The sequence below is a fragment of the Mycobacterium sp. NGS15 genome, assembly GCF_059813245.1.
Genome location: NZ_JCALEF010000003.1, coordinates 1 through 54,997, shown reverse-complemented (window position 1 = coordinate 54,997; position 54,997 = coordinate 1). Strand labels below are relative to the sequence as shown.

59 protein-coding genes and 2 pseudogenes (1 of these 61 cut by a window edge) are annotated in these 54,997 nt (G+C 63.4%); 22 read left to right on the top strand and 39 right to left on the bottom strand.

Going from position 1 to position 54,997, the window contains the following annotated elements; all coding sequences use genetic code 11:
• Together ruvA and ruvC are read right to left on the bottom strand one after the other, a co-directional pair.
• Nucleotides 1-81, bottom strand: partial view of a Holliday junction branch migration protein RuvA gene (gene ruvA / locus AC5Y5C_RS07935; RefSeq protein ID WP_499970800.1) — the 5' portion only. The gene continues 528 nt to the left of window position 1, outside the view; the window shows 81 of its 609 coding nt (coding positions 1-81); the start codon lies at nt 79-81; its stop codon lies off the left edge, out of view.
• Nucleotides 78-647 (bottom strand): crossover junction endodeoxyribonuclease RuvC, encoded by a 570-nt coding sequence (gene ruvC, locus AC5Y5C_RS07930; protein ID WP_499970798.1) that lies wholly within the window; start codon nt 645-647, stop codon nt 78-80. The genes ruvA and ruvC overlap by 4 nt, the downstream gene beginning before the upstream one ends.
• Before the next feature lie 121 nt (nt 648-768).
• Here ruvC and AC5Y5C_RS07925 point away from each other — a divergent pair, with 121 nt between their 5' ends.
• Nucleotides 769-1,341: a TetR/AcrR family transcriptional regulator gene (locus AC5Y5C_RS07925; RefSeq protein WP_499970797.1), complete on the top strand. Its 573-nt coding sequence runs from the start codon at nt 769-771 to the stop codon at nt 1,339-1,341.
• A gap of 89 nt (nt 1,342-1,430) precedes the next feature.
• Here AC5Y5C_RS07925 and AC5Y5C_RS07920 read toward each other — a convergent pair.
• Nucleotides 1,431-1,892: pseudogene (locus AC5Y5C_RS07920) on the bottom strand (methyltransferase family protein); the annotation flags it as partial.
• 171 nt (nt 1,893-2,063) lie between these two features.
• Between AC5Y5C_RS07920 and AC5Y5C_RS07915 the strand changes: the two are divergent.
• The gene (locus tag AC5Y5C_RS07915) at nt 2,064-2,675 is read left to right on the top strand and encodes a phosphatase PAP2 family protein (RefSeq protein ID WP_499970794.1); all 612 of its coding nucleotides are present in this window, start codon (nt 2,064-2,066) and stop codon (nt 2,673-2,675) included.
• Here AC5Y5C_RS07915 and AC5Y5C_RS07910 read toward each other — a convergent pair.
• Nucleotides 2,621-3,376 (bottom strand): YebC/PmpR family DNA-binding transcriptional regulator, encoded by a 756-nt coding sequence (locus AC5Y5C_RS07910; RefSeq protein WP_499970792.1) that lies wholly within the window; start codon nt 3,374-3,376, stop codon nt 2,621-2,623. The genes AC5Y5C_RS07915 and AC5Y5C_RS07910 overlap by 55 nt on opposite strands.
• A gap of 188 nt (nt 3,377-3,564) precedes the next feature.
• On the opposite strand from AC5Y5C_RS07910, the gene AC5Y5C_RS07905 reads away from it, so the two are divergent.
• Nucleotides 3,565-4,092, top strand: coding sequence for a hypothetical protein (locus AC5Y5C_RS07905; RefSeq protein ID WP_499970791.1), 528 nt, complete (start codon nt 3,565-3,567; stop codon nt 4,090-4,092).
• A 75-nt stretch (nt 4,093-4,167) separates the two neighbouring features.
• Here the strand turns inward: AC5Y5C_RS07905 and pdxT are convergent, their stop codons facing one another.
• From pdxT to AC5Y5C_RS07845, 12 genes are all read right to left on the bottom strand, one after another.
• Nucleotides 4,168-4,740, bottom strand: a complete 573-nt coding sequence (pdxT, locus tag AC5Y5C_RS07900; RefSeq protein WP_499971769.1) for a pyridoxal 5'-phosphate synthase glutaminase subunit PdxT — start codon at nt 4,738-4,740, stop codon at nt 4,168-4,170.
• Nucleotides 4,741-4,784: 44 nt separating this feature from the next.
• Nucleotides 4,785-5,639, bottom strand: coding sequence for an acyl-CoA thioesterase (locus AC5Y5C_RS07895; RefSeq protein WP_499970790.1), 855 nt, complete (start codon nt 5,637-5,639; stop codon nt 4,785-4,787).
• Nucleotides 5,640-5,648: 9 nt separating this feature from the next.
• The gene (pdxS, locus tag AC5Y5C_RS07890; RefSeq protein WP_078327352.1) at nt 5,649-6,563 is read right to left on the bottom strand and encodes a pyridoxal 5'-phosphate synthase lyase subunit PdxS; all 915 of its coding nucleotides are present in this window, start codon (nt 6,561-6,563) and stop codon (nt 5,649-5,651) included.
• Nucleotides 6,564-6,650: 87 nt separating this feature from the next.
• Nucleotides 6,651-7,673 (bottom strand): NUDIX hydrolase, encoded by a 1,023-nt coding sequence (locus AC5Y5C_RS07885; protein ID WP_499970788.1) that lies wholly within the window; start codon nt 7,671-7,673, stop codon nt 6,651-6,653.
• A complete protein-coding gene (locus AC5Y5C_RS07880; protein ID WP_499970786.1) occupies nt 7,670-8,797 on the bottom strand; it encodes a glycosyltransferase family 4 protein in 1,128 nt (375 codons plus the stop codon). Before AC5Y5C_RS07880 ends, AC5Y5C_RS07885 begins: the two co-directional genes overlap by 4 nt.
• Entirely contained in the window at nt 8,797-9,810 is a 1,014-nt protein-coding gene (locus tag AC5Y5C_RS07875; RefSeq protein ID WP_499970784.1) for a phosphatidylinositol mannoside acyltransferase, read from the bottom strand. The genes AC5Y5C_RS07880 and AC5Y5C_RS07875 overlap by 1 nt, the downstream gene beginning before the upstream one ends.
• Nucleotides 9,807-10,469, bottom strand: a complete 663-nt coding sequence (gene pgsA / locus AC5Y5C_RS07870; RefSeq protein ID WP_499970782.1) for a phosphatidylinositol phosphate synthase — start codon at nt 10,467-10,469, stop codon at nt 9,807-9,809. The genes AC5Y5C_RS07875 and pgsA overlap by 4 nt, the downstream gene beginning before the upstream one ends.
• Nucleotides 10,466-11,014 (bottom strand): ATP adenylyltransferase, encoded by a 549-nt coding sequence (locus tag AC5Y5C_RS07865; protein ID WP_499970780.1) that lies wholly within the window; start codon nt 11,012-11,014, stop codon nt 10,466-10,468. The genes pgsA and AC5Y5C_RS07865 overlap by 4 nt, the downstream gene beginning before the upstream one ends.
• The gene (thrS, locus tag AC5Y5C_RS07860; protein WP_499970778.1) at nt 11,007-13,061 is read right to left on the bottom strand and encodes a threonine--tRNA ligase; all 2,055 of its coding nucleotides are present in this window, start codon (nt 13,059-13,061) and stop codon (nt 11,007-11,009) included. Before thrS ends, AC5Y5C_RS07865 begins: the two co-directional genes overlap by 8 nt.
• A 92-nt stretch (nt 13,062-13,153) precedes the next feature.
• Nucleotides 13,154-14,131 (bottom strand): GlxA family transcriptional regulator, encoded by a 978-nt coding sequence (locus AC5Y5C_RS07855; protein ID WP_499970776.1) that lies wholly within the window; start codon nt 14,129-14,131, stop codon nt 13,154-13,156.
• 101 nt (nt 14,132-14,232) lie between these two features.
• Complete coding sequence (locus tag AC5Y5C_RS07850; protein ID WP_499970774.1) at nt 14,233-14,646, bottom strand: TIGR02611 family protein; 414 nt, start codon at nt 14,644-14,646, stop codon at nt 14,233-14,235.
• Entirely contained in the window at nt 14,643-15,272 is a 630-nt protein-coding gene (locus AC5Y5C_RS07845; protein WP_499970773.1) for a PaaI family thioesterase, read from the bottom strand. The genes AC5Y5C_RS07850 and AC5Y5C_RS07845 overlap by 4 nt, the downstream gene beginning before the upstream one ends.
• Nucleotides 15,273-15,291: 19 nt before the next feature.
• Here AC5Y5C_RS07845 and AC5Y5C_RS07840 point away from each other — a divergent pair, with 19 nt between their 5' ends.
• The 3 genes from AC5Y5C_RS07840 to AC5Y5C_RS07830 all read left to right on the top strand — a co-directional run bounded on the left by AC5Y5C_RS07840 (nt 15,292) and on the right by AC5Y5C_RS07830 (nt 16,877).
• Complete coding sequence (locus AC5Y5C_RS07840) at nt 15,292-15,789, top strand: DUF1990 domain-containing protein (protein ID WP_499970771.1); 498 nt, start codon at nt 15,292-15,294, stop codon at nt 15,787-15,789.
• Nucleotides 15,790-16,024: 235 nt separating this feature from the next.
• Complete coding sequence (locus AC5Y5C_RS07835) at nt 16,025-16,336, top strand: hypothetical protein (protein ID WP_499970770.1); 312 nt, start codon at nt 16,025-16,027, stop codon at nt 16,334-16,336.
• A 109-nt stretch (nt 16,337-16,445) separates the two neighbouring features.
• A complete protein-coding gene (locus AC5Y5C_RS07830; RefSeq protein WP_499970768.1) occupies nt 16,446-16,877 on the top strand; it encodes a PPOX class F420-dependent oxidoreductase in 432 nt (143 codons plus the stop codon).
• A gap of 487 nt (nt 16,878-17,364) precedes the next feature.
• Here the strand turns inward: AC5Y5C_RS07830 and AC5Y5C_RS07825 are convergent, their stop codons facing one another.
• The 4 genes from AC5Y5C_RS07825 to AC5Y5C_RS07810 are packed head-to-tail and all read right to left on the bottom strand — an operon-like array spanning nt 17,365 to nt 20,732.
• Nucleotides 17,365-18,381 (bottom strand): 2-dehydropantoate 2-reductase, encoded by a 1,017-nt coding sequence (locus AC5Y5C_RS07825; protein ID WP_499970766.1) that lies wholly within the window; start codon nt 18,379-18,381, stop codon nt 17,365-17,367.
• On the bottom strand, nt 18,378-18,806 hold the full coding sequence (locus AC5Y5C_RS07820; protein ID WP_499970764.1) for a RidA family protein: 429 nt from the start codon (nt 18,804-18,806) through the stop codon (nt 18,378-18,380). Before AC5Y5C_RS07820 ends, AC5Y5C_RS07825 begins: the two co-directional genes overlap by 4 nt.
• Nucleotides 18,807-18,838: 32 nt before the next feature.
• Nucleotides 18,839-19,882 (bottom strand): dipeptidase, encoded by a 1,044-nt coding sequence (locus AC5Y5C_RS07815; protein WP_499970763.1) that lies wholly within the window; start codon nt 19,880-19,882, stop codon nt 18,839-18,841.
• 34 nt (nt 19,883-19,916) lie between these two features.
• Nucleotides 19,917-20,732, bottom strand: coding sequence for a class II aldolase/adducin family protein (locus AC5Y5C_RS07810; protein WP_499970762.1), 816 nt, complete (start codon nt 20,730-20,732; stop codon nt 19,917-19,919).
• 253 nt (nt 20,733-20,985) lie between these two features.
• Between AC5Y5C_RS07810 and AC5Y5C_RS07805 the strand changes: the two genes are divergently transcribed.
• Both AC5Y5C_RS07805 and AC5Y5C_RS07800 read left to right on the top strand, forming a co-directional pair.
• A complete protein-coding gene (locus tag AC5Y5C_RS07805; protein WP_499970759.1) occupies nt 20,986-21,615 on the top strand; it encodes a TetR/AcrR family transcriptional regulator in 630 nt (209 codons plus the stop codon).
• Nucleotides 21,616-21,893: 278 nt separating this feature from the next.
• Complete coding sequence (locus AC5Y5C_RS07800) at nt 21,894-22,943, top strand: alpha/beta hydrolase (RefSeq protein ID WP_499970758.1); 1,050 nt, start codon at nt 21,894-21,896, stop codon at nt 22,941-22,943.
• A 319-nt stretch (nt 22,944-23,262) separates the two neighbouring features.
• On the opposite strand, the gene AC5Y5C_RS07795 is transcribed toward AC5Y5C_RS07800, so the two are convergent.
• From AC5Y5C_RS07795 to AC5Y5C_RS07780, 4 genes are all read right to left on the bottom strand, one after another.
• Nucleotides 23,263-23,760 carry an LppU/SCO3897 family protein gene (locus tag AC5Y5C_RS07795; protein WP_499970756.1) on the bottom strand — a complete coding sequence of 166 codons (498 nt, stop codon included), beginning with the start codon at nt 23,758-23,760 and terminating at the stop codon, nt 23,263-23,265.
• Between the two features lie 381 nt (nt 23,761-24,141).
• Nucleotides 24,142-24,957, bottom strand: a complete 816-nt coding sequence (locus tag AC5Y5C_RS07790) for a hypothetical protein (RefSeq protein ID WP_499970754.1) — start codon at nt 24,955-24,957, stop codon at nt 24,142-24,144.
• Nucleotides 24,958-25,270: 313 nt separating this feature from the next.
• A complete protein-coding gene (locus tag AC5Y5C_RS07785; RefSeq protein ID WP_499970752.1) occupies nt 25,271-26,560 on the bottom strand; it encodes a hypothetical protein in 1,290 nt (429 codons plus the stop codon).
• A complete protein-coding gene (locus AC5Y5C_RS07780; protein ID WP_499970750.1) occupies nt 26,560-27,186 on the bottom strand; it encodes an MspA family porin in 627 nt (208 codons plus the stop codon). The genes AC5Y5C_RS07785 and AC5Y5C_RS07780 overlap by 1 nt, the downstream gene beginning before the upstream one ends.
• Before the next feature lie 336 nt (nt 27,187-27,522).
• On the opposite strand from AC5Y5C_RS07780, the gene AC5Y5C_RS07775 reads away from it, so the two are divergent.
• Entirely contained in the window at nt 27,523-27,936 is a 414-nt protein-coding gene (locus tag AC5Y5C_RS07775) for a helix-turn-helix domain-containing protein (protein ID WP_499970748.1), read from the top strand.
• A 185-nt stretch (nt 27,937-28,121) separates the two neighbouring features.
• On the opposite strand, the gene AC5Y5C_RS07770 is transcribed toward AC5Y5C_RS07775, so the two are convergent.
• Complete coding sequence (locus tag AC5Y5C_RS07770; RefSeq protein ID WP_499970747.1) at nt 28,122-28,292, bottom strand: hypothetical protein; 171 nt, start codon at nt 28,290-28,292, stop codon at nt 28,122-28,124.
• A 408-nt stretch (nt 28,293-28,700) separates the two neighbouring features.
• On the opposite strand from AC5Y5C_RS07770, the gene AC5Y5C_RS07765 reads away from it, so the two are divergent.
• Nucleotides 28,701-29,258, top strand: coding sequence for a hypothetical protein (locus AC5Y5C_RS07765; protein WP_499970745.1), 558 nt, complete (start codon nt 28,701-28,703; stop codon nt 29,256-29,258).
• 527 nt (nt 29,259-29,785) lie between these two features.
• Here AC5Y5C_RS07765 and AC5Y5C_RS07760 read toward each other — a convergent pair.
• From AC5Y5C_RS07760 to AC5Y5C_RS07750, 3 genes are all read right to left on the bottom strand, one after another.
• The gene (locus AC5Y5C_RS07760; RefSeq protein ID WP_499970743.1) at nt 29,786-30,913 is read right to left on the bottom strand and encodes a hypothetical protein; all 1,128 of its coding nucleotides are present in this window, start codon (nt 30,911-30,913) and stop codon (nt 29,786-29,788) included.
• On the bottom strand, nt 30,913-31,443 hold the full coding sequence (locus AC5Y5C_RS07755) for a hypothetical protein (protein ID WP_499971767.1): 531 nt from the start codon (nt 31,441-31,443) through the stop codon (nt 30,913-30,915). Before AC5Y5C_RS07755 ends, AC5Y5C_RS07760 begins: the two co-directional genes overlap by 1 nt.
• Nucleotides 31,444-32,042: 599 nt before the next feature.
• Nucleotides 32,043-32,321, bottom strand: a complete 279-nt coding sequence (locus tag AC5Y5C_RS07750; protein WP_499970741.1) for a DUF805 domain-containing protein — start codon at nt 32,319-32,321, stop codon at nt 32,043-32,045.
• Between the two features lie 97 nt (nt 32,322-32,418).
• On the opposite strand from AC5Y5C_RS07750, the gene AC5Y5C_RS07745 reads away from it, so the two are divergent.
• The 4 genes from AC5Y5C_RS07745 (at nt 32,419) to AC5Y5C_RS07730 (ending at nt 34,807) form a co-directional block, all read left to right on the top strand.
• Complete coding sequence (locus AC5Y5C_RS07745) at nt 32,419-32,967, top strand: M78 family metallopeptidase domain-containing protein (RefSeq protein WP_499970739.1); 549 nt, start codon at nt 32,419-32,421, stop codon at nt 32,965-32,967.
• A 1-nt stretch (nt 32,968) separates the two neighbouring features.
• Nucleotides 32,969-34,072 carry a hypothetical protein gene (locus tag AC5Y5C_RS07740; protein ID WP_499970737.1) on the top strand — a complete coding sequence of 368 codons (1,104 nt, stop codon included), beginning with the start codon at nt 32,969-32,971 and terminating at the stop codon, nt 34,070-34,072.
• 64 nt (nt 34,073-34,136) lie between these two features.
• The gene (locus AC5Y5C_RS07735; protein WP_499970735.1) at nt 34,137-34,370 is read left to right on the top strand and encodes a hypothetical protein; all 234 of its coding nucleotides are present in this window, start codon (nt 34,137-34,139) and stop codon (nt 34,368-34,370) included.
• Nucleotides 34,371-34,465: 95 nt separating this feature from the next.
• Nucleotides 34,466-34,807 carry a histone-like nucleoid-structuring protein Lsr2 gene (locus tag AC5Y5C_RS07730; RefSeq protein WP_499971765.1) on the top strand — a complete coding sequence of 114 codons (342 nt, stop codon included), beginning with the start codon at nt 34,466-34,468 and terminating at the stop codon, nt 34,805-34,807.
• Between the two features lie 133 nt (nt 34,808-34,940).
• Here AC5Y5C_RS07730 and AC5Y5C_RS07725 read toward each other — a convergent pair whose 3' ends face one another.
• From AC5Y5C_RS07725 to AC5Y5C_RS07715, 3 genes are all read right to left on the bottom strand, one after another.
• Nucleotides 34,941-35,813: an alpha/beta fold hydrolase gene (locus AC5Y5C_RS07725; RefSeq protein ID WP_499970733.1), complete on the bottom strand. Its 873-nt coding sequence runs from the start codon at nt 35,811-35,813 to the stop codon at nt 34,941-34,943.
• A 261-nt stretch (nt 35,814-36,074) separates the two neighbouring features.
• Nucleotides 36,075-37,274 (bottom strand): MFS transporter, encoded by a 1,200-nt coding sequence (locus AC5Y5C_RS07720; RefSeq protein WP_499970731.1) that lies wholly within the window; start codon nt 37,272-37,274, stop codon nt 36,075-36,077.
• Complete coding sequence (locus AC5Y5C_RS07715; protein WP_499970729.1) at nt 37,271-37,933, bottom strand: TetR/AcrR family transcriptional regulator; 663 nt, start codon at nt 37,931-37,933, stop codon at nt 37,271-37,273. The genes AC5Y5C_RS07720 and AC5Y5C_RS07715 overlap by 4 nt, the downstream gene beginning before the upstream one ends.
• Before the next feature lie 125 nt (nt 37,934-38,058).
• On the opposite strand from AC5Y5C_RS07715, the gene AC5Y5C_RS07710 reads away from it, so the two are divergent.
• The 4 genes from AC5Y5C_RS07710 to AC5Y5C_RS07695 are packed head-to-tail and all read left to right on the top strand — an operon-like array spanning nt 38,059 to nt 42,831.
• Nucleotides 38,059-41,253, top strand: coding sequence for a cytochrome P450 (locus AC5Y5C_RS07710; protein WP_499970727.1), 3,195 nt, complete (start codon nt 38,059-38,061; stop codon nt 41,251-41,253).
• A gap of 47 nt (nt 41,254-41,300) precedes the next feature.
• Nucleotides 41,301-42,146 (top strand): SDR family NAD(P)-dependent oxidoreductase, encoded by an 846-nt coding sequence (locus AC5Y5C_RS07705; RefSeq protein ID WP_499970726.1) that lies wholly within the window; start codon nt 41,301-41,303, stop codon nt 42,144-42,146.
• Nucleotides 42,143-42,505 carry a DMT family transporter gene (locus AC5Y5C_RS07700; RefSeq protein WP_499970724.1) on the top strand — a complete coding sequence of 121 codons (363 nt, stop codon included), beginning with the start codon at nt 42,143-42,145 and terminating at the stop codon, nt 42,503-42,505. The genes AC5Y5C_RS07705 and AC5Y5C_RS07700 overlap by 4 nt, the downstream gene beginning before the upstream one ends.
• Nucleotides 42,505-42,831 (top strand): DMT family transporter, encoded by a 327-nt coding sequence (locus AC5Y5C_RS07695; protein WP_499971763.1) that lies wholly within the window; start codon nt 42,505-42,507, stop codon nt 42,829-42,831. Before AC5Y5C_RS07700 ends, AC5Y5C_RS07695 begins: the two co-directional genes overlap by 1 nt.
• Nucleotides 42,832-42,951: 120 nt before the next feature.
• Here the strand turns inward: AC5Y5C_RS07695 and AC5Y5C_RS07690 are convergent, their stop codons facing one another.
• Together AC5Y5C_RS07690 and AC5Y5C_RS07685 are read right to left on the bottom strand one after the other, a co-directional pair.
• On the bottom strand, nt 42,952-43,623 hold the full coding sequence (locus AC5Y5C_RS07690) for a TetR/AcrR family transcriptional regulator (protein ID WP_499970722.1): 672 nt from the start codon (nt 43,621-43,623) through the stop codon (nt 42,952-42,954).
• On the bottom strand, nt 43,620-44,531 hold the full coding sequence (locus tag AC5Y5C_RS07685; protein WP_499970720.1) for a fumarylacetoacetate hydrolase family protein: 912 nt from the start codon (nt 44,529-44,531) through the stop codon (nt 43,620-43,622). The genes AC5Y5C_RS07690 and AC5Y5C_RS07685 overlap by 4 nt, the downstream gene beginning before the upstream one ends.
• 78 nt (nt 44,532-44,609) lie before the next feature.
• Here AC5Y5C_RS07685 and AC5Y5C_RS07680 point away from each other — a divergent pair, with 78 nt between their 5' ends.
• Complete coding sequence (locus AC5Y5C_RS07680; protein ID WP_499970719.1) at nt 44,610-45,374, top strand: MBL fold metallo-hydrolase; 765 nt, start codon at nt 44,610-44,612, stop codon at nt 45,372-45,374.
• A 15-nt stretch (nt 45,375-45,389) separates the two neighbouring features.
• The gene (locus AC5Y5C_RS07675) at nt 45,390-46,748 is read left to right on the top strand and encodes an alpha/beta hydrolase family protein (protein WP_499970717.1); all 1,359 of its coding nucleotides are present in this window, start codon (nt 45,390-45,392) and stop codon (nt 46,746-46,748) included.
• A 223-nt stretch (nt 46,749-46,971) separates the two neighbouring features.
• On the opposite strand, the gene AC5Y5C_RS07670 is transcribed toward AC5Y5C_RS07675, so the two are convergent.
• A complete protein-coding gene (locus AC5Y5C_RS07670; RefSeq protein ID WP_499970715.1) occupies nt 46,972-47,775 on the bottom strand; it encodes a hypothetical protein in 804 nt (267 codons plus the stop codon).
• 25 nt (nt 47,776-47,800) lie between these two features.
• On the opposite strand from AC5Y5C_RS07670, the gene AC5Y5C_RS07665 reads away from it, so the two are divergent.
• Both AC5Y5C_RS07665 and AC5Y5C_RS07660 read left to right on the top strand, forming a co-directional pair.
• Nucleotides 47,801-47,986, top strand: a complete 186-nt coding sequence (locus AC5Y5C_RS07665; RefSeq protein ID WP_499970713.1) for a hypothetical protein — start codon at nt 47,801-47,803, stop codon at nt 47,984-47,986.
• A gap of 240 nt (nt 47,987-48,226) precedes the next feature.
• A complete protein-coding gene (locus AC5Y5C_RS07660) occupies nt 48,227-48,355 on the top strand; it encodes a hypothetical protein (protein WP_499970711.1) in 129 nt (42 codons plus the stop codon).
• Between the two features lie 226 nt (nt 48,356-48,581).
• On the opposite strand, the gene AC5Y5C_RS07655 is transcribed toward AC5Y5C_RS07660, so the two are convergent.
• The 5 genes and pseudogenes from AC5Y5C_RS07655 to AC5Y5C_RS07635 all read right to left on the bottom strand — a co-directional run bounded on the left by AC5Y5C_RS07655 (nt 48,582) and on the right by AC5Y5C_RS07635 (nt 54,080).
• Nucleotides 48,582-49,559 (bottom strand): LppU/SCO3897 family protein, encoded by a 978-nt coding sequence (locus AC5Y5C_RS07655; protein WP_499970709.1) that lies wholly within the window; start codon nt 49,557-49,559, stop codon nt 48,582-48,584.
• Nucleotides 49,528-50,184, bottom strand: a complete 657-nt coding sequence (locus AC5Y5C_RS07650; protein ID WP_499970708.1) for an LppA family lipoprotein — start codon at nt 50,182-50,184, stop codon at nt 49,528-49,530. Before AC5Y5C_RS07650 ends, AC5Y5C_RS07655 begins: the two co-directional genes overlap by 32 nt.
• A 56-nt stretch (nt 50,185-50,240) precedes the next feature.
• Nucleotides 50,241-52,085: an alpha/beta hydrolase gene (locus AC5Y5C_RS07645; RefSeq protein WP_499970706.1), complete on the bottom strand. Its 1,845-nt coding sequence runs from the start codon at nt 52,083-52,085 to the stop codon at nt 50,241-50,243.
• Between the two features lie 25 nt (nt 52,086-52,110).
• Nucleotides 52,111-53,417 (bottom strand): annotated as a pseudogene (locus tag AC5Y5C_RS07640) (hypothetical protein).
• Complete coding sequence (locus tag AC5Y5C_RS07635; RefSeq protein ID WP_499971760.1) at nt 53,418-54,080, bottom strand: MspA family porin; 663 nt, start codon at nt 54,078-54,080, stop codon at nt 53,418-53,420.
• Nucleotides 54,081-54,997: the final 917 nt, after the last annotated feature.

The window sequence follows — 54,997 nt, the reverse complement described above, 5'->3', positions numbered from 1 at the left end:
GCGGTATCCGACCCCGGCGGCCTCGATCACCACATGATCGAGCGCGATGTCGATGACCTCGCCATTGACCGAAGCAATCACCGGGATACCGCCTTCAATCGGGCCGCGAAGGCTTTCCGCTGCGCTTCTGCCGCGGCTTCTGCCGCGGCTTCTGCCTTCGCCATTCTCGCCAGCATGGGTGCACGCCAGCAGTGACAGATTGCCAGGGCCAACGCGTCGGCCGCATCTGCGGGTTTCGGCGCCGTCTGCAGCTGAAGGATGCGGGTCACCATTGCCGTCACCTGGGATTTATCTGCGCGTCCGTTGCCGGTGACGGCGGCCTTGACCTCCGAGGGGGTGTGGAAATACACCTCAATCCCCCGCTTGGCGGCACAGAGCGCGATCACTCCGCCTGCTTGGGCGGTACCCATCACGGTGGAAACATTCTGCTGAGCGAAGACGCGCTCGATGGCGATCACGTCAGGACGGTGGGTGTCCATCCAGTGTTCGACAACCTGGCTGATCGCCAGAAGCCGTTGCGGCAGGGGCTGATTGGCTGGAGTACGGACGACGTCGACATCCAGAGCCACCACCTTGCGACCCGAGGAGGCCTCGACCATGGACAGACCGCACCGGGTAAGCCCCGGGTCGACTCCCATTACTCGCACGTGCCAGCCCTCTCGCCGTAGAACAGTTGTTCGATCAGCATATCGAGGGGCCTTGCCCATTCGGGAGAGCAACACGCAAGGGCTCTGCAAATGTCAACAGCCGTTGGCCTAAGCTCAGCGCATGTCCACCGAACCTCGGCGATCGGACGCCACCCGCGCGGCCATCCTTGAGGCCGCCCAGGAACACTTCGCGGGCGTCGGCTACGAGAAGGCAACCATACGGGCGATCGCGGCGACAGCGGGTATCGACCCGTCCCTGGTCATGCGGTACTACGGCAATAAGGCCAAGCTGTTCACCGCGGCGGCCAACTTCGACATACATTTCCCCGAGGAGCTAGCCGACATTCCGCGCAGTCAGCTCGGCGCGACCTTGGTTGAGCACTTCCTCACTCAGTGGGAGGCCGACGACACCATGGTCGCCCTGCTGCGGGCCGCGGTATCCCACGAGTCCGCACGGGCACGCATGGAAGAGATCTTCAGCTGCCAGATGGTTCCCGTCATCGAATCATTGACCGCAGACCGAGCCATGGAACGCGCGGCGCTGATCGGTACTCAAATGATCGGCCTGGCCATGTGTCGGTACGTGATTCGCCTCGGGAACGTGCCCCAGATGACGCACAAACAGATCATCGACCTGATCGCACCGACCATCCAGGCCTACCTCGATTGCGACTGCGATTGCGACGCGCCTTAGCTCGCGCGCCCGGGCTGCGACCACGGACGCAGACGCGGCACCCACCGAGGTACGTGCTGCGAGTACTCCGCGTAGTCGCGGCCGAATCGCTTCAGCAGACCGCGCTCCTCGACCAGCGGGAAGTAGACGGCGTTGACGGTTACGAAAACGGCTGCGTAGATCAGCAAACCGACAGAGTTCACGGCGAGCGCCTCGCCCAGCAGGATGGCTATGACGCCGGTGATCATCGGGTTACGCATGTGGCGGTACGGGCCGCGCACAACAAGATGAGCCGGCGGGTCGAAGGGTGCAAGGGAACCCTTGCCCATCTGATGGAAGAGCATGACGGTGCGGGTCACCAGGAACAGGCCGGCAGCGACCAACAAGGTCCCGATCACCGTCGCCGCCATCGACATCTGATCCGACATCCAGGAAGGCACCTGAACGCCCGATCCGTACAGAATTACCAGCGGAATCAGCACCGTCACGGTGAACGGCAGCGCGAGAACCGCGCGCACGGTGCGCCATAGGCTCGTCGATTCAGGCGCCGGGGCGACTGTTTGTATGGCCATGACCGGCCTCCCATCATTCGTTGATGCCTTAGATGTACGCCTACTTGACATTCAAGTCAACAGTTGTTGACCAACAGTTGTTGACGTCACAATAACGCCGCGCGGTGACGTTTGATTCCCGCCATCCAGCGCGATTCGGATCGAAGTCCCCGGCCGATTACTGTCGTCGGCGTGTCTATCGGAAAACTGCCCAGCGAAAAGGCGATTCAGTGGTGGCCACCCCTCGGTGTCCTCACGATGCTGGTCCTCGGGTTCTCCGTCGGTAAGGGTTCAACGCCGTTTGACGCCTGGTTTTTCCGCGGGACGCAGGTCGTATTCGGCGTGCAGCCACGCTGGCTGCTGTTCTTCACCGACTGGGTGTTCCTCGTACCGGTGCTCGTGGTGTGCGTTGGGTTCGAGCTGTATCGACGGCGTTGGCGAGTCGCTGCGGTGGTGCTGGCCTGCCCGTTCGTGGCGAATTGGACCACTCAGGGCACCAAGCTGCTCGTTGGTCGCGAGAAGGGCGGCTATCTGGCCTACCCCAGCGGCCACACCACCTTCGTGGTGGCCGTGATGGGGATGCTGGTGCTGGTCGCCGGTGGAGCCCTCTGGGCGTACATCATGGCCGGGGTTGTCAGCACACTCGGGCTGCTGGGCCTAGTCGCCTGCGGGTATCACTACCTCACCGACACCATCGGTGCCGTGCTGGTCACCACCGCGGTAGTGACGTTGGCGGTGTGGGCCGCGGGTCAGTCCTCGGAGAGCTCGGCCAGCACCTCGTCGGACAAGTCCACGTTGGTATAGACGTTCTGCACGTCGTCGCTGTCCTCCAGCGCGTCGACCAGCTTGAACACCTTGCGAGCCGTTTCGGCGTCGGCCGGAACGGTCACCGACGGCTGGAAGCTCGCCTCCGCCGAGTCGTAATCGATACCGGCATCCTGTAGGGCCTGACGCACGGCGACCAGATCGGTGGGCTCGGAGATGACTTCAAAGCTCTCACCGAGGTCGTTGACCTCCTCCGCGCCCGCCTCCAGCACGGCCGTCAACACGTCGTCCTCCGACAGGTTCGCCTTCTCGAGAGTGACCATGCCCTTGCGGGAGAACAGGTAGGACACCGAGCCCGGATCGGCCATATTGCCACCGTTGCGGGTCATCGCGACCCTGACCTCACCGGCGGCGCGGTTGCGGTTATCGGTCAAGCATTCGACAAGCACGGCAACGCCATTGGGGCCGTAGCCCTCGTACATGATGGTCTGCCAGTCGGCACCGCCGGCCTCTTCGCCGGCGCCGCGCTTGCGGGCCCGCTCGATGTTGTCGTTGGGCACCGACGTCTTCTTGGCCTTCTGGATCGCGTCGTAGAGCGTCGGGTTGCCTGCCGGATCTCCGCCACCGGTACGCGCGGCGACTTCGATGTTCTTGATCAGCTTGGCGAACTCTTTGCCACGGCGCGCGTCTTTGACGGCCTTCTGATGCTTGGTGGTGGCCCACTTGGAATGGCCGCTCATGTACTCCTGTACCGCTTTCTCTTGACGTTCCGTCTTATCTTTGCGCTGCCCGAGTGTACTCGGGCAGCGTAGGTGGCCAGCGATTCAGTGAGCGCCGACTCTGAATTTGACGACGTTATTCGGCTGCACAGCGTCGTGAGATTCAGACTCGACAGCGACGCCAGCGCCAGGAACATAGGGTGAACGGCATGACTGTCCTGGTAGAAGACCCGATTGTCGACGCAGTCCTGGACCGATACGCGTCGACCATCGGCGACAGCCATACCGATTACCGCAATCATCTGTATCGGGGCATGAACTACCAGCTGCGTCTTCTCGGTATGACGACGGCACCACCCGAGATCGCGCTGGCGTGGGCGACACACGACATCGGCATCTGGACAGCCGGCACGTGGGACTACCTCGACCCGTCGGTGGCACTTGCCGAGCAATTGGCACCGGAGTTCGGAATCACCGACGCCGGTCGCGTCAAGGCGATGGTGGCCGACCACCACAAGCTCAGGTCAGCGGACGATCTGTGGGTCGAGACGTTTCGATTAGGCGACCGGATTGATGCCTTCCACGGGCTCTACGCCTGGACCGGCCTGGAACGCGCCGATGTGCGTGAGGTCGTGGAGGCATTGCCGTACGGCGGTTTTCACGGATTCTTGGTGCGAACCGCCGGTAAGTGGACGCTCAAGCACCCGTTGCGTCCGATGCCCATGCTGCGCTGGTAAACCACCGCGTCGAGCGCATACCGCACGCGGAGAAATCCGGCGGTACAGCTGCACCTGGTATGCGTTCGAGGACGCCTAGGAGGCGCGCACCATGTCGACAAAGAGCTGGTGCACCCGCCGGTCCCCGGTGACTTCGGGGTGAAACGACGTCGCCAACGCGCTCCCCTGCCGCACTGCGACCGGATGCCCCTGGGCAACGGCCAGCACCTCAACATCGGCGCCCACCCGTTCCACCCACGGCGCCCTGATGAATACCGCGTGCAGTCCACCAGCAAGCCCGGCGAACTCCAGATCGCCCTCGAACGAGTCCACCTGTCGACCGAAAGCATTGCGCCGCACCGTTATATCGATCGCGCCGAGCGCCACCGCATCCGGACGGGTGTCAAGTATCTCGCTGGCGAGCAGAATCATGCCCGCGCACGAGCCATAGACCGGCAGGCCGTCCCGTAGGCGTTCGGTGAGTGGATCCAGTAGCTCGAACACGCGCAGCAAGTTGCTCATCGTGGTGGACTCCCCACCGGGAATGACCAATCCGTCCACCTTGGAGAGTTCCTCCGGACGACGCACGCCGAGCGCATCGGCACCCGAGTCTCTCAGGGCGGCAACATGTTCCCTGACATCGCCCTGCAATGCCAGCACGCCAACCAGCGGGCGTACCTCACCAGATTGACCGGCGCTGCCAAGCACACCGGTCACGCCATGTTCCCCTTGGCGATCGACGCCTCGTCCGGGTTGCGCTCGTAGCGGGTAAGACCCTCCTGCACCACCGCCGCGACCATCCTGCCCTCGCGGTCGAAGATCCGGCCCTGGGTCAGGGCCCGTCCATATCCGGCAGACGGCGACGTCTCGTCGTACAGCAGCCATTCATCGGCGCGGAACGGCCGCAGGAACCACAGCGCGTGGTCGAGGGACGCTGTCTGCAGCACCGCATCCCGGTGTGGCACCTTGGAAGAACTCAGCAGCGTCAGGTCGCTCATGTACGCCAGCGCACAGATGTGCAGCACCGGGTCGTCGGGAAGGTGCTTGCGGCAGCGGAACCACACCCGCTGCTGCGCGGCCAGCCGAGAATTCCGGTCCATCAGCTCGTCGGGCACGATCCGGATGTCCCATTCGGCGAACTGCCGGAATAGGTCGTGGCTGAACGACTCCTCGGCGTCTTGCACATCCGGGAGGTCCTCGGGCGCCGGCACCGGCGGCATCAGGTCCTGATGCTCGATGCCGGTGTCCAGGGTCTGGAACGACGCCGACATGCTGAAGATTGCCTGCCCGCCCTGGATCGCGGTAACGCGGCGAGTCACGAACGAGCGGCCGTCACGCACCCGGTCGACGAGAAACACGGTGGGCTCGTTCGGATTTCCGGGCCGCAGGAAGTATCCGTGCAGGGAGTGCACGAGGTAGTGCGGCTCCACGGTGCGAACCGCCGAGACCAACGACTGCCCGGCCACCTGACCGCCGAAGGTGCGACGCAGGCTGCTGGGGGTCACGTTGCCCCGGAAGATGTCCTTTTCGAGTTGCTCAAGCGTCAGGATCTCTTCGATATCGGCCATCAGATGGTTTTACCAGCCGCGCTCGGCGAGCCGATGCGGCTGCGCGATGTCCTCCACGTTGATGCCGACCATCGCCTCACCCAGTCCGCGCGACACCTTGGCGAGCACGTCCGGGTCGTCGTAGAAGGTGGTGGCCTTCACGATCGCCGCGGCCCGCTGCTCCGGGTTACCGGACTTGAAGATTCCGGAGCCCACAAAGACACCCTCGGCGCCCAGCTGCATCATCATCGCGGCGTCGGCCGGAGTGGCGATACCGCCGGCGGTGAACAGCGTGACCGGCAGCTTGCCGGCGCGAGCGACCTCGACCACGAGCTCATAGGGCGCCTGCAATTCCTTTGCGGCGACGTACAACTCGTCCTCAGACAGCGAGGTGAGCCGGCGGATCTCGCCGCCGATCTTGCGCATGTGAGTGGTTGCATTCGAGACGTCGCCGGTGCCGGCCTCACCCTTGGAGCGGATCATCGCCGCACCCTCGGTGAGACGGCGCAGCGCCTCGCCCAGGTTGGTGGCACCGCACACGAACGGCACGGTGAACTTCCACTTGTCGATGTGGTTGGTGTAGTCGGCCGGGGTCAGCACCTCGGACTCGTCGATGTAGTCCACGCCGAGGCTCTGCAGGATCTGCGCCTCGACGAAATGCCCGATGCGCGCCTTGGCCATGACGGGAATGCTGACGGCGCTGATGATGCCGTCGATCATGTCTGGATCACTCATGCGTGACACGCCGCCTTGAGCGCGGATGTCGGCCGGGACCCGCTCCAGCGCCATGACGGCGACGGCGCCGGCGTCTTCGGCGATCTTCGCCTGATCGGGGGTGACAACGTCCATGATGACGCCACCCTTGAGCATCTCGGCCATACCGCGCTTAACGCGGGCGGTGCCGGTTCCTGTCTCGGGGGACGTTCCATTGGTCGTGCTAGTCAACTGGGGGCTCCTGAAGTGTTCGGGTTCTCACCCCAGTCTAATGCCGCCGCACCAGCGATTTTGTGGCGGGAGGTGCGGTGACGGGGCTCACCCGATCAGGATCGGCTCGCGACGCCCGCCGGTGGCCACCGCATCCGCCGCAGCGGCGGCCTCCCCGAGCAGCTCTCCCAGCTGATTCGGGAACACCTGCTCCCCCGAGGCCGTCAGTGCGGCGATCTCTTCGGCATCGCACCAGCGGTGGCCGGTGATGTAGCGCTGCTCCAGATTGGTACGGCCGTCCGTGGCGGGTTCGAACCTCTTGGTGCGGTGCACGAAGAACAATTCTTCGGACCGAATGGTGGTGCCGTTGAAGTCGAAGACGGCGACCCGCCGCCACAGTGGGCCCACGAGACGCCCCGAGGGAACCGATAGCCCGGTCTCCTCGACCAGCTCGCGAACCGCGCCCTCGGACAGCTTCTCCCCCGGCAAGGTCTGGCCGCCCACGGTGAACCACCAGTGCACCGCCGGGCTCGGCGCCGCGGGATCGAAGCCGCGCAGTAGCAGGACCCGGCCATCCTCGTCGAGCAGGATGATCCGTGCCGAGGTGCGGAAGTTGGGCAGTGCCGGATCCTCGGTGCCCGCACCCTGACGGTCGATGATTTCGAAATACGTTGGCATCGGCGCGGTTCCGCCCAAACGCAGCCACCGCACCGGTCGGCGTACCCGGAGGGCCAGGGTGTCGCGCACGGCGTCATTGTGAAAACGCCGCGCGATCAGCACCCGCGTCTCCGCATCGGCGAGCTCGGCCACCAGCGCGGGGCGCAACCGTTCGGAGTCGACGGTGGACAACGCCGAGGCCAGCTGGTTCTCCGCGTACTCGCGCCGGTCACGTTCGGCACGCTCGGCTTTCGCGGCGAGCTTGATGAGTTGATCGTCCTTGAGGGTGTCCCCCACCGCCCGCGCGACGACGGCGCGACGCGCCAGCGCGGCATCGAGGGACTGCCAGGACAGGTCGCTGCGCACATGCAGCCGGTCCAGCCGGTTGGCCACCAAATAGGCCCACAACAGGCCAAGTGCGACCAGCATGCCGATGATGGCGATGACGATGACGGTCAGCGCCGAGAACGTCACCAACTGTCGACCTTCACCCGGGCGCCGGAAGCGGTCACGGTCTCGTAGACGAGCATGATCTGCTGCGCAACCACCGACCAGTCGTATCGCTGGACCGCGTCGGTACCCGCCGCGACCAGCTCCGCCCGGCCCTCATCGTCACCGAGCACATCGATGATGGCCGCCGCCAAGGCATCCGAGTCGCCGGTGGGTGTCAACCGGCCCGCCTTGCCATCCAGGAGCACACGCCGGAAGGCGTCCAGCGAGCTCGCGACCACCGCGGTACCGGCCGCCATCGCCTCCACCAACACGATGCCGAAGCTCTCCCCGCCGATGTTGGGCGCGCAGTAGACATCGGCGCTGCGCATCGCCGAGGCCTTGGTGGCATCGTCCACCTGACCGAGGAATCGCAAATGTTTCGCCAACGGTCCTGCCTGCGAGCGTAATTCGGCCTCGTCTCCGCGGCCGACGATCAGGATCTCCACATCGGAGAAGCTGGCCGCGATCTTCGGCAAGGCCCCCATCAACACGTCCATACCCTTGCGTGACTCGTCGTAGCGGCCCAGGAACAGCACCGTCTTACCCTCTCTCGGGTAGCCCTCCAGCATGGGTGCCCCGGAAAAGGATCGGACGTCAACGCCATTGGGAATCTCCACTGCGTCAGATCCGAGCGCCTCCATCTGCCAGCGCCGGGCCAGCTCGGAGACGGCGATCCGGCCGACGATCTTCTCGTGCCAAGGACGCAGCACCGCCTGAAAGACACTCAGCGTCAACGACTTTGTGGTGGAGGTGTGAAAGGTTGCGACGATCGGCCCCTCGGCGACCATGAGTGCCAGCATGGACAGGCTCGGCGCATTGGGCTCATGCAGATGCAACACATCGAAGTCGCCATCCACCAGCCAGCGCCTGGTCTTGGCGTAGGTGGCCGGGCCGAATCGCAGGCGCGCCACCGAACCGTTGTAAGGAATCGGAACCGCCTTGCCGCCGGAGACCACGAACTCGGGCAGCTCCATATCCGACGAGGACGGTGCGAGCAGGCTGACGTGATGGCCGCGATCCCTCATCACCTCGGCCAGCTGCACCACATGGGACTGGACGCCACCCGGTACATCAAAGGAGTACGGGCAGACCATCCCGATGCGCATTACGCCTGCCCGCCAACGGGATCTGTCTCCCGTGGGACTGACCGATCATCAGTTTCCGCGTCCAGGCCAGGCGCCGGCTCGTCCGCGGAAGCGGTCTGAGACGGCGACGTCCGCAGCCGGGTGCGACGTTCTTCGGACAGGTCGTCAAGCCACAAGGGTTGCAACATGTGCCAGTCCGCGGGGCGCTCAGCGATGTTGGCGGCGAATTCGTTGGCGAGCGCCTGGGTGGCCACCGCGACATCGCCTGCCGACGTGTCGATGGGCGCCTGGATCCGAACTCCCCATTGACCATGTGGCTCGAACCAGCAGTGTGCCGGCAGCAGGCGCGCTCCGGTGTCGATCGCCAGGCGGGCCGGCCCCGCGGGCATCCGGGCCTCCGAGCCGAAGAAGTCGACGGGTACTCCGTTGCGGCTCAGGTCGCGATCGGCCATCAGGCAGACGACGCGATTTTCCCGCAACCGTGTCGCCAGGGTCTCGTAGGGGCCGGTGGACTCGCCGCTCGACGCGAGCACTTCGAAGCCAAGGGTCTCCCGGTACTCCAGGAACCGGCGGTATAGCGACTCGGGTTTCAGACGCTCGGCGACGGTGGTGAAGGTGCCGTAAGTCTGCGCCAGCCAGACACCAGCCATGTCCCAGTTGCCGCTGTGCGGCAGGGCGATCACCGTGCCCTTGCCCTGGTCCTGGGACGCGTCGATGTTCCGACGCCCGAATGCGCAGCTATCCAGGCGCCCGGCAAGACGTTCCATGTTCTGCGAGGGCAGACGGAACGCCTCGCGCCAATACCGGGCGTAGGAACGCATCGCGTCGATCATCAGCCGGTCCGGCACCTCGCGGGGGTGTACGCCGAGCACCCGGGCCAGGTTCTTGCGCAGTTGCTCGGGGCCACCGTTGCTGGCACCGACCATGGCGCCGACGTCGAATATGGCTCGGGCGAGGAGATCCGGTGTTACCTGCGTCAAGTTCCAGCCGGCGGCATAGCCCCAATCGGCGGCGCGTTCACCCCACACACTCATGGCTGATTCTTCTCCGCGGCGTCCTGGCCGGCATCGGTATTGGGCAACAGATCAAGAGCGCCGGGAGACGTGCGCACCGCATGCATCCGTTGGGCCACCGTTACCAGGCTCGCAATCGCCAATACCCACATCGCCGCATGTAACGGCCACGACACTCCGAAACCACCACTGAAAATCGCTCCGGCAAGCACGATGATGAGCCGTTCGGGGCGCTCGATCAGTCCGCCGTCGGCACGCAAACCGGAGGCCTCGGCGCGAGCCTTCACATACGAGATCACCTGTGAGGTGATCATGCAGATGAGCGTGGCAACGACCAAAGATGTTGATCCCCAACCAAATGCCACCCACCAGAGCAGTCCGGCGAATATCGCGCCATCGGCCACGCGATCACAAGTCGCGTCGAGCACCGCGCCGAACCGGGTGCCACCACCGCGAGCCCGCGCCATTGCCCCGTCAAGCATGTCGAACATCGTGAACAGCCAGACCGCCATGCCACCCCAGAACAGGTGGCCGGTCGGGAACAAGGTAAGTGCCGCTACAACTGACGCCGCAGTCCCGAAGATAGTGACGGTGTCGGGGGTGAAGCCCGCACGCAGCACCGCGTTGGCCAAGGGATTCATGATCTTCGCGAACGTCTCCCGGGACAGGATGCCGCTCATCGCGATTGCTCCCAGGCCCGTGCGAGTAGTTCGCGGGTGTCCCGCAGCAGCTGCGGCAGCACCTTGGAGTCACCGATGATGGTGATGAAGTTGGCGTCGCCGCCCCAGCGCGGCACCACATGCTGATGCAAGTGTTCGGCGAGCGATCCGCCCGCCGCCGCGCCCAGGTTCAGCCCCACGTTGAAACCATGCGGGCGGGATACCTTCTTGATCACCCGAATCGCCTTCTGGGTGAATGCCATCAGCTCGCGACTCTCATTCTCGGTGAGGTCTTCGAGCTCGGCGACCTGCCGGTAAGGCACCACCATGAGATGTCCCGGGTTGTACGGGTACAGATTGAGCACGGCGTACACATGGTCTCCGCGCGCAACCACCAGCCCGTCTTCATCGGCCATTTCGGGGATGTCGGTGAACGGCGCGGACTCCGCCCCACTGGCTTTCACCGCCTCGACGAGATAGGTCATCCGGTGCGGCGTCCACAGCCGCTGCAGATGGTCGGGGTCGCCCACTCCCCGGTCGGTGATGGTCGAGTCCTCGTCAGTCACGGGTCCCCAACTTCATGAGTTCAGCGGTGGGAGAAATGTTCTCGCGCCTATTCACCCAGTCGATGATGGCGGCGACCGCCTCATCGCGGGGCACCCCGTTCACCTGAGTACGGTCACGGAAGCGGAAGCTCACGGCGCCCGCTTCCACATCACGGTCGCCGGCCAGCAGCAGGAACGGCACGCGCTGGTTGGTGTGGTTGACGATCTTCTTGTTCATCCGGTCGTCGCTCACGTCGACCTCCGCCCGAATGCCCTGAGATCTGAGCTGGGCGACAATGTCGTTCAGGTACGGCGCGTGGGCATCGGCGATCGGAATGCCAACGGCCTGCACCGGGGACAGCCACACCGGGAAGGCGCCCGCGTAATGCTCGGTGAGCACACCGAAGAAACGCTCGATGGACCCGAACAGCGCGCGGTGGATGAGTACCGGGCGCTGACGAGTCCCGTCGGCGGCGGTGTACTCCAGCTCGAACCGCTCGGGCATGTTGAAGTCGAGCTGGATGGTCGACATCTGCCAGGACCGGCCCAGGGCGTCCTTGGCCTGCACCGAGATCTTGGGGCCATAGAAAGCTGCGCCACCCGGGTCGGGAACGAGCTGCAGGCCGGAATCGCGCGCCACCTGCTCCAAGGTCTTGGTGGACTCTTCCCAGACCTCGTCAGAGCCAACGAATTTCGTCTCATCCTTGGTGGAGAGTTCCAGGTAGAAATCATCGAGTCCGTAGTCGGACAGCAGGTCCAGCACGAACCGCAGCAGGGAGGTCAGCTCCTCGTGCATCTGTTCCCGGGTGGTGTAGATATGTGCGTCGTCCTGCGTCATGCCGCGCACGCGGGTCAGGCCGTGCACCACGCCGGATTTCTCATACCGGTACACCGATCCGAATTCGAAGAGCCGCAACGGCAATTCACGGTATGAACGGCCCCGGGCCCGGTAGATCAGATGGTGCATCGGGCAGTTCATGGGCTTGAGGTAGTAGTTCTGCCCCGGCTTGCGCACGGTACCGTCGTCGTTGAGCTCGGCGTCGATCTGCATCGGCGGGAACATGCCGTCGGCGTACCAATCCAGGTGCCCGGAGGTCTGGTACAGGTTCTCCTTGGTGATGTGCGGGGTGTTGACGAATTCGTACCCGGCGGCGGTGTGCTTGGCGCGCGAGTAGTCCTCCAGCTCCTTGCGGATGATGCCACCCTTGGGGTGGAACACCGGTAGGCCGGAACCGATTTCGTCGGGGAAACTGAACAGGTCGAGCTCTACACCGAGCTTGCGGTGGTCGCGTCGCAGCGCCTCTTCGAGCAGCTCTAGATGTTTGTCGAGGGCTTCCTGAGACTCCCAGGCGGTGCCGTAGACGCGCTGCATGCTGGCATTGGCCTGATTCCCGCGCCAGTACGCGGCCGAGCTACGGGTAAGCCGGAACGCCGGAATGTGCTTCGTGGTGGGAATGTGCGGACCACGACACAGGTCGAACCATTCCCGTTCCCCGGTACGAGGATTCAGGTTGTCGTAGGCGGACAGTTCGTCGCCGCCGACCTCCATGACCTCCGGGTCGTCGGCACCCGACTTATCGGAGACAAGCTCCAGCTTGAACGGCTCGTTGACCAGCTCGGCCTGAGCCTCTTCCACCGAGCCGTATACCCGGCGTGAAAAGCGTTGTCCCTCCTTGATGATCTGCTTCATCTTCTTTTCGAGGGCGGTCAAATCCTCGGGGGTAAAGGAGTGATCGATCCCGAAGTCGTAGTAGAAGCCGTCGGTGATCGGCGGGCCGATGCCGAGTTTGGCCTCCGGGAAGAGGTCCTGCACAGCCTGCGCCAGCACGTGCGCGGCCGAGTGCCGGATGACGCTACGACCGTCCTCGGTATTCGCCGCGACCGGCTCCACCTCGGTGTCGGCCTCCGGAGTCCAGGACAGATCCTTCAAGGCACCGTCCACGCGCACGACGACGATCGCGTCGTCGCCCTTGCCCGGCAGACCGGCCTCGCGTACCGCGGTCCCCGCCGTCGTCCCGGCCGGCACCCGGATTGGTGCCACAAGGGAAGACGGGTTGGGCGCAGTCATCAGCAGTTCTCCAATTCAGAGACGGGGGGTTTGCGAACTCATGCTATCGGTCCGCACCAGCGCCTTCCCAGCCTGATGGGCGCCGCGAGCACTCAGGCCGATCGCGCCCGGAACGTATTCCGGTAAGCAAGCGGGGGCACCCCGGTGAGCCGGCGGAACTGCTCCCGGAAATTCGCAGGTGAACCGAACCCCACTTCGCGCCCGATCCACTCCACCGGGTCGGCGGAACACTCCAGCAGCTGCTGGGCATGACGGACCCGCACACCGGTCAGCCATTGCATGGGCGTCTGCCCCGTTTCGGCCCGAAACCGCCGGTTGAGGCTGCGCACGCTGGTGGATGCCTGGGCCGCGAGGTCCTCCAGGGACAGTTCGCGATGAGCGTTGTGCTCAATCCAGGTCAGGATCTCCCCGAGACCGACCTCGGTGCGCTGACGGTTACGGACGACGTACTGAGCCTGTCCGCCGTCGCGATGCAGCGGGGTAACCGCCACCCGCGCCGCCTCAGCCGCGACCGCCGCGCCGTAATCACGCGCGACCATGTGCAGACACAGGTCCAGCCCCGCCGCCGCGCCCGCCGAAGTGAGCACCTGCCCCTCGTCGATGTAGAGGACATCGGCATCCAGACGCACTGCAGGGAACATCTGGCGAAACAGGTCGGCAGCCATCCAGTGCGTGGTGGCCCGCTTGCCGTCGAGGATCCCGGCGGCAGCGAGTGTGAAGGCACCCGCGCAAATGGACGCAATCCGGGTGCCACTGCGGTAAGCCCCGCGCAGCCCGTCGAGCACCCCGTCAGGAAAAGGCGCCAGCAGATCGCTGCGGGCGGGGACCATGATTGTGTCGGCCTCCGAAAATGCTTCCAGCCCATGATCTGTCGCGATACCGAAGGGACCGGCAGACACCACCGGGGCGGTTCCGCAGACCAGAACACGGTAAGGGTGCGACCCGTCTGCCAGCTGGACTTGCAAGAACACGTCGACGGCAGTGGCCAGGTCGAATCCGACTGTTCCGGGTAACGCCAGAACGACCACGCAGTGAGGCTCACCCGAACGACCCGACGGCGCGAAGTCCATGTGGTCAGCGTAACTCCCCATGGCAATATCACGTCGGATACTGGCTATCTGGCCACTTCTGCTTCGGTCCCCACACCACGACCATGGCAGTGATGCGGTGGTCAGCCGCCAAGCCCTAACGGGCTCTTCAACCAGGGCGCCTCGATCCCGAGCAGCGCAGCGACCCAGCCGAGCGCGCCCAGTACCCAGAGCGTGGCCACCACCAAGACCGCGGTGAGCAGCACCCCAATCCCCCGCATCCACTGTGGCTGGGTGGAGAACCACGCCATGAATCTGTCGTATCGGGTCCTGACCGCGTGGAGCAGTTTTGCGGCCCAAGGGAACTCGGTAGCCAGAATGGCCAGACCCAGGAAGACGATCGCCCAGCCGGGTCCTGGATACGGGATGGCGATGATGCCCACACCAAGCACCACTAGACCGATGACGGCAACCACTACGCGGTAGACGATGTCGAGCGCCGGCCGATCCCGTACAGTGTCGCGCCACCGGGCCCACCTGCGCGCAGTCCTGTTCACGGCTGACCGGGATTGAGCTTGACGAAGAGCGCCTCGGCTTCAGCGAGCACATCGTCGCCGTCGAGCAATCTGCTTGTCAGAAAGACCTTGCGCCCCTCCACACGATCCAGCGTGCAGTCGTACTGCAGCTCCTTGTCGATCGGGGTGATCTTGCGGTAGTTGATGTTCAGATATGCGGTGCGCAACTTGCGCAGATCGGTCAGCAGCATCGTGCCGGTACCGATGATGGTGTCGAAGAGCAGCCCAAGGCATCCGCCATGCACCGCCCCGTTTCGCCCCAGGTGATAGCGGCCGAAAGTGGCTGTGCCCCTGAGGACTCCGTTATCAAAGCGGTCGACTGTCATCGGGACCAGCAGGATGTTCCCACGCAGCGGGAGATCGGTGCGCCGCCCCGAGGGCGACTCCCACTCCGACACCTCGTACGGAGCCAGCAGCTCGTTCATGGCGTCGAGCTGGTTGGCCAGCGTGGTGATCACCTCGTCAGGCGGCAGGGCCGCGCGGGCCCGATCCTGCAGGGTTCGCAGCGCGTCGATGAAACGGCCGTAGTCAGGGCCGCCCTTGAGGGTGGGATCGGGCGGGTTGAACCCGCCTCCCTCATGCGCTGTTACTGCTTCCTCGGTGGTCATGCTCACCTACGTTATTGGGGTGGATATTGCACAGCTGAGCCAGCTCCCGTTCACCTACTCCGAGATTGGCGCGACGGCCAGTGAGCTGCCCGCCGGATATCACCATGTGCGCGAATCGCGGCAGCTCGGGACCGGTAGGGCGCGGTTCGAGGAGGCCGCCGCAAGCCTGATGCGGTTCGGTATCCAGCGCGGGATCGGGCTGCCGGTGCAGACCTCCGCACCGCAGGCCGCCGAGGGCGTGAACGTCGCAACACACCTATGGCCGTTCTGGGCGTTGTGCCGCATCGTGTACGTAGTCGACGAGCCGAATCGGCGCGGTTTCGCATACGGCACGCTGCGCGGGCATCCCGAAACCGGCGAAGAAGTCTTCATCGTGCGCCTTGATCCGTCCAATGATGTTGTATCCGTGGAGATCACAGCCTTCTCGAAGCCGTCGTACTGGTGGGTCCGGATGGGCAACCTAGTGGTTAAACAGCTACAGCGAGTGGTAACTCAGCGATACCTTCGCGCCCTCTGACTGCCGCGCGGTCAACGGCCACGGCGGGAACCCTCCCCCGGTAACCTACGGGTTAGCTGTACACCTCCGGTAGTTAACCGCTGGCGTGTCGCCCGGACATGCGTGTCTCCTGGACTCCGTGGGCAGAATGGGCCGACTTGCCAACGTTCAGCAAATATTCTTGGCATGAGAATCGTTATGATATGTAACCTGGAGTTCAACTTCGATTCATGCCTTGTTAGGAGCTCTGAACCCCATGGTTTCACTGCCCAAGCGCATCGCGGTGTTCGCCGGGGCCCTGGGCGCCTCGGCCGCGATGTACCTCGCTCCGGTAGCGGCCGCAGATCCCCCGGTGTGTTCCTCGGGCGAGACGCCGTACAACCACAGCTGCCGGACCGCGTGCGCCGGCGGCGCACCGCGCGTCGGCGGATCCTGCACCCAGCCCGGCACCAACCTGTACGACCGCGGATTCCACGAGCCCACCCATGAGGGCGCCAACCCGCGCACTCCCTTGGGCACCAACCCGCAGGTTCCTTTCGGCACCAACACCACGACCGTTCTGCAATAACACATTTCGGCACGGCGCCCGGTCGACGACGTTGTCAGCCGGGCGCCGCCCTTTCTGGCGTTCTTCACATGCGGGAATGAAAACATCCGCGTAGGGGTAGAAATCACACATGGAACTCAACGAGGCCGGGCGCGCACTCATCGGAGCAGGCGCCGACGCCACGCTCGTCACCATCAATAACGACGGCAGCCCGCAGGTGTCCGTCGTGTGGCTCGCCCTGCAGTCCACCCCGGAGGGCGACGAACTGGTTTCTGCGCATCTGTCCGGCAATTACAAGAAGCTGCGCAATATCCGGCGGAATTCTCACGTCGCCGTGACCATCCTGGCTCCCCGCCAGCCCGGCCAGCAGCGCGAGTATCTCGCTGCCACGGGCACGGCGCGCGTTGTCGAGGGCGGCGCACTGCCGCTGCTCAAGCAGCTGGCCACCGCCATGCTCGGCTCCGACGAGCATTTTCCGCCGGCGAACGCCCCGGACGGGTACCTCACCCGCATCCGCATTGAGTCGGTTGGCGGCCACGGCCCCTGGGCACCACAGCCCTGACCCCATCCGCGAATGACGCCCTTGGTGCGCATCAGAAGGTCGGCGAGAAAGCCGTCATGCGGGATATCGGGTGCTGCGTACGAGGTGAGGTGCGCGCCGCTGTACACGTTCGCCACCGTCGGCTATGGAGTAAGTGAAGTCTCGGTGTCGCCGTTTTGATCGCTCAACGTAGGGGTAACCGCATGTTATGGCGTTCAAAAAACGCCCTACCACGGCCCTTCCGCCTGATCCAGAACCGGCGTCCACACCGCGCCTGCCGCGGGGTGGCGGCGGGGTGGCGCGGAACCTGGCGACACCCGCCAGGAGACACAGCCGAGCAATCCTGATCCTGCTTCGCTGCGGAGAAGCTGGATACCTATAACCGTGTCGATGATTGCGCTTGCGTTATTCGTCGGACTGTTCTTGGTAACCGCAATCCTGCTGGCATTGAGGGTGTTCGGCGTTTTACGTGAATGCGCAGGGCCAACTGGACCTAGCCACTCGCCCGTTAGCCGAAGCGCTGATACTCCCGATCGTGGATCTCGCGACGCAGATCTGAACCCGACCACTTCTTGCCGCCGGATGAGCTGGCCTCGTGGATAAGGCGGACGAGTGCGGCGTTGACGGGCGCCTTCGCGCCCAGCTTCTTGGCGAGCTCGACGACTTCACCATTGATGTAATCGATTTCGGTCGGCCTGCCGCGGGTGATGTCGTCAAGCATCGACGAACGTGCCTGAGGGTCGATCTCAACCATTCGTCGCGCCAACAGGGCAAACAGCGAGTTCGGCATCCGGAGCACCCAGGGCATGAGCGCGAGCGGCGCCGCCAGAGGGCTGACCACCGGCTGGTGGTTACGGCGCAGCAGGCTCAGTGCCTCTCGCTGGGCCGCGGCCAGCACCAGGCGGTATTCCCGATCTCCCAGTTCGGCTTTCAACGGCAGGCCCGAGAGCGCGTTCACCGCATTGTTGAGGTTCACCACGAGCTTTCCCCACTGCACCGCCGCCATGTCGTCACGTGCGGCGGTGGGGAGCCCGCTGTCCGTGAGCGCCTGCGCAAGGGAGTCCGCTCCGGCGGAGATCGAGAGCTTTCCCTGCGTGCCCTGGTGGAAGTGCGCGGGCCCCACCTGTGCGACGTTGAAGCCGACCATGCCGGTAATCACGTTGTGCTGGTTAATGTATCGCGATATCTGGGCCGGATTGCCTATCCCATTCTGCAGACTGACCACCACTGCTCCGGGGCGGAGCCTGTCTGCCAGTGATTCCGCCATGTTCGCGGTCGCCGCCGACTTCACCGTCACGAGCACGACGTCGGCCCCGCGCACCGCATCGATGCACTCGGAGAACACGCAATCGCGTCCGGGGATCGTCGCCGACCAACCCTGATAGTCCGACAAACTCAGACCGAGCTCGGCGATCGAGCGGCCAAGGGTTTCCCGACCGATGTACACCAGGTCGTGGCCCGCGGTCTGTAGTCGCCCGCCCACATAACAACCGATGCTTCCGGCGCCGGCGACAGCGATTCTCATGGGGCTCCCACCTGAGTGCTCTGAGTGGCCCCGGAGTCCTCTGTCCCGGAAAGTTTCGCGAGCGCGTCTATCTCCACCAACAACCCGGGCGGCAGCCCACCGAACAGGGTAGTCCGCGCCGGGTAGGGCTTACTGATGGTGTCCTCGAACGCCTGGTTCAGTTCGGTGAATCCTTCTGGGGCATGAAGGAATACCCGCAGCATCAGCACAGCGCCGAAGTCGGCCCCCGCCGCGTGCAGGATCGCCTCAATGTTGCGCAGCGCCTGGGCGGTCTGCGCATAGACAGTCTCGCCCGCCAAAGAATGGGTCTCGGCATTGATTCCCACTTGACCCGACACCTGCAGAGTGTCACCTATGCGTACGGCCTGCGAATAGGCGCCGACGGGATGGGGCGCTGACGCGGTTTCTATCTGGACCTTTGCCATCCGAACTCCTTTACTACCTATGAATGCGCTGGCTACGGTGTGCGTCCGCTCCCCGAGGCACCAGGGAGAGTCTGCTTAAGAACACGAAGGGCATTGCCTCCGAGGATCCCGGTGGCCTCGGAAGCGTCGAAGCCGGTGCGCAGTAGCGCGTCGATCAACGACGGGAATCCGGTGGGTCCGGTGAATCCGGTGGCATAGCCGGGTATTCCGTTCATGTCGGTCCCGATACACAGGTGCCTGGGACCGACCAGCCCCGCCAGATGGGAGGCGTGGCGGGCGAAGTCATCCACGTCTCGCATTCCCAACCTGCGAAATCCCATCGGCCACAATCCGATCAGCCCACCGGTGGCGGCTATCGCGCGGGCCTCCTCGTCACTGATGTAGCGCGGAAACTCCTGGACCGCCGATGCCCCGGTATGCGAACTGACCACCGGAACGGACGTCTGATCGCATACCGCCATGGTGGTCGACGCGTCGGCATGCGCGAGATCTATCAGCATTCCCAGCCGGTTCGCTTCTGTGACAACCTCTTTACCGAGGGCGGTCAGACCTGACGAGTAACGCCCGGCACGCACAGCCCGGCTGCCCCGGCCCCCGGACAGCGAGGTACTGATCGTTCCGAGGCCGTTATCCGCGTAATGCACCAGGCCCAGCACCCGCACTCCCCTGCGATGAAGGTCGACCAACCGATCCGGTTGCGCACCCACGACATCGGCGCCTTCGAGGCCGAGTATCACGGTCGCCGCATTGCCGGCTTCGATCTGCTCGACGGTGTCCACCACGGTAATGCCGGCCGCCGAGGCCTCGGCACGGGCGAGGTCCAGCTGGGCCGTGACACCGTGCCACGGAGAGCGCAGTCGCCACGCGGTGCCCAGCAACGCATCTCCGACGGCCGTGACGACCGCGAGGTTTACCTTGCCCGTCGACAATTTTGTCAACGGCTCGGACGGCATGCCTATTGTCTTGCCGCCCAGGGCACGCAGCCATCGCGGCACGATACTGAGCCCGTGGGTATGCATGTCGACCGTCGGCGCCGTGTCGTTGAGCCTCCTGGCTTCTTGGGCGGTCGTACTCATCTGCGGTAGCCCCCGAACACGGGTAGCGCCGACATCAACGAAGGGCCTCCGGAGCCGTTCTGATCACGTCGTCCCATAGCGGCTGGAACTGGAACCACCCCGCAACCGGCGTGCCGATCTGGTTGTAGACCGCGACGGCCGTGTCATGGTCGATGGTTCGGGGTTCTCCGGCAGCCATGGCGAGGAGCTGAGCTTGGCAGGACCGCTCCATCGTGATGAACCACCAGGCGGCCTCCGCCACCGAGTGACCCACGGTGAGCAGTCCGTGGTTCTGCAGGATTACCGCCTTGGCCGGCCCGAGCGCAGTTCCGATCGCCCGGCCCTCTTCCAGGTCGCTGACGACGCCGCGGTAGTCGGTGTACACCTCGTGGTCCTCGTAAAACGCACATGCATCCTGCGTGATAGGCAACAACGGCTGTCCCAGCGACGAGAACGCCTTGCCATGTATCGAGTGTGCGTGCGCTGCGGCGATCACATCGGGCCTGGCCTTGTGCACCTCGGAGTGAATGCAGAACGCCGCCCTGTTTACCGGTCGGCTGCCGGTAAGCACAGTGCCGTCGTGATCGACCTGGATCAGGTCGGACACCGTGATGTGCCGGAAGTTCATGCCGAAGGGATTCACCCAAAACGTCTCGGGAAACTCTGGATCGCGGACAGTGATGTGTCCGGCCACCCCCTCGGAGAAACCGAATGCCCCGAAGATCCGGAACGCTGCTGCCAATTCACGCAGTCGACGATCACGCTCCTCCCCGACCGTCGCCGCAGGTGTCGGACTCGTCGGGTCCGCATCGGCGGAACCGACCATGTACGCGGACAACTCTTCGCCCGCCACGACGTCTTCGGAGGTCATCTATTCACCTTTCAATACATATATGTATTTACTGATCACAAGCTACCCCCGTTCCGGAAAACCCGTCAAGAGGAGCCGTGCACGAGGAGGTGACAGTGAATGGTGGCTGCTTTCATATGAATCGGATGTAATGCGACCATGAACGTTCCCATCGGCGCTTCAATGGTTCACCAGCCACTTTCCGATGATGAGCTGTAGAATACATAGTTGTATCGAAACTGGATTACAGTCCGCACCACTGGAAAGGCGTCCCATGCCGACTGGTTCGACCGGGCGGCGCGAACACACCCGCGCGCGCCTGATGGAGGCCGCACTCGATGTGTTCGCCGACCGTGGATTTCATGGCGCCAGTATCGAGAACATCTGCGAGAAGGCGGGATTCACACGAGGCGCGTTCTACTCGAACTTCGCGGGCAAGGATGAGCTGTTCTTCACCCTGTTCGACGCCAGCAGCGACCAACTGATCGCTGCACTGCGGGCGGCACTGGATGAGTGCCGCAAGAGCCCCGATCCCATCGGCACCTTCATCTCCACCATCGATGACAAGGGCCCCGCACAGCGCCGCTGGTATCTCATCAGCATGGAGTTCACGCTGTACGCGATCCGCGAACCGAGCGCTGCCGTGGTGCTGGCCGAGCACGACGCGCGACTACGGCGCGAGGCAGCCGGCATCATCAACGAACTGATGACGATCGCGAACCGTGAACTGATCATCGACGCCGAGCTCATCGCCCGGCTCGCCACCGCCCTGCGCGAAGGTGTGGCCGCGCAGTTCTATGTCGAGCCCGAGCTGGCCGAGACGCGCATGCTCGAACGACTCGCGTTCCCCGCCATGGTGCGCGCGTTTTCCCACCCGGTACGCGCGACAACAGGTGACGAATAGCGACGACCGGTGCTGTGACACCCGGATTCGTACCGAAGCCAGTATGGCAACACACGATCCCCAGAGTGGCAAGACTGCCCTCACGCGAAGACGACCTGGCGTGGTCGCGCAATAGGCCGCAACCCCGCGGGGTGCGTTACGTCCAGCTCTGCGGCAGGCGCATCCATGTGTCGTGCATCCCACAATCCGTTGTGTATCCGACCGGTCTACTGAAAGCCTTTTCGAGAGCTGATCGATAAGCCGGGCAGTGCCGGCAAGAAGGAGCACACGAACTCACTATGGTCTCGATTCCGGTCTCTGCGAGGAACTTGTTCGCCCTCACTCTCGGCGAAGGGGTGCGCCCACCCACACCGACCAGCCATGTTGCACTGTTCGACGAGCCACATCGCCAGTTGCGCCGTTACGGCACCGACGATCCGCGTGAGTCCAGCTCTGTCCCCGTCCTGTTGGTTCCGCCGCTGGCAGCGTCGGCAACATGCTATGACCTCGCACCGGGTCAGTCACTGGTGGCGCACCTGCTCGAGGAGAGCCGTACGCCCTACGTCGTCGACTACGGTGAGATCGGCTGGGCAGATAGACATCTGGGTCTGGAGGCCTTCTTCGCCGACATCATTCCGCAGGCCATCGAGCGCGTGCTTATCGATTCCGGCAAGGCGCAGCTTGACCTGATTGGGTGGAGCCTGGGCGGCACGCTGAGCCTTTTGACCGCCGCGGCCGACCGTGGATTGCCGATCCGCTCGATCGTCGCTATCGGCACCCCGTTGGACTACGGACAAATCCCGGGATATCCCGAGGTACGCCGAATCACCAAACGCACCAACGGCTATGCCGTCACCACGGTGTTGCGGGCGCTCGGCGGCATTCCTGCACCGGTGGTACAGGCCGCCTACCGCGCCACCTCATGGGACCGAGAGATCAAGCGGCCCTGGTTCCTGCTGAACAATCTGGACAACACCGAAGCGTTGGCCAAGGCCGAGGTGATCGACCGGTTTCAGGACGCCTTCCCCGGTTATCCAGGACGTGCGGTCTCGCAGATGTGGGGCCGATTCATCTATCACGATGAGATTGCCGCCGGCGTGGTCAATGTGGCCGGTTACACCCTCGATCTGACGGCTCTGACGTTGCCAATCCAGCTGTTCGGCAGCCACCGTGATGCCATCGCACCGTGGCAGTGTGTGCATCACGGCGTCGCAATGCTCAAGTCGGCGGACGTTCGGTTCACCACGGTGGAGGCGAGCCACCTCGGACTGGTGGCGCTGTCGGCCGGTGTCAACGAGACGTGGCCGGCCATCGATGACTTCTTGGCCGAGTTGGACCAGCGCAAGTAAGTCGCTGACGTTCAGCGCCAAGAACCATTCGCCGTCCGGTTGGCGGTCTGGGGCGTGACCTCCCCGCTGCGCGCAGAGTTGAGGATCTCGTCTTGCCCGCGTTATGTACGGACGCCAAGTTGTCTCTTCAGACATGTTGAGACGGAATCAGTGCAACGATCGTGGAGCCCCTCGGCCAGCCCGAACAAGCTCGTGATCGTCTACCGCACCGTCGTGGCTTTGAATGCCATCGTCGCCTGGATTCAACGTTCGTCAGACATGCACCAGGGGTGCGGTTCTCGGTACCGCCCAACACCTCCCGGCTGTCGGCCGCATGCGTCTACTTCTCCATCTCCGTACAAATGGTGAACCGGCGTAGCGGATGCGCGAAACCACCTGTCGGACAACCTTCGACGCTAACGGAGTTCAGGATGACCTTCGTTGGTTTCAATCGGTTAGGCACGCTAGCGTCCTCGCATGCTGCGCGCACGGCGGTCACTGTCCCGATATTCAAACAGTCTTTGCTGCTCCACTGGTAGTCCAGGCAGGCAGCGAACTGTCCTTCATCGGGGTTCATGTAAAACTTCTGGGCGACGTCCGCGGGGCACTCCTGAGGTGTCGACACCCGCTGTACTACTTTGTAGCCGTTGGTAGGCGCTAGGCAGTCAACTACCTTCAAAGTCGCGCCCGTACTGGGGCCTTCAAAGCTCACACACGCGCCGACCGGAGCGATGCCGGCTCCTGGAACCCCCGCATCTTGCGGTGGGAACTGACCGGGAATCTGGTCGAAATCTACGGCGGGAGGTGAACTCCCGCCGCCCGCGGGTGCGATAGTCATCGATACTCCGCGATCAGTAGCACCGTTTGCGCATGCTGACATGATTGCCACTGAACAGCAGACGGCGAGCGTGTTACTGAACATATTATTTATCATCTCGCGCTTTCATTACAAGGTATATAGCTGTGCCTGAAGTCAAGACAAGCATTACTACGGAAATGACCATGCTTTGGCCTGAATAGATGTCGACAAGAAGTTTCCCTAGAAACGCCAGCGCTGACACAATAAGTAATGCCACTGGGACTTGCGGATTTACACGCCGTTGCCACTCTGGATGATTTCGGGCATACAACCTGATGGCGATGTAGATCGCAGCTACTATCGCGATGGCGATAAGGACTAGTATCGGCCTACTGGGCACGCTGTATTCTCCTATCGATCTTACTTACTCGCGCATTCGAGCATCTTGATGCCGCCGCCAACGGCTGCGAAAGTGCCGAAAATGGCAATCGGTATCCCCACTCCTCCGGCGGGAACCGTAACTGCACCTGCGACAACTGATCCAATTCCGCCGAAGAATGAAAAAGCGCTACCCATCCAATCGGCCACACTGCATTTCTGCGATTCCGCTAGCTTTTTGTTGAGGTCGTCTATTTGTTTCTGTTGCTGATTCAGCTGGTTTTGCAGGTCTTGAACGCTTGGCGACTGCTGGGGAGGTTGTGGCTGGGCGGTAGTGGGGCAGCCGCCGGGGCACGGTGGTGCAATAGGTGTAGCTACCGGCGGTTGCGGATCGCGGTGGGGCTCAAGGAACCAGATCGGGCTTCTCCCGCCGCCCCCGCTGATCGGCGGAACAGCAGAAACGACATTTCCCAGCGCGTTCATCGCCGCTTGGCACTGCTGCTGCTTCTGATTGAACTGTTGGATACCGTCGTCTTGCTTGTTTTGCGGCTGCTGCTGACCGGGCTGCTGACCCTGCTGGGGTTGTTGTTGCGGGGATTGTTGTTGCGGGGCCTGATAATCAGGATTCGGCTTACCTGGTCCCTGTGTGTACTCCGCCGGCCCATGGTTGATGGGCTGCTGTTCCCCGTTCGCTGCACGCTCCCACGTGCCGTCTGGGTTCTGGCCCGGCTGCATACCCTGCTGCGGGCTGCCGGCCTGGCCGCTTTGAGGTGGAGCACCCTGAGCTGGCGTGTTGTAGATGTTGACGCCACCGTTCTGGTCCAGAGCCGGCTGGTTGCCTCCCGGGTAGTCCGGCATCGATGGCATCGAGGGCGGCTGGAACTGGCTTCCCCCGCCCGCAGGACCCGTCATCCCTCCGCCACCGCCCGGGCCCGTCGGCCCAGTCGGCTCGGCGCCAACAGTGGCCAGGGTAGAGAACCCGGTACCGGGTTCGGTGTGATAATTGGCTACTTTGGCACCGCCTGCAGCCAACGCCACGATCGCCACGGCCGCAGATGCGCGGCGCAGCCCCATCGGCATCCGCCATCTATCGCTCATCACCATGAGATGACCTTCCTGTGTCGTGCGTCAGATTTGTTGTATGGCATGGGCTTCCAATCGATGGTCAACATCATTGGCAGTACCTGTTGTTATTTGAGGGCAGCCTGCGCAGGTCCGCTGCAGGCGTAACGGGCTGGCATAGCGGCTCCGTGAGCATGTTTGCTTTGACCCAGCCGACTTCATCGCTAGCGATGCGCTGGCAGGTGTCGTAGTCTTCGCCTTGTTGTCCGAACGCCGAGACACAGTTGGTGGACATGTTTGCGAACAGGGTGTTGTTGCAGACATCTGTCGAGGTGTTCGACGGGGTCGCATCTAGGCACATCTGCTGGCGCTGGCAGGCCACAACGAAGTCTGCCGTGCGTCCATCCGCGGACCGGAATTCGTTGGGTCCGCCCTGGCAGCCGCCGCTGTGCCGCTGGGCATACAGCACCGGATCGACCCCGGCGGGCCGGTACTTACCGTCAATGTCAGTCACGTAATCGGCAGGCATGGCGATCACTTGGGGTGCGCTGACTCCGTTGGGCATGCCGTCCCAATCTGCAGTTAGAGCACCCGATGTGGGGGTGTTGGAGGCGCGGTAGGACAGGGTGATTTCGATGGGGAAGGCGAAGATGTTGGCTTCACCGAGGTTGATCAAGATGTTGGTCTGTTTCGGGAAGCCCGGCCCGATGCCCGGGGTGACGTCGATCGCGGCGCGATTGGTGTCGCGGGCCACGGGAATGGAGAAGGTGCCGATGGTGCGCGATGGCGCGCCGGGGTGTGCGTCGGATTCGACCAGTACGACGTTGGTGCCCTGGCGCAGGTGGGCGCCTTCGGGGATCTTCACCCCGACGGCCATATCTGATGGTGAGAAGATGGTTTTGCGGCGGATGATGATGTCGCCGCCGCCTCCGGAGAACGGGATCACCTGGTAATCAACGTCATTAGATGCGTAGGTCGCTCCCCCGTCGCCGGACCAGGCCGCGGCCTGCAGCGTCATCTCACCGGGTAGGTGGATCGCGATGTTCTTGCCGGCCCAGGTGGTCGGGAAGAAGATGCCGTCCTTGGCGAACATGGGCACCGTGAAACTCGACAGCTCTCGCGCGGCAGCCAACGGCCGGCCCATACCGTTACCCTCGCCCTGAGGGGCCGACGACGACACTTTTGCGCCTCCAATGTTGTTGATACGCGGCGCATCTTGAGGCATCTCCCGCGGCGCCGGTAACGGCGGCGGAGTCGGGACATTCGGATCGGCTGCCGCTACGCCGGCGGTCATCCTGGATCCAGTAGTGGGTAGGACCACGAATGTGGCCGCCAGGAGCGTCAGGCCTAACAAGATCGCGCGTCGCAGCAGTGGCGTTGTTGTGGAAGTTTTTGTCATCACAGGTCTTTCGGCTCGCCGTAAACGGTTTGGGTGTCGTTGCCGTTCTCGGTGCGGATCCGGAACGTCGCGAAGGACTGGATTTTGACCTGGCCGCCGCAGCCGTCGGCCTCGACGTTCTGGTTACGCACTTGGGAGACGGCGTGCATGTTGCGGAAGTTGATCCGGTCCATCGGCAACTGCGCCAAACCGCCGGGTTTGAGCACGACACGCATGTATCCGCCGATGTGTTCCTGCGCGCCCACCGAGGCCCCACCGGACACCCCACCAAAACCGCCCCCCTGGCCGCCGCCACCACCGGCGCCGCCGTTTCCGCCGCCATAGGCTCCGCCGTAGGCCTGCCCGGAGAGCTGCTGGCTAAGCGTTAGTCCCAGGTCACCGCCGAGCTCCACACCCGAGGACGAATCGGTGCGGCAGCCCACGAAATACCCGGTCTCCAGCTGCGCGTCCTGAATGACCGCCGCGCCGGCACCACTGATCGTGGCCTCAGCGCGGTAGGACACGCGTGCTTGCCACGAGTTGCTCGCCCCGGCGATGTTGTCGATGTGATCGATCACCTCATTGGTCATCGTCAACCCCACAGCCCAGCCGTCATCGGTCACGAACTGCTGCTGCTGATCAGGCATCACCTGCGGATCCGCACTCGCCAAGCCTGTCAGAGTCGAGGCAGACGCGGCCGCGATCGCAACACTAAACGCTGCCGTGACGGCGGTAGCACGCCGCAGTGGTGATCGTGTTATTGGCATGTGTGACAGGCCTTCCCGTGACCTATACCGCCGAAGCGGGTGTGCGATATATGACTGCAGGAGCCCCAGCAGCTAACCAGACTGTACGGTTAGTAAAACGTGACTGTCAAGTGATGTCCTTGAGACATTCCGTGTCGGTGGCTATAGTGGCTTGCGTAGGGATAGATACTGTGGGGACAAGACCGGTACGCAGGCAGATACGCAGAGGCAACAGTTGTGGTGCAGTTTTCGGAGCGGCTAGCTCATCTGATGGAGACCGTGCACCCGGCGGGCCGCGGCTCCTACACCCTCGCCGAGGTGGTGGCCGGGATCGCCGAACACGATGTCAAGATCTCGGTGCCCTACCTGTCGCACCTGCGCAACGGCACCCGCACCAACCCCAAACCCGAAATCGTCACCGCCCTGGCGGCATTCTTCAAGGTCAGCCCCGCCTACTTCTACGACACCGCCTACGCCAAGAAGATCGATGCGGACCTGGATTTGATTGTGCAGCTACGCGATTCGAAAGTGCGCGAGATCGCCGAACGCAGCTACGGACTATCCGAGGGTGCACGCCAGGTCATCGCCGACATGGTCAATCACCTACGCACCGCCGAAGGCCTGCCCGACAGACCCACCTCCGAGGCATAACGCCGGCGACACCGATACAGGCCGATCCGCCGCTGACCGGCTACCGCTTCCGGCGTAGTCAGCCACTGGTAGTTCAGGTGTGGTTCCACAACACCCGCGAGCCAGCGGCCCGCACCCAGCATCGAGTCCGCCTCCCTGGCGGTATGCGCGGGGTTGAGTGACACTGCCATCGTGTGTGGTTGGGTCTAGCTGAAGACCAGGGGCCCGCCGTAGTAGATGGTGAGCATTGTTCCGGCGATCAGGACTGTTGCAAGCATCTTGCGATTCGGCCATATCCAAAAGCTGATGCTCCCGACGACAATCGCCGCCACTAGACCCGCCATGTGGAAGATGGACCCATCTGATTCTGATCCCATGGCTCATTATCGCCCGCGTCGCCGTGCGCGCTCAGCAACGCGAGCCGGGCTGAGCGCGTGGGCGTCAAGCCGGTTTCTGGCGGTCTAGCCCGGTCCGGCCCTTGATTCCCTGCACTTCGCGTTGCACGACGCTTAAACTGGTGATTTACTGTCAGGATAGATAGCTGATAGAAAATTGCCTAAGGGGATGGGCGTGTGAAGGTTCAGATTCGGCGGCGCTTGCTCGTCGCAGTTGTGGCGTTGGCCCTTCCGGCGGGCGCGGTGGCTGTGCCAGTCCTGCCCACCTCGTTGGTGGCGGTCGCACGGGCGGCGTGCCCACCTGACTGTGGCGGGGGTGGGGATAACGGTGGAGGCCAGCTCCCGGGACAGGGAGGAATGCAGTTCCAACCTCCGGCTCAACCGCCGGCGATGCCTGACTACAGCGGTGGCAGCGATCTGCCGGCGCTGAACCAGAGCAACGGGATCAGCATCTATAACCAGCAGCCCGGACAGCAAGCATCGCAACAGACTCCGGTGGCGCAAGAGGCACAGTTGCAGAACCCCTTCCCATGGCAAAGGGACGCCCTGGGAAACCAAATGCCGCTCAATCAGGAGCCGCTGCCGACTCAGGAGCTCAGTGAGCAGTTCGAGGCGATGCAGAACGTGTATCTGGATGAGCCTGGGCCTCACGTACCTGAGCCTTGGGAGTTTGATGACCGCGTACCCGAACCGGAAGAGGATCAGCCGTTGACCTATTCAACCGAATGCGTCTCGTTCGGGAACGAGCTTGGGCACGAGCGCGACGTGGTTAACGCCTGGAACGACGCACTCAATGAGGCGATAAAGCTCGTGCCGAAGACCGATGACTTTACGTTGTGGAGCAACATTCGGTCTGCGCAGAGGGCGGCCCGTGATCGACGTGAACAATTGAGGGCACATGGGGCGGTCTGGGCAAGTCAGTGCCAGCCGAACCCAAGCCCCAACTGATAGTGGATGGCCGCCGCAGGCAGCGGTCATCGCCCGCCGACGGGCAGCTGTAGGTCTCGTGCGATGCGGGGGAACTGCGAAGATCCAAGGTGGTGAAGTTCAGTGGTTGCAGCCGAGCCCGTTGTGCTTGTTGGCGACACCGAACGCCGCTGATGCCGAGAGCGCCAGTGTCTAATGTCCCAACCTGATCCGCTTCACCCGCTATTGCCCTGAGCACACCGAGGCATGGAGCGGGCCACGCACAGCCTCTCGTGGGGTCACCCGTCAGCGCCGTTGGCGAGAGCTGGTACCGAAGATCCTTGACCGAGGCCGCTACCGCTCAGATCCAGCACGAAGGCGTCGGCGCAGGGCGAACCTCCGTCGTGGACAAGGAGCAGCCGACCTCGCAACATGACCGGAATCAGTACAACCAGCATAAGGCACAGCCGGACGACAACCGATGGTTGTCTAACACCCGTCGCCCAGCGCGCGCCGCAGGTCGATTGCCCCGCTAGGCATTGCCGACATAGCCAGTCGTCTGAGCGCGTCTAATGCGCCCCTGCTAAATCCGCGCTGGCCCTGTAGCGCTGGTAAGCCGCGGCGATCGCTAATGTCCAGTCCTGGCTGGTTACCGTTTCTGGTGCGGTTAGCCACTGGCAGTTCAGGTTTGGTTCCGCAACGTCCGCCAGCCAGCGGGCCACCGCGTCGGCCCGCTCGCCCAACGTCGCCGGCGGCTGAATACCCTGCAGCGGTGTGCCGCGCTGCTGGGCGCTCAGGGTCAGCCCGTCCTGAATCTGGCTGCACCACTCATGAACCACATCCGTGCGGCTGGCCCCTGGAGCAAGCGGTGCATCCAAGCTCGGCAAAGCACTGACCAGGAAATCTCGAATCGGCTTGAGCTGGGCTAGTTTCCGGCGAGCCTGCGCGTACATCATCAGTGGAGGCGCGGCGAACCCGGCGATCAACAATGCCGCACATAGGGTGGCCGGGACAGTGCTGAGCCACATACTGTCTCGCACGACGGCGATACCTAAGTGGTGCATGATTCCGCCGCGCACCACGGGCACCAAACATGCTGCCGCGGCGGCGCCCAGAAGCCCTAGGCCCCACCCTGTGGGCGTGTTGTCGGCGTAGCGCACACCCAGCCACACCATCTGCACCAACACAGCGAACGAGTACATCGCACTGGTTACCGCCGCGATCACCAGCCCCGGATTAGTAAAATTAGGAGCCGCGTTGAAGCGGTAGACATCAAGATCTACAGACGCCGCATCCCAGATAACGACAGCAGCGGTCATAACGCTGAGCACGCACAATGCCGTCGCGACGATAAACCACACGGTGCGACGCAGCCGAGGCCCCGAAACACCCCGTAGGCGCAGCATGAACACCTGCAAGACGGACGCCCAGACCACACCGGGGCCCCCGGTTATCTCCACGGCCTTTGCAACCGGAGGCAGCCCCTCCCACCACCCATGCAGCAACAGCCACAACCACAAGGCACTCACGGCAATTGCCGAGACGCCGGCTGCTGGGGACGAGCGGCGTTGCCGCCACCGCCACATCCGATACACCACCGCAGGTGTCAAACACACCACCACCACGAGGGTGGCTACCCTCAGATAGCCCCGTTCACGCGGCAGCTGGTCCCAGGCCGCCACAATCGACAGCGTCATCATCCCAATGCGTCGTCGAGGTCATAACCACGCCCGAGTCTGCGCTGACTGCTCGCCTCCACGCGGCGCGTCAACAGTCCCGCGAACCATTCGGCCGCCACTTCGTCCTGCTGCCACACCCCCGGCATCCCCGGATTGTCATCACAGCACGCCCGCTGCAACATATGCGCGATCAGGTCCGAAGAGGCCGCCTGCACTATTCCCTCGACATATTCGGTCACCGGCCGGCCTCGATGCCCCAGCACCATGTGCCCCAACTCATGAGCGATCGTGCGATCGCGGCCCACCACACCCACACCCACCTGAACCACGTCGCGGTCCGGCAATGACAACCACCGCCCGAACACCCCCGCCGGCAACACCACATCCTGAATCGTCAACGACCGGCCCTGGGCCTGAACCCACGCCTGCGTCAGCGCGCTCACCGAACAACCCGACACCGGCACCCCAGCCAACACCTGATCCACCGCAGCAACAACACTCACCTGCCCGTCGTACTCGCAGCGGTCGGCCGCCCGACGCCAACGCATCCACTGACGAGCCATTCCCACAAATTAGCCGCCAACAGGCGCCGCGAACAAACCGACCCGACAGGATTGTCCGAGGGCTGTGCAGATCCAGTTACTGGGCGACTATGAAGCCCATAACGGGTGAAAGAAGGGCTCCTGCGTGCTCCCCCGTCGCGACAATCGTGGAGCGCCGCACACACCGAAATAGGGTGTTGCTGCACTATGCACGGTAGCGGTGGTTGCCGGCCTTCTACGGAGAGGAATTTACGAGCAAGGCCCCCGGCCGATGGCGTAAGGGAAGTGCCCCCCGGCCGTTGCCGGCGCGGGTGCTGCCGGAAGTGCTGAAACGAGAGGTGCCCCCGCGCTCGAACCATCGGGGGGTGAGGTGAGCGCGGAGGCAGTCGCAACCCTAACAGGGCTCGATGAATAGTTCGCTACAGCCGTTCTTCGAGCTGTTCGAGCAGCAGGATGCAGGTGGCCAGTCCGACCGGAAAGCCTAGGCAAAGCAGACTGTCAGCGCGGCGACACCCGGTCGCCAGAGGGCGAGCGGGCATCAATCCCAGTGGATGAGGCCAAACACGCACAGCATGACTCATACCAGCGTCACGCGGCCGGCCAGACTAACGGCGGTCGTAGCGGGCGCCTGCCGGATCCGTGTTCAACAGACCAAAGACGATCGCCGTGAAGTAGTTGACCACCGGAATGAACGACAACAGGTATAGCCAGCCAGACAGGTTCGCATCGTGCAGACGCCGGATCGACACCGAGACCGAAGGCAGAACGAGCGTCAACCCAAACAGAATCAGCACGTTTCCGACCACAGTCGACACTGCATCGATGTCGACAACCGCTGAGGCAATAGCCCTGATGCCGCGTGCACCCGCGACACCAGGTCGCACGCTGAAATTACTCCCCGTCGGTCGGCGCGACGCGCTGATGGGGCCTGTATGCAGCTTCGCCTTGTCGAAGACGTCGAGGGTTTGCTACCGTCGGCAAATGGGTGGTCGGCGGGGTATTGGTATGCGCCGGTTCAGTGCGCGTGGCCGCCGCGACGAAGACACTCACATCAGGGCGGCAGTAGATGCCGCGGTCGAGGAGGTTTTCGCCGCAGCACCCGCCCCGACCGGATCGCTGCTGGCTCTGGTCGAGGCCTGGGGGCTGCGCCGCGGCAAGCCAATCTGCATACAGGACGAGCCCCTACCGGTGGGCGTCTTCGGGCAGTGGCTATCCCTGCCCGACAAGGACGTGCTCAAGATTCGGCCTGGGGCACTGACCCGCGAGCGCACCATCGCCCACGAACTCGGACACATGGCCCTTGGACATCGGGGACAAACCGTCATCGACTACACGACGGCGCAGATGCAGGCCGCTTCCCCCGATCTGGTGGCTTTCATGCTGCAACGATCATGCGATGAGGCCTGTCGGTGGCCGCGCGAGGAAATCGCCGCCGAACGCTTTGCCAGTCTGCTGATGCGCCGCCTGGAACGCGCCGCCGCCGAAGGAGAAAGACTGTCTCGGTACCGCATCGATGACGCCCTGAACTGACATGCAGATCCTGCATATCGTCCTGCTCACGGCGACCTTCCCGCTAGTGATCTACCGGATATGGCGGCTGCGCCAACACCCCTCGATCCCGGGTGCAGCCATCACAGCATTCCTCATCTCACTATGGTTCTGGGTGCTATCGGATATCGAATACATCTGGGCCGCACTCCCGGACACGCTACAAGCATTCCAGCTTGCCGCCGGCACCATCATCGCACCAGCAGCCAGCCTGCACGCGTTCGTCCTGAGCCTCACGACCGTGCGAGAATTTATCCTGCGCAACGGCATTCGTATCATTGCCGGATCTGCGCTAGCGACTCTCACAGTCGTCCTGCTCATCAGTGCCACCGTAACCATCCCCGAGGGCAGCCCGTACGCGATCAGCACGATCAGCGGCCAAACCCCGCTGATAGCAGCGACCATCATCACGCACGCCTACGCCGCAGCAGTATTCGCCCATCTCATCGTCCTCGGCGTGCGCGCAGCAGATTCATCGCCCGCAGGCAAAGGTATGCGATTCCTCACGGCCGCATCAATATTTCAGCTGCCCCCGATAATTCACGGCGGCATATGGACCCCGCTGGCCCTACATCTGGGAAAAAATGTCCCAGCAAGTCACCACCTGCTATTTCAGATAGCCCCCGGCCTAGCAGCACCCCTGCTGTTCCTGGCCGCAATCATCTGGCCGCCCTGGGAAACACGACGCAACGCGCGCCGCGAGCTCCAACGGCTGGCCCCACTACATCACCTACTCGATGCCCAGTTCCCTGGCCTGGGCCCACCGGTGCCCCCAGGCACCACCGCATCCGAACGCGTCTATGAATGGACCGCACAAATCCAAGACGGCCTAAGCCTGCTCGCACAACACACCCACATGCCCCTCAACGACACCCCACCACCCCACGACAACACCCGACACGCCCAAGCCATCATCAACTGGCTCAACGGCACACCCACACAACAAATCAGCGAATCATGGCTCACCGCACCACCACCCATGACCACCAAAGAATGGACCCTCACACTAGCCAAGTCCTACCGCAGCAACGGATCCGCACCAAAACGACCCGGCAGCCAACCAGCTGCCTCGACCGAACATCAATGACCGACACGACAAGCCGCACACCAGCACCAGCACATCAGCGACCCACACGCCTAGAGTGTGCAGCGTGCATCCCGAACTGGACCCCGCAACCATCTGGCGCGCCCTACCCGAAGCGCTCAAAAAGGCACTGCGCCAGCATGGCTCAGATCCGTTGAGCGACACACTGTTACGTCAATGCAGCCAGGCTGTCGAAGAACACGACACCCCCGTCTTCTGGCGACCCGACCCAGCCACAGACTTCACCCAATACCGCCTCCACCCCCTACTCATCGACTACCTCAAGAACACTGCACGCTAGTCGCCGGCATTTGCGCCACCACAGAAAGTGATCACGTCGAGCGCGACATTCTGTCTGTCCACCAACGCCGAGTGGAAATTCTCACTTCGCCCCTGGTGGCGAAAAAGGTCACGGAGACACTGGTCGACGACACCGACGGCAAAGCTGCCGATGAGACCGTCGAATTCAGCGTCGACAGCGTCACCTATGAGATCGACCTTTCTTCGAAAAATGCGCAGAAACTGCGCGATCAGCTCTCGACCTGGATCGAGCACGCGCGAAGGGCCAGCAGTCATCGCAGCAACCGCGGGAATTCAGCAACGAGCCGAGGCCGTACCGTGCTCGATCGCGGAAAAGGCGCTGCCATCCGAGAATGGGCGCGCAAGAATGGACACGACGTATCCCCGCGCGGCCGCATTCCCACCGGCGTCGTGGACGCATTCAACGCAGCCAACTAGCCGCGTTGAGCATCCGCCATGGCGTCAGCTCTCCAGCCTCGCTGCTAGTCACCACTGGCTGTGACCGCTACTCGAGCATCCCGATTAGCGGATCCGCCAACCATTTTCGTTGGCCAGGTTCAACCTAAAGCGGCTAGTTTCTGCCGCTGGCTGTTGCTGACGCGGATGCGGCTGTGGTGGCGATAAAGTCGTCGAGCAGGCTTACTACCTGGGCCGGGGCTTCGACTTGGGCGAAGTGCCCGACTTCCGGAAGTACTTCGAGTCGACACTGTGGACGGGCCTTCAGTGCGCTGTAGGCATGATCGACCGGGATGATGTCGTCGTTTTCACCCCAGATCATCAGGGTTGGCAGATCCTGGCGCAGGCTGAGCCGGTTGAGTGCGTTGACGGACTGGCCTCGGTAGTCGACCACCGATCGCAGCGTGCGCAAGAAAGCCTCACGGGTCTGCGGATCGGCGAACGACGAGTAGGCGTTCCAGATTTCGGCGCCCCGCGCAGACTGCACACCGAGCGCACTAAGCCGCGACCGCAGGAAGTTGCCTGCGGCCAAAACCGGGGCGGGGGCGATCAACGGCATCACAAACTCCGCGCCCGGAGCGGACAGCAGACGCAGGATCCATCCCACATCGGGCCCAAGACCCCCGCTACTGATCAACACCAGCCGGCGACAATACGTGGGGTGCTGGTACAGGAACTGCATCGCGATACCGCCACCGAGCGAATGCCCGACCACGGTGGCGGACTGCACGCCGAGTTCATCGAGCAGATCACGCAACCCAACAGCAAAAGCACCCAGCGAGTAGTCAGTGCGCGGCTTGGCCGACAAGCCGTGTCCCAGCAAGTCCGGTGCAATCACACGATATTTTTTGGCCAGCTCAGGCAGTATGGCCCGCCAGGTCTGCGAGCTGCCCGCCATGCCGTGAATCAACAGCAGCGCCTCACCCTCCCCCTCATCAAGGACAGCGTGTCGCTCGCCATGGATATCAACGAACTTGGTGTCGGCCACGAAAGCCCCTCCAGTCAATGAACACCCAGCCTACCGGCGAGTAACTTTCCAAGCATGAGACCTGCCGACATTGACCCGACTGCAGGCATTAACCGGCATCTAAATGTGCAGTCTTGGTGTGCTTGAAGCAGCAGGCAGTTGGTCAACCTTCCCGACGTTCGTAACCCCTTCCCTGAGTATTTAGTGGGGGGCAACTAGATACGGATCCAGGACGCCCGGATCGCTCGTACCGAGCTCTGGGCTCACCGGACCAACACGTCATCAAGGATCCGGGTCGGCGAGAGCTGGCATGTTTGTGCCGTATGCGGTCAGGATTGCGGCACTGGAAAGTGCCAATACTCCGGCCAGTACGAAAGCGGCCGCAAATCCTCCGGTGAGTGCCCGCGCGCCGGCAGCCACCGCCGTGCTGGTGATGCCTGCCACGCCCCAGCTGACAAGAATCTGTGCATAGTTCCCGGCGAACCTACCGGGATGGTCCTGGGCCCGCATCAAGGCGGGAAGTAAGCCGAAGCCGGCACCGTGCCCGAATAACGTCACGATCGTCAGAACCATCACCGCAGTCATTGTGTGGATGAACGGCACGATAAGCAGTGCCGAGCCTCGGATTAGGAACATGACGACGAAGGCGCGCCGAGCGTCGAGCGAAGATCGCAGCTGCGGCGCGAGCAACCCGCCTAGGAACAGCGCGATGGTGGCAACAGCGACAGCAATCTCGCAGGACCCCAGTTTCGGGCGTTCGCGCGTATCGGCAAGGACGGGAATAATGATGGCCAGCAACAGCATTCCCGGGAAAGCGTTGCAGAACAGCAGTGCGCCAAGAACCCGGCGCGCGGGCCGCGCGGTCGGTTGTGCGGGCTCGATCGCCTCAGCAATTTCGCGGGGTAGCCCGCGGCCCGCGAATACTGCGACCGCGGCTGCTACGCCGCCGGACCACATCAATACAGCCCCGATCGATCCCGTCCCGCCTTGGGTGAAGCGGCTCGACGCGACGAGCATGAGAGCAGCCGCACCGATGGCAAAGCCGAGTGGTCCGATCGCTGAGCCGATCACGGGTCTAGTCGGGAGCGCGGGAGCGACCGTGGCGATGATGGTGAGGTAGGTCAGTCCCACGCCGACTCCCCCCACAGCGAACGTGGCCAATAAGAGGCCGAGGCCGCCGGACCCCACCGCCAGACCGGCGATGAAGATCGCCGCGGCCCACAGCAGAGCGCCGAATGTGGCGGTAGCACGGGCGCCGTAGCGCGCCATCGCCATAGCTGATAATCCGCTGCCCACTGCCAGGCCTGCGCTGGCCGCACCGAAGGGCAGAACTGCCGCGCTCTGCCCCACTGCAGCCGACTCGGGCAGAGTCACCTGCAGCGCGCTCAACCCGTACATGCTGCCGACACCCACCATAAGGAAGAAAGCGCCGACGCTCAGCGCACGGGCAGAAGGAGCGGCGCGCAAGGAATCTGGGCTCACCCTGGGCGGGCCATGCAAGGTCGGATCGGCCCTTCGGTGTCATGGCGTAAATCCGTGGGCGCTGATTCGCCTTTGGCGAGTGCAAGTAGCGTGGCTATCAGCTCCGCGAGATACGCCCATTCGGCGTCGTCATCTGCCAGGGTCAAGCGCTGCAGTGTCAGACCGTCAAAGCCTGCCAGGAAATGGCGCGCTAGCGCCGCTGCCGGCCGGGCCAAACCCTGATTCGAGCGCAGCGCCGCGTCGCCGATCAGTGACGCTGTCACCTCAAGCACCGCGCGCTGATTATCTTCGGCGCTTGCCCGCAGCTGTGGTGAGCGCAGCGCGACGATGTGCATTTCGCTTAACAGCAGATGGGTCTGTGGGGTCTCGCATACGGTTCGCCACAGCCCGATGACCATTTGGCGCAATTCGTTGTCGAACCCCGAGGCATGGCCGGCCGCGTCACGAACCTGTTCGACGAGATCCTGGGTCAGCTGCTCGATGACCGCGCGGTACAGCTCTTCCTTGCTGCCGAAGACATAGTGCACGAGGGCCTGGGCCACACCGGCCTCCGTGGCGATTGCGCGGGTGCTACCCGCGCTCACACCTTCTCGGCTCATCAGGCTAATGGCAGCAGCGATCAGTTGGGGCTTGCGCTCAGCGACGCTCACGTGTGCCACACAAAGACCCTATCCGATATGCAACAGCTGACCTAGTCGATAGACATTGTCATACGACTTTGTCAATTGAACAAGTTGACGCTAGCGTGGTTGCAGACCCCCACTGCCGCACCTTGAGGAGTTCGATGACCGCCACGACCCAATCCCCGGCTCCGATCCCCGAGCCGGCCGCGCTTCCGCTGGTCGGACATGCATTGAGCATTCCTAGCGGGGCTGACGCGCTGCTGCACATGATGTCGCTGGCTAAGGACCTCGGCCCGATCTTCCGTATCCGTGTTTTCGACGATGAGCTGATCTTTGTCTCAGGCGCAGACTTGGTAGCTGAGCTATCCGATGCCACGAGGTTCCGCAAGAGCGTGCACGCCGACCTGGTCCGGTTGCGCGATATCGGCGGCGACGGTCTGTTCACGGCGTTCAACGACGAACCCAATTGGCGTAAGGCGCACGACATCTTGCTGCCCGCGTTCTCGGTGGAGGCGATGCGCGACTACCACGCGACCATGGTTGGTGTCGCCCGCTCATTGGTGAACCGTTGGGATGATCACATCCGGGCAGGACAAGCCGTCGATGTCGCCGCCGACATGACCCGGTTGACGTTCGACACTATCGGCCTGTGCGGCTTCGACTTCGACCTACAGTCCTTCGAGCGTGACGAACCGCACCCGTTCATCGGGGCGATGACCCGCGCGCTGCTGCATGCGCAGAACACCGGCGAAACACTGCCGCTGTTAAGGGGATTGAGGGGCAAGGAGAACCGCCGCTACCACCAAGACATCGCCCTGATGCAGGACGTCGTCGAGACGGTGATACGTCGGCGCCGCGCCGAGGCAAGCACCGGGACCGCCGATCTGCTGGGGCGGATGCTCAATACACTCGACAAACGTACCGGCGAGCCGTTGAGCAATGAGAACATCCGCAATCAGGTCATCACTTTCCTGATCGCCGGTCACGAAACCACCAGCGGCGCATTGTCTTTTGCGATCCACTATCTGGCGAAGCACCCGGCGGTGCTGGCCGCGGCGCAGGCGCAGGTAGATGCACTGTGGGGCAGCAGCGACGATATCGAACCCGGCCATGCCGATGTCGGCCGCCTCACCTACATCCAACAGGTCCTCAACGAGGCACTGCGACTGTGGCCGACCGCGCCCGGATACGCCGTCGAACCCATCCAGGACACCGTGATCGGCGGCCGGTACACCATTGGGCGCGGAACGCCGCTACAAATTCTCATTCCCCAACTGCATCGTGACCCTCAGTGGGGTGACAGTGTGGAATCTTTCGACCCGGAAAGGTTTTCACCCGAACGCAGCCAAGAGCGACCGGTGCACCTGTTCAAGCCTTTCGGGAACGGGGAACGCGCCTGCATCGGCCGGCAGTTCGCCCTGCACGAAGCGACGCTGGTGCTGGCCATGCTGGTGCACCGCTATCGGTTCGACGACTACGCCAACTATCAGCTGCGTCTGGCCCAGACGCTCACCATCAAGCCCGACGGGCTGACCTTGCGCTTGATACGCCGCACCCCGGCCGACCGGCGAAACACACTCCCGAACAACGCTATTCAGCTGTCCCAGGTCGCCGCGGCTCGGTTGCGGTCGGCTGCAGGAGCGAAACTTCTGCTGCTGCACGGCTCCAATCTGGGCACCTCTGCGGGCATCTGCCGTGATCTCGCCGCCCAGGGCGCCGATTTGGGATTTCAGGCCGAGGTGAAATGCCTTGACGACGCAGTCGGTCAGCTTGACCCTGCAACACTGGCGGTGATCGTAGCGTCCTCCTACAACGGGCTCCCGACCGACGACGCCACACAATTCGTCGACTGGATCAACAAACTGCCCGCCGAGTCGCTGCACGGGGTGCGCTACGGCATCCTTGGGGTAGGTGACCGCAACTGGGCCGCCACCTACCAGCACATCCCCACAGTGCTCGATGAGCGTCTGGCCGCAGCCGGCGCCAGCCGCATCGTGGAGCGCGGAATCGTCGATGTCGCTGGAGATTTCGCTGGCATGATAGATCGCTGGACTACCACACTGTGGTCCACGCTGCTACCGGCCGCCGACGATACTGTCTCCTCATCGGCGGGGAGCAGAGCCGGCCGCGCCGAGTCCGCGACGGTATTCACCCTCGAACCGGTCGCCGGGACCGGCGAGGAAGATCTCAAGCGCACGCACGGCCTGCACGAGTTAACCGTCCTACAAACAGCTGAACTCGTCGATATGGACAGCCCGATCGGGCGCTCCAAGCGATTCGTCCAGTTAAGTTTGCCGTCCGACGTCGCCTATCGCACAGGTGATCATCTGGCGGTGCTGCCCCGCAACAGTGCCCCCCTGGTAGAGCGTGTCACTGCGCGATTCGGTGTCGAACCCGACATGGCTGTCATCATCAGGGGCCGCGGACACGGCCAGTCCCCCGTTCCCGTGGATCGGCCCGTGACCGTGCGGGCCGTGCTCAGCGACTACGTCGAGCTGCAACAGCCGGCGACGCGGGCGCAGATCGGCACGCTGGCCCAGCACTGCACGTGCCCACCCGAGCGGGCGGCCTTAGAAAACTTGCGCGATGACGCCGGGGCATTCACCGAACACATCGCCGCCCCCGGAGTCAGTGTCTTAGGCCTGCTCGAGCGTTACAGATCTGTGGAACTTAGCTTCGGAGCATTTCTGGGCATGCTGCCCGCATTGCGTCCGCGCCGCTATTCGATCTCATCCTCACCTTCGGCCCAACCGCACGCCGTGGACCTGATGGCGGCCCTGCTGAAAGCACCACACCGAAGCGGCACCGGCATCTACCAGGGAACCGGCTCACACTATTTGAGCCGGCTGCAACCCGGCGATGTGATCCTGGGCCGGGTACTGGCCTGCAACGAAGCGTTCCGCACCGACCCGCACCAACCATTGATCGCCATCGCCGCCGGAACCGGACTGGCCCCGTTCCGCGCCATGATCCAGGACCGGCTGCACGTGACCGAACCTGCCCCACTCACCTGCTACTTCGGCTGCGATCACCCCGACGTGGACTATCTGCACCGCGCCGAACTCCAACACGCACACGCCCAAGGCGCCGTCGACATGCGGCCAACATTCGCGCGCGCCCCCGAAAACGGCCACATCTTCGTTCAGCACCGAATCCTCGACGAACACGAACAGGTGTGGTCACAGCTGCAAGCCGGTGCGGCACTGCGCATCTGCGGAGACGCAACACGTTTGGTACCCGGCGTCGAAGCCGCGCTGCGAGAAATCTACCTACGACACGGCGGCGACGACGCCGACTCCTGGCTCGATGCGTTACGCACCACAGGCCGATACGTCGTTGACGCCTGGTCGAACTAACCGGCCAAATCGCACACACATACCGACATCCGACACAGGAGAAACACATGAGCAGAAACCGAGCTATCGAAGGCACAGTGGCGATCTCGGGAGCCGGATCAGGTATCGGACGCGCCCTTGCCCAGCGGCTCTCTGCCGCCGGGTGCGAAGTCGCCATCAGCGACATCGACCCGCAAGGACTCGAGGGCACCGCCTCCACATTGCCGGGGCCGGTACTGGCCAGGACCGTCGACGTGCGCGACGCCGCCGCGCAACACGACTTCGCCGCCGAAATCCGTCACTGGTCGCGCAGCCCGATCTCTGCGGTGTTCAACAACGCCGGTATCGCGCTAGATGCCAGCGTGCTCGACGGCAACCCAGACGACGAGAACTTGCTGTGGGACATCAATTTCGGTGGCGTCGTCAACGGCACAAAGGCATTCCTGCCGATCCTTCTCGAGCAAGGCTGCGGCACCATCGTCAACATCTCAAGCGTCTATGGACTCGCCGGTATACCGACCCAAAGTGCATACTGTGCAGCGAAATTCGCCGTCCGCGGATTCACCGATGCTCTCCGGCAGGAACTACGCGGCACCGGGGTTTATGCCAGCACCGTCCATCCCGGTGGCATCAACACCAACATCGCCCGCAATGCACTGATCGGTGACTCCTCCCAGGATGAGCGCGCCCGCGAACAGCTCATCGACGAATTCGCCGCGATGGCCCTCACCGAACCCGACGCAGCCGCCGCCATCATCTGCCGCGGCGTCGCAGCCCACAAGGCCCGCATCCTCGTTGGCGCCGACGCCCGGGTCATCGACATACTCACACGCATCTCACCCACCCACTACTACAGTCTGATCAGCCGATTCGAGACCCTGCTCAGCCGATGCCGACAGGGCACCAGGCGATGAGACACGTTGCGCCAGCCCTGGCCTGTGCCATCGGCCTGGAAGTGGCCGCGACATTGACCCTTCGTGCCTCACAGGATCACCTCCTGTGGCTGCCAGCGGCCGCTCTGGGATACACGGGGGCCTTCTTCCTGCTCGTCGCGGTGCTGCGCGCAGGCATGCCCGTCGGCATCGCCTACGGAATCTGGGGCGCCTCAGGCACTGCCGTCACCGCGCTTGCCGCAGCAGCGATTTTCGGCGACCGGCTGACCCTGCCGGTCACCATCGGGATAGGGCTTATCGTCGCCGGTGTTGTCCTGATAGAAAGCGGTGCACGCGTCGCCGCAACCGAGGATCCGCGAACGCCAAGAGGCACATCATGATGTGGCTCACCTTGTCCGCCGCAATCATGCTTGAAGTCGTTGCCACATTGTCGCTGCGAGCATCCCGCGGGTTCACCCGAAAGCTCTGGATCGCCCCCGCCGTCGCCGGATATGCCAGCTCGTTTGTACTGCTGTGGTTCACCTTATCGATGGGCATGCCTGTTGGTATCGCTTACGGCATTTGGACCGCCTGCGGTGTCGTCCTCGTGGCGGCGGTGGCGCGCATACTTTTCGATGAGCCACTCACCAAAGGAATGGCTGTAGGCATCGCCCTCATCGCTGTCGGTGTTCTGATGATCGAGATGAGCGGTTCAGTACCGCGCTGAGCCGGAACGGCTGTACGGTGCCGGCCACTCGGATCAGACATCCACCGCCAGAAGCGCGCAAGCCCATCTCGTCTCCTGTGAGCCGACTGTTCTTTCAAATCCCGGGCGGCCCTGCAGCTCTCAGGTTTTCGCCAGGGCGGTGATGCCTCCGTGGGTGAAACGCACCAACGCCTGGTGGCGTTCGTCGATGTCACGGGCGTGCATGCGGCCTGCGCTGAGGCTGTCCAGGCGCATGTTGGCGCAGTAGGTATGCATCGTGGCCGCGACCAGGTGCAGGTAGGCGTCGTGGAGGGCGGCCTCACCCGCGCCGGGAAACAGCTCGTGCAGATGGGCGATGAAGTCGGCGGCGATGCTGTTGAACTCGTCGGCCACCAGTGCCCGGATGGGGTGTCCGGAGTTGTTGAGCTGAGCGATGAGGCGAAAGTAATTGTCCCAGCCCGGATCGCCGGCGCGTTGGTGCATCGGTTCGGTGAATGCTTCGATAAGCGCACGCAGGCGCCGGGTCCGGCTGCCGCGTGCCGGTACTGCTGTCAGGCGCGTTCGGCGGTCCTCGTTGAGCGGCTGGATACGTCGCAGCACGACAGCACGAAACAGCCCTTGCTTACCCCCGAATTGCTCACTGACCGCGGCCAGGCGTGTTCGGGCGTGGTCAGTGATCTCGCGAACGCTGATCCCGAAGTACCCCCGCTCGGCGAAGAGTTCCTCAGCACTGTTGAGCAATCGGTTCTGGGTATCGGCGCGGCCGGCTTCACGCGCGCCGACGCGCTGACCGGTCGGTGCGGTGGTGGTCACGATGCCACGATCCTGTGCTGGATGCTGCCGATACCCTCGATACCTAACTCCAGGGTGTCTCCGGCCTGCAACCAGTGCCCGGTTTCCATCCCGCTGCCGCCGGGAAGTGTTCCGGTGCCGAAAAGCTCACCGGGCCGTAAGTGTTCGCCGCGGGATGCGTGAGCGAGAACCTCGCCAAGACCGTGCTGCATGCCTGCGCTACAGACCGTGCTCACAGTGGTCCCATTAATGGCGACTGATCCGCGCAATGTGTCGATGTGGGGCAGGATTTCATCGGCGCTGACCGCGACCTGCGACAGCGAGCTGGCGAAGTGCTTTGCTTTTTGCGGGCCGCACCCGCTGTCCATTTCGGCGCGCTGCACATCGCGGGCGCTGAAGTCGTTAAGCACAACGAAAGCGCCAATCGCCTCGAGGGCCTCAGCAGCTGTGGCGTTGAACAACCCGCGGGCCAGCACGAAACCGATCTCCAGCTCGTAGTCCAGCGCATGGCTGTAGGGCGGTGCGGCGACCGGGGTGCCTGTAGGCACGAACGTCATGGCGTTGGACATGTAGTAGATGGGCTGGGCATAAAACAGCCGCTTGGGTCTGAGCAGGGGGAACGTTCTTCGGGTGATCGCTTCGGCGGCCTGGACAATCCAGTACTGGCCTGGATGAAACCGGCGAATCAGGCCTTTGCTCGCATCTAGGACGTGGCGCTCGTAGAGCATGAAGTCGCGGAACGAGGCCGGTTGAAACGGCAGCAGGAACTCACTGCGCTGTAGGTGCTCGTCGGCGCGCGCAAGTTCCCATGCGCTGTCGAAAACCGGGCCTCCGAGCCATGAGCGGTCAGCACTCGGCTGCCAAACATCGTTATCTGCCTGCGTTTGCAGTTGCAGGCCAGCAGGTGTGCGCACGCGCCTGAGCTTCATCCGGTGTCCTCACTTCAGTCCGGAACATCTGTTCCGGACGCCGCTGTTTCGATGCTAGTCTCGGAACGATCGTTCCGGATGGAAGGGGTCGCTATGCAGGAGGTCGCCGCCGACGTCCTCTGTGTCGAGGGCACTGACGTCAACTGGATCCTGCTACGCGACGGCAGCGACCTGACTTTGATCGACGCTGGCTGGTTCGGTGACATTGCGCGGGTCGAGCGCTCGATCCGCGCGTTGGGCCGCCACCCCGGCGACGTGGCCGCGATACTGCTGACCCACGCCCATCTTGACCACATGGGGGCGATCAACCACTTCCATCGAAGTTATGGCACACCGGTTTTCATGCACGCCGCAGAGGTCGCCCACGCACGCGGCGGGCACCTCCAGCAAGCCCGGCCCAGCGATATCATCAAACGCTGCTACCGACCGGCGGCTCTGGGCTGGACCGCGCGGATCATCGCCGCCGGCGCCCTCAAACACCTGTCCATTGCGCATGCGCAGCCCTATCCGGAGCCTGGTCCGCTTGATCTCCCCGGCGCCCCAGTGCCCGTCCCCTGCGCCGGGCACACCTCCGGGCACAGCGCTTTCCACCTGCCCGACAAGGGTGTGCTCATCACCGGCGACGCACTGGTGACCGCCCACCCGCTCTCGCCCACCGCCGGGCCCCAGCTACTACCGGCATTCTTCTCTCACGCACCCGCCGATGCCGCGGCCGCGCTGGAGACTCTGGCCAGCATCGACGCCGAGCTTGTCGTCCCGGGACACGGACCACCCTGGCGCGGAACGCCATCAGCCGCCACCGAACATGCCCGACGCCACGCGCACACCACCCTCGAACGCTGAAAAGGACTACGCCCCATGGCCGCCGCCAGCTTGCTGCAGAAGATATTCGTGACCGCCTGTGCTGTCACCCACACCACAAACTTGGCCGCGCGCTGGAGCGGGGCGGCACCCTTTTTGCCGAAACTGTTCGTCCTGCGCTACGCCAACATGGGCGGCCTCGACCACACAGACTTCACCCAGCAACTCCGACACGCGCGCTCGTTCCACGACGACCGCTGGTGCAATTACTGGAACCGCATCGCCACACAACACGCCGAACGAGCCACCGAACTGCTGTACGAGCTGGCCGGCACCGACTTTCGCGCCGTCCCGAACCTCACCGACCCCACCACGGGCAGCGCCGAAGAAGACATCACAACATTGGCCGCACTGATCGCGCCCGGTGCGGTGCTGTTCGCCGATCACGGACCGCAGTCGGGCCAACACGCCATTGCGCGCCTCGTCGACACACACGCCCCCACCGCTGACAGCCCGCGAATCGCCCTAGCTTTCAGGGCGATCGATGCCTGGGTCAAAGCCATCACCTACTATCAGGTCAGCGCTTTCCCAGGGCATAGCCCACATCGCATGCAGGCCTACCGGCGCTCACAGAACCTTTTCGACACATTGCTCAGCGCACTGGCCCCGGCGATCGACGTCTCGGTTGAACAGGTTGAGATTCCCGTCGCCGGCGGCGACACCGTCCGCGGCTGGCTCGTCCTGCCTCCAGTGCCCGGACCCCACCCCGTGGTGTTGACCACCAACGGCCTGGAGGGCACTGTGCAGGAACTGGCCATCGGACAAATGCGCTACCGCGGCTCGGGCCTAGCGATGTTCATGATGGAAATGCCCGGCAGCTATGCCTACACCCGACCAATGAGCCCAGACTCCGAAGCTATCTACCGCGCAACGATCGACCACCTCGCCGCCGACAAACGCCTCGACGCAAAACGTATTGCCATGGTAGGGGTCAGCTTCGGCGGCTACTGGGCCGCGCGCATGGCCGCCAACGATGACCGGCTGGCCTGCGCCGTTGCCTGCGGAGCACCGACCCATCGCTCCTTCAACGGTGGAACCCTGGGCACACCCGAAATCATCATCAGCGCCCTCGCCGATACTCTCGGCGCAACCAACCCCCTCAAACTCGTGCGTGCCCTCAAAGCACTGACCATCCAGGATCGCTACGCGCACATCAGCATTCCGCTGCTAGCAATCAACGGTGACCACGACACACTCTTGAGCACCCAAGACACCATCGACCTCGCCGACGCGGCACCAAAGGGCGAACTTGTGCTCTATCCCGGAGACGACCATTGCGCCATGCGCCACTACCGCCAATGGCTCGACCACTCCCAGAGCTGGCTCAAAGGCCGCCTCGCGGCCACACCAAATTGACTCGCCCACAGAAAGCCGGACCAGCACGGACACCTTTGGACGTTGCGCGGTTACCTAAACGCGCCGGATGCGGCAAGATCCATGCATCGGCCTCAGGGATGCACGACGACACGAACGCGGCCTAATGACGGGATACCGGCCTGTATTGGATCAGCACGGTGGTCAACCGTTGCACGCAGTGCGGGATAGTAAGTGCCCGGCGCTGGGTAACTTACACGTCGATCTACCTGTATGCGACCGGCACCGCCGGAGTGCGGTTCTGCCGCCGGGACAAAGTTGCCGGAACCGTTGTCGTCCAGGCTAACTCGGTGACGCGCCCGCTCTGATCTGGCAACTCGACCGTCGCGGTCAGTGCCACGGGCTGCCCGATGGCGACGTCCACGCGCTGCTGACCGTCCGCGGACAGGTCAACGCTAGCTTGCAGGCCATGGCGTTCAACCGCCGATCTCGGCACCTTCACCTGGCCGTCTTCGACGCGGTAGTTCGTCGAAGGTGCTGGCGGCACGCCGCTTTCGACCCACGCGGCAACATCGAGCAATGCCCGCTGCAGCACTCCGCTGTAGTCGATTAATCGCGGTGTCCGCGCCACCCTGTGGTCGGCATCATCGGTAAACCACAGCCTGAACTGCTGATCGTAGCGATCGCCGAGTGCAGCCCTGACTTGTCTTGCGTACCAGTCGCCGTGCAGCGGAAACGCGTCCGCGTCGATCAGGTTGCTCAGCGCGATGACCTTGCCCTGGATGGTGCCGGTGTGCCTGCCACCACCGCTGACTCCCTCGGCAATTGCCGCGCTGGCGAGCACGGGGCGCTGAGGATAGCGAGGGCTTCCGTCTGGCAATCGGTACTGACCGTAGCCGTCGAAACCTGGACGGCCCAGAACTTGGCAGCGCGCATATGCCGCCACCGCGATGTACCAACTGTTGTCCAGTCGCAGACGGCTGCCCACACGGACTTTCGCGCTTAGGTCGGCGCTCGGTGCCGAGTCGATTCGCACGGTGCGCGCGCTGCGTTCAAGGGTGCCTGTCACCGCCGACGAGGCAGGGGCACCGACGATGGAAACGTCAACCCGGCCCGTCGTATCGGCCGACAGGCAGATCAGCAAGTTGCACTGTGATCGCGTTGTTCGCGTCGGCATGGACGCCGGCGACCGTCGCTTCACCACCGATGCGGGCTTGCCTCAGGCGCTGCCCGAGCGGCGTGTCGGCGGACCCGACTTGCTCCAGAAGTCTTCGGAGTAGCCGGGACCGAGAGCAACCCGTCGGTTGCGCTCAGTCCGAGAACGTAGCCATAGTCCTCCCAAGCTCGCAGCGGTAATCCGGGCGCCGTGACTTCCTGCAGCACTTGAGCTTCGGTGACATCCAGTCCCTTAAAGGGGTCACTACCGCCACCGGGTGCTACTGCGTCGGCGATGCAGCTTACGTACAGAGCGCCAGTCTGGTTCCTCCTCCAAGTCCGGTGATTGGCCAAGGTATTAACCGATGACGTCCCGGGCGGGTGTGGTCTTCGAAGTCGGCGAAACCGACGGCGCGCAGCTGTTGGAAGATTCCATCGGATGTGAAAGAGCTGAAAAGCGGTTCGCCAGCACTCGCGAGCCGATCGCTGCATGACGGCAGCCGCGCGCAGTCCTCGTCGATGTCGGCAGGCTGCACGTGGTCGAAGACCTTGCCTGGCTGGGTCCACCCGGCGAGGTATTCGAAAAGTCGCTCTTTCTGGATCAGCGCAAAATGGTTCCATTGAGGCACCATTCACACAGCAACGGTAGATGCGGTGGCATCATCGTCCGACGCACCACGGCCCCATGGGGATCGGCGGCCACGCATCAGGTGAGGCGCGCTAGGGCTGGGTTTCCGTGCAGATGGTGTAGAGGCGTACGGGGTGGGCGAATCCGCCTTGGCTGCAGTCGTGGGTGTGGTTGACGTTGCGGAAGACTCGTACCGGTTTTTCTTTGTTGGGTATGGCGGGGTCGTCGCAGGCGGCGTTGATGATTTTCCCGGGCGTGATGGCTAGGCAGCGTCCGGTTTGCCATGCGTAGTCAAGGCATGCGGTCCATTGTCCGTCCGGTCCGTTGTGGTAGTAGCTTTGGTCGGCATCGCCGATGCATTCACGGGGGTGGCTGACTTGCTGGATGATTTTGACGTTGCTGCGCTCGGAGTCGCAGGGCACGACCGTCAGGGTTGAGTGTGCTGCGGAGCCGCCGAGTTGCGCGCAGGCACCTACCGGCGCGGCGGTATCCGCTGTGGAGACCTTTTGTGTGGGGTCGGGGTACTGGCGGGGCAGGATGGTGAAGTCGGGTGGCGCCAGGGGAACCTTGTCGAGGTCTTTCCACGCCTGTTCCCAGGCCGCCGCTATTTCTTTGTCGGTGTACTGGCGGTGCAGCCACCCTTGGCTGATGGCCAAGTAGTCGGCACCGACGGCGACGGCAGCCACGATCGCGACTAGGCCGGCCGCCAGGGCGCGGCGGCCGGTGTGCGAGGTGCGTGTGGCCAGCAGCCAGGCTGCCGCCATTGCCAGTGCGGCGACCAGGAACCACCAAAGGCCGTGCCCGGCACGGCGCCACCAGATCATGTCTGCGACAGCAAGGGCTGTCACGACCGCCAAAGCTGCACCGGCAGCCATGGTGCTGCGGGCGATTGGTGGACGGCTCACCTCGCGATGGTGGCCGCCGGATTGCACAGGGCCGGTGGCCGTGTCGTCATCGAGCTGTTCGATCTTCGGTGTGTCGCCGCTGTCAGGAAGGTCGGGTTCAGCGTTGTTCATATCGTCAGTCATGTTCTGGGCCTTACCGGGTGCTGCCGGCGGGGGGCTTGCCATGTTCGGACTGGTAGCGGTCCAGAGTCTTCTGCCATAGCCGACAACCCACCGATCCTCCCAGCCTCGCTACGACGCGGGTACCAATTTCGAAGCTATTCGTCCATTGGTTGTTGGGGTCCGGGTTGTAGTCGTTGTCGTGGATGACGATGTCGTGGTTTTGCGCCACATCGGTATTCCCCGCCCACTGCGTGATTCCGAAACCGCGTGCTTTGTCCTCGACGATCTTGACGGCAGTTGGCCACACATCCTCGGGGATCGGGCCGCTGAACAGTGCAGACCGTGTATTACGGGTGACCGCCAGCACCGATTCCTCAGCGAGTGTCTCGTACCGGGTGTCTTGGAGGCAGCTGAGCCAATGGAGCCCGTCATCGTGCCATTTCCAGGTCAGACCGGGCACCAGGGCAGCGATCTGGTCGGCCATCTCAGCGATGGCGGCTTCGGCAGCGGCATATCCCTCTTCCGAGGAGCCTTTCGGGGCGAGCTTGGCGATTTCCTCCTGGAGGCGCTCAGCACTCATCGGACCCTTACTCGAGCCGCCGCCGCAACCGCTCATGACCAGGACCGCGGCCAGCAGTGCCGCAGCCCCGGCACCCCAGCGCGAACGTGAACGTGAACGTCTGGACATGGCATACACAGATCCTCCTGCGTGGACGTTATCGCGATACTTTCGCACCTGGAACCTCACTTCATTTCCTTGGTGACCGTGCCAGTCTTTCCAGGTATCGCCAGCCCTGGCTGGTTGATGAGCACGGTAGCCAAGTTGTATCCCGACATGCGCAGCTCATTATTCGAGCCTTTACGGGGATATTCCGAATGTCCGTAGGCGCGTTCGCGGAACTGGTTATCTAGCGGGCTGCAGCCTCCCTGGTCAGCGAGCAATTGCTTGAAATTCCCCTTATAGGGGCTGGGCCACAACGGGTTGATACCGCCGATCAGATCATTCTCGGCCAGCATCGCGAACACCCGATCGGGACTCATCCCCAGCCCACCGGGTGTGCCCGCGGCCAGACCCGGCGAGCCATAGAGCACTGCGTAGTCGACGTACTCCGATGCGCCGTTCTTGAGGGCATACGAGCTCAGCAGAGAACCGTACGAATGACCGAAGAGGGCCACCGTCTGGTTCGGGTTGGTCGCCTGCATCATGGATAGGAACAACTTCAGGTTCTGTGCCCCCTTTGCGGCCTTACCCGGGGTGGCGGCCCCCAGGTCGATGCCCGGCGCGTCGTAGCCGATCCACGCGATCGCGGCCACCGTCTCGCCGCCGTGGCCGGACAGCTGCAGTTGCTTGCCGCCTTCCACTGCGAGGTTGTACGCCTCAGGAACCATGCTCGACAGCGACGAGGATGTCCAGCTGGTGATTCCGGGCACCGTCACCGACACGTGATCGGCCACCGCGGGATTGCCTACCGAGATCGCTGCCAGAATCCGCTCACTGGTATCCCACATTCCCCGGCCGGTGGTCGGTGTGCCCGGGCCGTTGAAATCCACCAGATAAGTACTCGGCGACTGGGCTAACGCGTTCTCAATCGACTTGATCTCATTGAGACGGTCATTGATGTTGGAGAGCTCGCCGCGGTTGCCGATATTGCGGCGCAAGAAGCTGTCATTAATCTCGTTTCGGCGGCTCTCCAGCCACTTCTTCTGCTCTGCCATCTGCGAGCGCAGCGCCGTATCAGCATCGTTAGGGCCTGATGCAATCGCCGAGGCAGCCTGGCCATCTGGCACATTGACGGGCTGTCCCTTGCACTTCTGGGATTCCTCGTCGTTGGACTGCTTCTGGTTGTTGCGCGGATTTGAGCAGTTGCAGCCGTCCTCGCCGGGGCCTTCCCGGCCCGGAACCAGCTGCCCGCCAACACGAGCGCCCCCACCAGCACCGGGGGTCCACACCGTCTCCGCGATTTGGTAATGCTGTGCAACTTCATCGCACTGCTGGCGCCGCTGCTCAGAATCCTGGCTGTCTTGGTCCTGCTGTTTCTGTTGCTGATCAGACTGCTGTTGCTGCTGATCGGCCTGCTGCTGTTGCTGCGGCTGCTGCTGCGAGCCTTGTTGTGGCGAGTTCTGTTGCGGGGCTTGGTAATCGGGGTTGGCCTGGCCGGGCCCTTGGGTGTAGGGGGTGGCGGTTTGGTAGTCGGGGGGCTGGGTGCCGTGCTGTGGCTGTTGATTGCCCGGCTGTTGTGCGCCTTGCTGGCCGGGTTGCTGTCCGGCTTGCGGGGCACCCGAGTTGTAGATGCTTATCCCGTTGTCCTGGTTCAGTGGTGGCTGGTTACCACCCTGGTAGTCGGGCATGGAGTTGGGCATCCCGGGGGGCTGGAATTGCGAGCCTCCGCCGCTTTCCATGCCCCCGGTGGGTCCGGGCGGGCCTGTGGGGTCCGCGGTGGCACCCGGTATCAGGTTGATGGCACCGATCCCTGTCGACTGGTCGGTGATGTGCCAGCCCGCCATGGCCACAGCGGTGAGCGCGACGGCCGCCAGGCTGCGCCGGATGCCCACGGGTACAGACGTTTTATGCGCCTTCATCGGTGTCATCAGCGGTCGCCTTTTCTCTTCAAGGTCATGCGCGGCAGTAGCGGTTGTTGTTGGATGGCAGCCGGGAGGTGTCGGTGCCTGCGGTGGCGGGTTGGCAGAGTGGGTCCGTCAAGAGATTCTCTTTAGACCAGGCAGCATGGCCGTTGGCCACGCTCAGGCAGGCGTCGTATTGATCGCCGGTCTGTCCGAAGGTGGCGGTGCATTGGGCGGACATGTTGGCGAACGCCTGGTTTTTGCATGTATTCGCGCTGTGTAGTGCCGGACTGACGTCCAAGCACATGGCTTGGCGTTGGCACGAACCCAAAAAGCTTGCGGTACGGCCGTCTTCGGAGCGGTACTCATTGGGCCCCGACAGACAGGTGTTGGCGTGTCGCTGCGCATAGAGCGTGGCATCCACGTTCGCCGGCCGCATCGCCCCTGCCGGATCTGCAATGTAATCGGTCGGTGGGGCGATGATTTGCGCCGCCTTGACCGCTTCTGGAGCACCGCCACCCTCCGGCAGCCCGTCCCAGTCGCTGGCCAGGGCCCCGGTGGCTGGGACCGACGAGGCCCGGTAGGACAGGGTGATGGTGATCGGGAAAGCGAAGATGTCGGCTGGGCCCATTTCCAGGCGCAGGTTGGATTGCTGATAGACGTAGTCGCCGTGGATCATCGGCGTGATCTGCACCGGGTTGCCCTTCGCGTCTCGGGCGACCGGAACGCTCACGGTGGCAATGGTGGTGGCGGGATGCCCTGGGGTAGCGTCGCTTTCAACTAGGACCGTGTTGGCGCCTTGGCGCACGTGGGTGCCTTCGGGAACGCGTAGCCCGAACGTGAAATCCTCCGGGGCGAAAATGGTGCGTCGCATGATGTTCACATCCGCACCCCCCCGGCGAACGGGGTGATCCGGTAATCGGTGTCACGAGAGGTGAACGTCGCGTTTCCACCCTCACCCCAGGCGGCCGCCGACAGCTCACGCTCATGTGGAAGATGCAGCGTGACTGTCTTGCCTGCGATCGCGGTCGGCAGCACCGTGCCATCCGTGGCGGACGGAGAGATAGTGGCATTGGAGCGTTCCCGAGCCGCCGCCAACGGCGGCCCCACACCCGGCCCAAGCCCCAACGGGGTGTTCGTTTTCGCTTGCGCCCCACCAATGTTCTGCACACGAGGCATATCCTCGGGCTGAGCCACCGGATACGGGATCGGCTTCGGCGGCGGCACCCCAGGATCCGCCGAGGCCCGCGCAACATCGAACCTGACCACCGCAAGAACCGTCAAAACACCGACAATTGCGATGACAGCTGTGCGCCAGCCCGCCCCAGAGCTCCGACTCCTCCTCACCCACACAGTCATCTACAGGTCCTTGGGTTCGCCGTAGATGGTTTGGGTGTCATTGCCGTTCTCAGTGCGGATCCGGAACGTGGCAAACGACTGGATTTTGACCTGGCCGCCGCAGCCGTCAGCCTCAACGTTCTGGGTGCGCACCCGCGAAACCGCCTTCATGTTCCGGAAGTTGATCCGGTCCATCGGCAGCTGCGCCAACCCGCCCGGCTTTAGCAACACCCGCATGTAGCCGCCGATGTGCTCCTGGGCACCCAAGGAGCCCCCGACCGATCCCCCGCCGAAACCGCCACCGCCGCCGCCACTTTGGCTGCCCTGGCCGTAACCGCCGCCATACACCTGACCGTTAACCTGTTGCGATAGCGTCAAACCGAGGTCACCGCCCAACTCCACCCCCGACGAAGAATCAGTACGGCAACCCACGAAATACCCCGTCTCCAACTGAGCATCCTGGATCACGGCGCTGCCCTGACCGGTGATCGTGGCCTCGGCCCGATACGACACCCGGGCCTGCCAGCTGTTGCTGGCACCGGCAATATTGTCGATGTGATCGATGACCTCATCGGTCATAGTCAGCCCCACAGTCCAGCCATCATCGGTGACGAACTGCTGGTACTGGTCTGGCATCGCCTGCGGATCGGCATGCGCTATCCCCGGGACACTCATCAGTGACATCGCCGCTGCCGCCGCGGTTACACGATTACTCCGCACAGCACCACGCCCCGGCTGGTTACCCCCACAAGCCTTGCGTGTCCGTTTCACAGCATTCAACGCCGCGCCCCCCATGTCTATATCAGCGACAAGCTCGCGGCAACCGTAACCTACGCAGGTCCAGTGTGCAATATAAGCAATATCGCAGGTACACACGCTGACGTTGCATTCACAATATTGCAACTGGCTACCAATTTCCGTTACCAGCTCTCGGCGACCACTGAGCATCCTGCCTCACATTAGGGCGCCAAACTGCATGTTGCCCTCAAGACCCAGGCAAGGAGCCTGCCGCTGGCCCGCTACATGCCGCTCTCCGCGTGACGCCCTCTCTGACACTTCCCACCACGCACCCGTCGATGGCTCATCCACCGGACACACGACCACCCCGTTTTGGCCACGGGAGCTCTGGACATACCGCCGGGCCCCTACGGGCGAAGTCCTGAGCGCAGAAGTCGCCAATATTTTGCAGGGATTGATCGCTCAGCTGCGCCGGGGTAAACAGGCTTGGCCGGCATCAGCCGCTCACAGCCAGACCGGATGCTGCACGGAATGCCGACCACCAACCCATTTCGGACACGCCCGACACAATGTCGACGCACCGTCGGATAGTTCGCTGACCATCGTCTCGTGCCTGAACTCGCGCCAGGCCGACCCTGCTCACACCACCGCGGAGTACGGAATTAGTTACCGCGGCAACGGTTTCGGTCTCACACCTCAGCGGAAGGCATCTAAACGCCAACGGCACGCCGTTGCACGCATATGCTCGTGAAACAGTTGCGACACGTGTGCCCACGGAGAGGAGAGCCGATGAAGATCCAGGACGAGTACCCGCGCGCTTCCTCTCAGTGGCCCAGTTCGACAACAGCACACTCGCGGCAGCT

Excerpts from the sequence above, each read along its gene's own strand:
- AC5Y5C_RS07705 (WP_499970726.1), top strand. The coding sequence starts at position 41,301 with ATGAGCAGAAACCGAGCTATCGAAGGCACAGTGGCGATCTCGGGAGCC.
- AC5Y5C_RS07740 (WP_499970737.1), top strand. The coding sequence starts at position 32,969 with ATGCAGATCCTGCATATCGTCCTGCTCACGGCGACCTTCCCGCTAGTG.
- AC5Y5C_RS07710 (WP_499970727.1), top strand. The coding sequence starts at position 38,059 with ATGACCGCCACGACCCAATCCCCGGCTCCGATCCCCGAGCCGGCCGCG.
- AC5Y5C_RS07650 (WP_499970708.1), bottom strand. The coding sequence starts at position 50,184 with ATGTCCAGACGTTCACGTTCACGTTCGCGCTGGGGTGCCGGGGCTGCG.
- AC5Y5C_RS07755 (WP_499971767.1), bottom strand. The coding sequence starts at position 31,443 with ATGCGTTGGCGTCGGGCGGCCGACCGCTGCGAGTACGACGGGCAGGTG.
- AC5Y5C_RS07665 (WP_499970713.1), top strand. The coding sequence starts at position 47,801 with ATGGAAACGTCAACCCGGCCCGTCGTATCGGCCGACAGGCAGATCAGC.
- AC5Y5C_RS07845 (WP_499970773.1), bottom strand. The coding sequence starts at position 15,272 with ATGACCACCGAGGAAGCAGTAACAGCGCATGAGGGAGGCGGGTTCAAC.
- AC5Y5C_RS07675 (WP_499970717.1), top strand. The coding sequence starts at position 45,390 with ATGGCCGCCGCCAGCTTGCTGCAGAAGATATTCGTGACCGCCTGTGCT.
- AC5Y5C_RS07635 (WP_499971760.1), bottom strand. The coding sequence starts at position 54,080 with ATGTCACTGATGAGTGTCCCGGGGATAGCGCATGCCGATCCGCAGGCG.
- AC5Y5C_RS07700 (WP_499970724.1), top strand. The coding sequence starts at position 42,143 with ATGAGACACGTTGCGCCAGCCCTGGCCTGTGCCATCGGCCTGGAAGTG.
- AC5Y5C_RS07800 (WP_499970758.1), top strand. The coding sequence starts at position 21,894 with ATGGTCTCGATTCCGGTCTCTGCGAGGAACTTGTTCGCCCTCACTCTC.
- AC5Y5C_RS07770 (WP_499970747.1), bottom strand. The coding sequence starts at position 28,292 with ATGGGATCAGAATCAGATGGGTCCATCTTCCACATGGCGGGTCTAGTG.
- AC5Y5C_RS07925 (WP_499970797.1), top strand. The coding sequence starts at position 769 with ATGTCCACCGAACCTCGGCGATCGGACGCCACCCGCGCGGCCATCCTT.
- AC5Y5C_RS07905 (WP_499970791.1), top strand. The coding sequence starts at position 3,565 with ATGACTGTCCTGGTAGAAGACCCGATTGTCGACGCAGTCCTGGACCGA.
- AC5Y5C_RS07680 (WP_499970719.1), top strand. The coding sequence starts at position 44,610 with ATGGAAGGGGTCGCTATGCAGGAGGTCGCCGCCGACGTCCTCTGTGTC.
- AC5Y5C_RS07815 (WP_499970763.1), bottom strand. The coding sequence starts at position 19,882 with ATGAGTACGACCGCCCAAGAAGCCAGGAGGCTCAACGACACGGCGCCG.
- thrS (WP_499970778.1), bottom strand. The coding sequence starts at position 13,061 with ATGACTGCGCCCAACCCGTCTTCCCTTGTGGCACCAATCCGGGTGCCG.
- AC5Y5C_RS07825 (WP_499970766.1), bottom strand. The coding sequence starts at position 18,381 with ATGAGAATCGCTGTCGCCGGCGCCGGAAGCATCGGTTGTTATGTGGGC.
- AC5Y5C_RS07745 (WP_499970739.1), top strand. The coding sequence starts at position 32,419 with ATGGGTGGTCGGCGGGGTATTGGTATGCGCCGGTTCAGTGCGCGTGGC.
- AC5Y5C_RS07880 (WP_499970786.1), bottom strand. The coding sequence starts at position 8,797 with ATGCGCATCGGGATGGTCTGCCCGTACTCCTTTGATGTACCGGGTGGC.
- AC5Y5C_RS07695 (WP_499971763.1), top strand. The coding sequence starts at position 42,505 with ATGTGGCTCACCTTGTCCGCCGCAATCATGCTTGAAGTCGTTGCCACA.
- AC5Y5C_RS07655 (WP_499970709.1), bottom strand. The coding sequence starts at position 49,559 with ATGGCAAGCCCCCCGCCGGCAGCACCCGGTAAGGCCCAGAACATGACT.
- AC5Y5C_RS07805 (WP_499970759.1), top strand. The coding sequence starts at position 20,986 with ATGCCGACTGGTTCGACCGGGCGGCGCGAACACACCCGCGCGCGCCTG.
- AC5Y5C_RS07785 (WP_499970752.1), bottom strand. The coding sequence starts at position 26,560 with ATGACAAAAACTTCCACAACAACGCCACTGCTGCGACGCGCGATCTTG.
- AC5Y5C_RS07910 (WP_499970792.1), bottom strand. The coding sequence starts at position 3,376 with ATGAGCGGCCATTCCAAGTGGGCCACCACCAAGCATCAGAAGGCCGTC.
- AC5Y5C_RS07795 (WP_499970756.1), bottom strand. The coding sequence starts at position 23,760 with ATGACTATCGCACCCGCGGGCGGCGGGAGTTCACCTCCCGCCGTAGAT.
- AC5Y5C_RS07765 (WP_499970745.1), top strand. The coding sequence starts at position 28,701 with ATGCCTGACTACAGCGGTGGCAGCGATCTGCCGGCGCTGAACCAGAGC.
- pgsA (WP_499970782.1), bottom strand. The coding sequence starts at position 10,469 with ATGAGCGGCATCCTGTCCCGGGAGACGTTCGCGAAGATCATGAATCCC.
- AC5Y5C_RS07835 (WP_499970770.1), top strand. The coding sequence starts at position 16,025 with ATGGTTTCACTGCCCAAGCGCATCGCGGTGTTCGCCGGGGCCCTGGGC.
- AC5Y5C_RS07645 (WP_499970706.1), bottom strand. The coding sequence starts at position 52,085 with ATGACACCGATGAAGGCGCATAAAACGTCTGTACCCGTGGGCATCCGG.
- AC5Y5C_RS07760 (WP_499970743.1), bottom strand. The coding sequence starts at position 30,913 with ATGACGCTGTCGATTGTGGCGGCCTGGGACCAGCTGCCGCGTGAACGG.
- AC5Y5C_RS07820 (WP_499970764.1), bottom strand. The coding sequence starts at position 18,806 with ATGGCAAAGGTCCAGATAGAAACCGCGTCAGCGCCCCATCCCGTCGGC.
- AC5Y5C_RS07875 (WP_499970784.1), bottom strand. The coding sequence starts at position 9,810 with ATGAGTGTGTGGGGTGAACGCGCCGCCGATTGGGGCTATGCCGCCGGC.
- AC5Y5C_RS07830 (WP_499970768.1), top strand. The coding sequence starts at position 16,446 with ATGGAACTCAACGAGGCCGGGCGCGCACTCATCGGAGCAGGCGCCGAC.
- AC5Y5C_RS07855 (WP_499970776.1), bottom strand. The coding sequence starts at position 14,131 with ATGGACTTCGCGCCGTCGGGTCGTTCGGGTGAGCCTCACTGCGTGGTC.
- AC5Y5C_RS07810 (WP_499970762.1), bottom strand. The coding sequence starts at position 20,732 with ATGACCTCCGAAGACGTCGTGGCGGGCGAAGAGTTGTCCGCGTACATG.
- AC5Y5C_RS07895 (WP_499970790.1), bottom strand. The coding sequence starts at position 5,639 with ATGGCCGATATCGAAGAGATCCTGACGCTTGAGCAACTCGAAAAGGAC.
- AC5Y5C_RS07790 (WP_499970754.1), bottom strand. The coding sequence starts at position 24,957 with ATGCCGGACTACCCGGGAGGCAACCAGCCGGCTCTGGACCAGAACGGT.
- AC5Y5C_RS07780 (WP_499970750.1), bottom strand. The coding sequence starts at position 27,186 with ATGCCTGATCAGCAGCAGCAGTTCGTGACCGATGACGGCTGGGCTGTG.
- AC5Y5C_RS07685 (WP_499970720.1), bottom strand. The coding sequence starts at position 44,531 with ATGAAGCTCAGGCGCGTGCGCACACCTGCTGGCCTGCAACTGCAAACG.
- AC5Y5C_RS07660 (WP_499970711.1), top strand. The coding sequence starts at position 48,227 with ATGACGTCCCGGGCGGGTGTGGTCTTCGAAGTCGGCGAAACCGACGGC.